This window comes from Agromyces sp. NPDC060279, from assembly GCF_042726785.1.
GTDB lineage: Bacteria > Actinomycetota > Actinomycetes > Actinomycetales > Microbacteriaceae > Agromyces.
Window position 1 is genome coordinate 55,573 of record NZ_JBHXBK010000004.1, and the last position, 54,052, is coordinate 109,624.

Sequence of the window (54,052 nt, forward strand, 5' to 3'; positions counted from 1 at the left end):
CCCTGACGCTCTACGACATGATCAAGGCCGTCGACCACGAGGCCGTCATCACCGACGTCTGCGTGCTCGCCAAGTCGGGCGGCAAGCGCGGCGAGTGGAGCCGCGCGTGAGCGCGGGCAGTCGCCACGGTGCGCACGCGGTCGTCATCGTCTCCTCCACCCGGGCCGCGGCCGGCGTCTACGAGGACCGCACCGGCCCGGTGATCGCCGAGTGGCTGCGCGAGCGCGGCTTCGCCGTCGAGGGGCCGGTCGTCGTCGCCGACGGTCCCGACTTCGCGATCGCCCTCGACTCGGCACTCGCGACGAGCCCGGCCGTCGTCGTCTCGACCGGCGGCACGGGCATCGCCCCGGGCGACACGGTGCCCGAGGCGACCGCCGCCGTGCTCGACCGCGAGCTGCCCGGCTTCGGCGAGGAACTCCGCCGCCGCGGGGCCGCCAGCACCCCGACGGCGCTGCTCAGCCGGGGCCGCGCCGGGATCGCCGCCGGGGCGCTCGTGGTGAACCTGCCCGGCTCATCGGGCGGCGTGCGCGACGGGCTCGGCGTCCTCGACGAGGTGCTCGACCACGTGCTCGACCAGCTCGCCGGCGGCGATCACCCGGCCTGAAGCGGGGCGGCGCCGGCCGAGGCCTCCCGCCGTCGGTGCCAGCGCTGCCGCTCCTGCTCGAGCGGCCGGGCGAGTATCGCCCACACCACGAGCGCGACCCCGGCGCCGACGAGCGCGCCCGCGATCGTGTCGGTGAGCCAGTGCACGCCGAGGTAGGTGCGGGTGAACGCCATCAGCAGCGTGTACGCGACGCCCAGGGCCCACACCCAGACCCGCGGCGCGATGATGCCGACGACCACGGCGATCGTCGCGGCGTTGGCCACATGCCCCGAGGGGAATGATCCGAAGTCGCTCGTGACCAGCATGTCCTCGGGGCGGGCCCGGCCGAAGAGCTGCTTCAGCAGCTGCACGACCCCCGCGCTCGCGGCCGAGGCCAGCAGGAAGAACGCGGCGCCCCAGGGTCTGCGGCAGAGCAGCAGCACGACCGCGCCGCCGAGGGGCACGACGAAGACGCCGATCGCCCCGCCGCCGAGGCGGTTCATCGTGAACGCGACCGCGTCGCCGAACGCGCCGCGCAGCTCGATCACCTCGCCGGCCCAGCCCTCGTCGAGGCCGATGACGCCGTTGCGCACCGCGATGAGGCCGCCGAGGAGCAGGGCCACGAAGAGCACGCCGACGCCCGCGGCGACGATGACCCGCCGGTGCAGGCGGCGGGCCGCCGGGGCATCCGCCTGCTCCGTGCTGCGCGGGACCGCGGCCGGGCCGGGTTCGGGGTCGCTCGACTCGTCGTGGGCCATGCGCCCACGCTAGCCGCCCGGGCTCAGTCGCCCAGCGGCGGCACGCTGCGCGGGCGCACGAGCACCCACAGCGCGACGATCGCGACCAGGGCCGCCGCGGTCATCACGATCGCCATCGGCACGGCACTGCCGACGCCCATGAGCCCGATGAGCGGCGAGATGAGGCCGGCGAGCCCGAAGTTCAGCGCGCCGAGGAGCGACGCCGCCGTGCCCGCCTCGTTGCCGTGCGAGGCGAGCGCGAGGATCTGCACCGCCGGGAACGAGAAGCCGCACGCCATGATGAACAGGAACAGCGGCACGATGGTGCCCCAGAGGCCGGCCCCGGTGAGGTCGAGCACCGCGATCGCGACGGCCGAGCCGAGCAGCACGAGCGTCGTCACCGCGAGGATCCACTGCGGCTGCACCCGGCCGCGCATGAGCCTCGAGCTCGTCTGCACACCGATGATGATGCCGACCGAGTTCACGCCGAAGAGCAGGCCGTACTGCTGCGCCGTGAAGCCGTGCACCTCCTGGAACAGGAACGAGGAGGTCGAGAGGTAGCCGAACAGGCCCGTGAACACCATGCCGCCGACGAGCGCCGCGCCGAGGTAGACCCGGTCGCGGAACAGCGCGCGGTAGCGCTCGCGCATCGTCGAGTGCCCGGCCGCGTGCCGGCGCTGCTTCGGCAGCGTCTCGACGATGAGGAAGGCGACGCAGAGCACGACGACGACACCGTAGGCGGCGAGCACCCAGAAGACCCCGCGCCAGTCCATCACCTGCAGCAGCTGCGAGCCGATGACGGGCGCGAGCACCGGCGCGAGCCCGTTGACGAGCGCGAGGCGCGAGAGCATGCGCACGAGCGGCTTGCCGCCGAAGAGGTCGCGCACCATCGCCATCGCAACGACGCCGCCGGCTGCCGCGCCGAAGCCCTGCAGCAGGCGGAAGACCGCGAGCCAGGTGATGTCGGGCGCGAACGCGGCGCCGAGCGAGGCCGCGATGTGCAGCAGCGTCGAGAGGATGAGCGGCAGCCGCCGACCGACCTTGTCGCTCCACGGCCCGACGATGAGCTGCCCGAAGCCGAAGCCGATCATCGTGCCGGTGAGCGTCAGCTGCACGGCGGCCGCGCCGACGCCGAGCTCCGACTGCAGCACGGGGAACGCCGGCAGGTAGAGGTCGACGGTGAACGGCCCGAGCGCGGTGAGCGCGCCGAGCACGAGCACGTAGACGAGCCGCTGGCGGCGACTCAGCCGGTCGCCGGGGTGCGCGCTGACGGCGGAGACCGAGCCGGTGTCGTCGGGGCGGATGATCGGGATGGAGGCGGTGGACATGTGCTCCCTGAATGGATGCGGCGGCTGAGCGCGGGCGGCGGTGCTGGATGGCGGTGCTGGCCGGGCGGGTCGGGCGGGCCCGCCGGGATCGGGGCCGGCGTGCCGGACCCGGGGCTCGAATCGCGCACGGGTCGAGTGCCCGCGCCCGGACCGCCGATGGCGTCCGCGGTATCGAATCGATTCGAGATCGTCCATGCTAGCGCATCGGGCGCGCGGGCGGGGCGGGCGCTCAGGCGGGGTGGGTAGGGTGGCGAGCGTGTCGAGTGACTTCCGCGCCTTCCCCGCAGACCCCGCCACCGCCGCCCGTCTCGGCAGCCTCGGCCTCGACTACCGCGTGCTCTCCCCCGACGATCGCGAGGCGCTCGCCGCCTGGTCGGAGGCCGAGCACCGCGGCTTCCACCACCCCCGGCCGACGCCCGAGACCCTCGAGCGTGAGGGCGCCCTGCTGCAGGACCGCCGGGTGCAGGGCGTCTACGACCCCGAGCTCGGTGACGCCATCCCCGTCGCGACGGTCGCGAGCTGGCCGACGGGCCTCAGCGTGCCCGGCGGCCGCAGCGTCGACGGCTGGGCCGTCGCGGCCGTGACGGTCGCCCCGACGCACCGCCGCCGCGGCATCGCCAGGGCGATGATGCAGGCCGAGCTCGCGAACGCCGTCACCGCGGGCGCCGCCGTCGCGATGCTCACCGCCACCGAGGCGACGCTCTACGGCCGCTACGGCTACGCGCCCGCCGCGCGCGCGGCGAGCCTCGAGATCGACCGTCGCCGCGTCGAGTGGGCCGGCGCCGCGGCGCCGGGGCGGGTGCGCTTCGTGACGGATGCCGCGGGCTTCCGCCGCACGGCCGGACAGATCGTGCGCCGCCAGGTCGCTCGCACCCCCGGCGAGATCGACCGCTGGCCGGCGCTCGTCGATCGCGTGCTCGGGCTCGAGGACCCCGCCGGCGAGACGGCCAGGGCGACCCGCGTCGCCCGTTACGACGACGAACGCGGGCAGGCGCAGGGCTTCGTCTCGTACCGCATCACGCGCGACGGCATGGGGGCGGGCGTCCTCGAATTCGACTTCCTCGCCGCCGCGAGCGACGAGGCCGAGGCGGCGCTCTGGCGCTTCCTGCTCGAGCAGGACTTCGTGTCGACCGTGCGCGCCCGCCTCCGCTCCGTCGACGAGCCGCTCCGCTGGCTGCTCGCCGACCAGCGGGCGATCACGACGACCGTCGGCGATCACCTCTGGCTGCGCATCCTCGACCCCGTCGCCGCGCTCGAGGCGCGCCGCTACGAGGGCCCGGGCTCGCTCGTGCTCGAGCTCGACGACCCGCTCGGCTACGCGGCCGGCCGCTACGCGCTCGAGGTCTCGGCGCGCGGGGTCGCGGAGGTGCAGCGCCTCGACGGCGACGCGGCGGATGCCTCGACTCGAGCGACGACGGCGCCGACCCGCCGTTCGAAGCCGGCGCACGGCCTCCGGCTCGGCGTCGACGCCCTCGCCGCGATGTACCTCGGCGACGCCAGGGCGAGCCTGCTGGCCCGCGCCGGCCGCGTCGAGGAGACCGGGCCCGGCTCGCTCGCGGTCGCCGACCGCCTGTTCGCGACGAGCCGCGCGCCCCGCCTCAGCATCTGGTTCTGAGTCCGCCCCACGACGAGCGCGGACGGCGCCGGTCCCGCACCCGGCCGACCCAGCGGCGCAGCCCGATGACGATCGGGATCAGGACCGCGACCCCGGGAAACACGACGGCGCCGAAGGCGAGCACGCTGCCGATCGGGAAGCGGCTCGCGCCGCCCGCCCCGAGGCCGAGACTGCCGCTGCCGAACGCGTCGCCCGCGACGAGCACCTCGGCGTCGTAGGTGTCGAGCGCGTCGACGCAGCTCACCGCGTAGTCGCCCGCGCGGTCCGCCGTGAACTGCAGCAGCTGCACGAACCCGGGCTTCGGGGTCATCCACCAGAGCGTGTCGTCCCAGTCGAGCGACGGGCCCGACCGCATCGCGGATTCCGCGCCGCCGGGGCCGATCGCCCGGCACTCGAGGGTGCCGAGGTTCGCGGCGATGCCGCGCGCCCAGACCCCGGCGCGCTCCCCGGCGGCGAGCTCGACGGTCGCCGCCTCGCCGAGCGGCCGCGACTCGGCGGCCGCCACCGACTGCACGATCGGCGCGACCCAGAGCCACCAGATGAGCGCCGCGGCGACGGCGCACACGGCGGCCGTCGCGAACGCCAGCTGGTCGCGGTGCCGCAGCGCCGCGGCATCCGTCCCCGGCCGCGAGCCGTCCGGCCCGACCCGTCTCAGCGGGCGTCCTGGCGCGGGAAGACGACCTTCTCGAGGATGATGATGATCGACGCCGCGACCGGGATCGCGACGAGGGCGCCCAGCACCCCGCCGAGCGTGCCGCCGGCGACCGCCGCGATGACGACGAGGGCGCCCGGCACCGCGACCGCCTTGTTCATGATCCGCGGGCTGATCACGTAGGCCTCAACCTGCATGTACACGAGGTAGTAGATCGCCGCGGCGAGCGCCGTCACGGGCGAGGCCGCGAACGACACGAGCGAGATGATGACCGCGCCCGTGAGCGTGCCGATGAGGGGCACGAGCGAGCAGAGGAACGCGACGAAGGCGAGCAGGATCGGCGCCGGCGCCCCGATGATCGTGAGGTAGATGAGGCTGAGCACGCCGTTCACGGCGCCGAGGGTGACCTGGCCGATGACGTAGCGGCCGACGGCGCCGGTGATGTCGCCGGCGACGTCGAGGTAGGCGCGGCGCGAGCTGGCCGGCACGAAGCGGGCCGAGGCGCGCTTCATCGAGCGCAGCGAAGCGAGGAAGTAGAGGGTGAGGATGAGCACGATCGTCGCGCCCGTGAAGCCGCCCGCGATGCCCGCGCCGACTGCGAGGAGGCCGCCGCCGAGCGAGCCGATGTGCGCCGGGTCGCTCAGCCAGTCACCGATGGCCTGGATGGCCTGGTCGATCGAGTCGCCGCCCGTGAGCCCGTTGATCCAGCTCACGAGCTGGCTCTCGCGCACCGCGACGACGATGCGGTCCCAGTCGTTGACGATGCGGGTGCTCTCGGTGATGACGATCGGCACGATGGTCGCGATCAGGCCGACGAAGAGGCCGATCACGACGGCGAAGACGATGAGGATGGCGGCCCAGCGGGGCAGGCCGCGCCGCTGCATCCAGCTGACCACCGGGTCGAGGCCGAGCGCCAGGAACAGCGCGAGCGCCACGTAGAGGATGACGGTCGAGAGCTGGCCGACGATGCCGCCGAGCGCGAGCGCGACGAGCACGCCCAGGGTCGCGGTGAAGCCGATCCGGAACGCGTTGACGCGGAACGAGGGCAGCTCGACGACGTCGGCCGGCTTGCTCGTGGCGTCGCGCACGGTGGCCTCGGCCTTCGCCGGGCCGGAGGCCGATCGGGACTTCGACGGGATCCGCATGCTCCGACCGTAGCCGGAGCCCTGCGCGTCGCGGAAGGTCCCCCGCGGCGAGTTGATAGGCCGGATCTCCTGTGCTCGGAATGAACGGGGGCCGGCCGCGTTGACCTCAGGGGGGGGGGTGCGCCCGCAAGCGACGCGCGCCCGCCGGAAGGAGCACCGTGACCGCAGAGACCGCCGTCGGATTCCGCTCGGAGCGAGGGCCCGTGCTCATCGCGCTCATGCTCGCGACGGGCCTCATCGCCATCGACTCGACGATCCTCGCGACCGCGGTGCCGTCGATCGTGCGTGACCTCGGCGGGTTCGCGCAGTTCCCGTGGCTCTTCTCCGTCTACCTGCTCGCCCAGGCCGTCTCGGTGCCGGTGTACGCGAAGCTCGCCGACACGGTGGGGCGCAAGCCGATCATGCTCGTCGGCATCGGGCTGTTCCTGCTCGGCTCGGTGCTCTGCGGCTTCGCCTGGGACATGACCTCGCTCATCGTGTTCCGCGCGGTGCAGGGCCTCGGCGCGGGCGCGGTGATGCCGGTCTCGATCACGATCACCGGCGACATCTACACGGTGCGCGAGCGCGCGAGGGTGCAGGGCTACATCGCGAGCGTCTGGGCGGCGTCCTCGGTGATCGGGCCGACGCTCGGCGGGCTGTTCGCGGGCTACCTCGACTGGCGCTGGATCTTCTTCATCAACATCCCGCTGTGCATCATCGCCGCCGTCGTGCTGTGGCGCCGCTACCACGAGTCGCTCGGCCGTGAGAAGCACACGATCGACGTCAGCGGCTCGATCGTGCTCACGCTCGGGCTCACGCTGCTCATCCTCGCGGTGCTCGAGGGCGGTCAGGCCTGGTCGTGGCTGTCGTGGCAGTCACTCGGCGCCTTCGGCGTCGGCGCGGCGCTCATCGTGGCGTTCGTGTTCATCGAGCTGCGGGCGAAAGAGCCCGTGCTGCCGCTCTGGGTGTTCTCCCGCCGGCTCATCGTCACGACCTCGCTGATCTCGCTCGGCGTCGGCGCCGTGCTCATCGGACTGACCTCCTACGTGCCGACGTTCCTCGAGGTGTCGGCCGGGTCGAGCCCGCTGGTGGCCGGCCTCGCGGTCGCGGCGCTCACGCTCGGCTGGCCGATCTCGGCGTCGCAGTCCGGGCGGCTGTACCTGCGCCTCGGCTTCCGCACCACGGCGCTCATCGGCCTTGCGATCGCCATCGCCGGCTCGGCGGCGCTCATCGCCGCGTCCTTCGTGCCGAACCCGTGGACGGCGGCCCTCGCCTGCTTCATCGTCGGCCTCGGCCTCGGCCTCGTCGCCTCCCCGACGCTCATCGCGGCGCAGTCCTCGGTGCCGTGGTCGGAGCGCGGCGTGGTGACTGGCGCGAACATGTTCCTCCGCTCGGTCGGCAGCGCCGTCGGCGTCGCGGTCTTCGGTGCGGTGGCGAACGGCGTGATCGAGCGCTCCGGGCTCGGCGACCACTCCCCCGTGGCGGTGCAGGGCGCCGCGACCGCGGTGTTCGTCGCCGTGATCGTCGCCGCCGCGGCGACGATCGTCGCGGCCCTGGTGATGCCCCGGGCGCGGGTCGAGGACGTGGAGCTCGCCCCGAGCGAGCCGTCCGCCGCCGGCTGAGGCGCCCCGCCCCGCCCCGCCCCGCCCTGCCCCGCCCGGCCTGCCCCGCCCTGCCGAGAGGGTCGGATTCCGGCGGCGCGAGCGCGATCGGCCCGTCCGGATGCCGGAAAGCGACCCCCTCGACGAGGTGCGGTCGCCTGCGAGCGCGACCGGAGTGCGGAGGGCGCACTCATGGAATCCCAAGCGCCATTTCAGCACGATTCGCGACGAGATTGCCCATTTACATCAACCGGTTCGAAGTATCCCGAATCGCTCAATTCTGATTCGAACCGCTTGACGGAATCCCCTCTCCCTGCAATCTTTGAAGAGGAGAGAACCTCGCATTTTGATCCGACGAAGGGGTCGAATCAATGGATCACAAGACATGGAGAACGGCGCTTCGGGGCGCCGCGATTGCGGGCCTGCTCGGCGCGGTCGTCGCACTCGTAGAGCCGATGGTCGCCAACGCCGCCACCGTGTGCTGCTATCGATACTGGGGTGTAAGCAGCTCTGCCGCTTCTGCTGGCCAGTTCAAGCAAAGTCCCACCGTTACAAGAATCGATTGGAATGCGACGTGGGTCGAGCACAAGGACGGCTTCCTCACTGCGCACAGCCGGGTCTACTGGCAAGGAGGGAGCTCGCTCGCGAGCGGCGGTGGCGGCAGCTGGGTGTATGCGAATCCCGGAGGCGAGGTCCCCTACGCGTACGGTCGATGCGGTTTCTACTGGGATATCCCGAATCCGGGCCACCCGCAGGACATGTATTGCGACATCAAGTACTCGAACTGAACAGGAGCAGCTGATGATTGCAAGGAACACCATGGCACCTCAAGCGACGATCACCGTGAGCGCCATCACGCTTTCGGTAACTGCCGCTGCCGCTCTCGGATTCGGCGCAACATCCGCGTGGGGAGCGAATTCGTTTGCGAACGCAGCACCGCAGGTGTACCTGCAAGTCCTCTCCGAACCCGCCAGCGCGGAAGACGAGCTTCCCGCCGAGAGCGAGGGCGTTCCGTACGCGGACGGTGCTGGCCTTCGGTACGACACGTCTCGCGCGCTCGGCTCCGACGCGACCGCTCGCTACTGGGTGGTCGAGAGTGAACAGAACCAAATCTGTCTCGTGAGCATGCTGCTCACGACCGGTGACTCCTCGATGGTCTGCGTTGCAGGCGACAAGTTCGCGAAGGAAGGCGTCTCCGGCGCTGTCGCTTCGTTCGGCGCATCCGGCGAGGAGCGCGGCTACACCGAGGCGTACCTGGTCCCCGATGCGCTCCGATTTGTCGCAGTCCCAGACGGCCTCGGCCTGGTCACGAGCTACCTCGCTACCGGCGATACGCGTGACCGCGAAGGCGCACTGACCTCGACGACAGCGGACGGCCAAGCACGAATGAATGTCCAACTCCTGCATCCCGACCGAAGTTCATGACCTCAGCCGTGAGAGCGAATCGCGGACCCCTCGCCGGAGCTTTGCTCGGAGCCGGTACCACCCTTGCAGTTCTCCTGGCGAGCGCATACGGGGCAGCGCTTGAATGGGGCGCGACGACTGGCACCCTCCTCGGCCCAGACTTGATCCCTGCGGGGTTCAGAACGCCTACCCCGGCGTGGCCGTTCACCGCAGCGACAGGCGTGCTGGTGGCGGTAGGAGCTCTGGTGCTGCTCAGCATGGAACCTGGTCAGGTCCGAACTGGGGCCCTCATCTCATCAGCGCTCGTCGCGATGACGACCCTGCTCGCCGCGCTTGCCACCGTTCATCTCACTGCCGACGTGGTCCAGGACCAAACTGCCTGGCAACGTTTCAGTGCCTTCTTGGTGCAGTCAGAGGGGATGGTGGTGTTCACTGCACTCGCCGTCCTCATCGCCGCCCCCGAGATCGCGCCACCGGCTCGTCGCGCGAGCCGATCAGCCTCCCGATTCTGAAGGGGCGGGTCACAGCTTGGGTGCGCCCGTCGGCCACGTGCTTTCCGCTGGCCCTGACCGACTCGGCGGGATGGCGGCTACGCCCGCAGCTCGGGCAGGCGGATGCCGAAGCGCTCGCGCAGCGCGAGCCGGGCGGCGTACCAGCCGTTCATGCCGTGCACCGCGGGCCCCGGCGGGGTGGAGGCCGAGCAGAGGTAGACGCCGTCGACGGGGGTGCGCCAGGGCGTGCGCGAGACGACGGGGCGCTTCACGAGCTGCGCGAGCGTCGTCGCCCCACCGCCGAGGTCGCCGCCGACGAGGTTCGCGTTGCCGCGCTCGAGGTCCACCGCCGAGCTCGCCGTCGAGGCGAGCACGAGGTCGCGGAACCCCGGCGCGAAGCGCTCCACCTCGGCCGTGATGAGCTCGCTCGCGTCGAACGTCGACCCGGCGGGCACGTGCGTGTACGCCCAGAGCACGTGCTTGCCGGCGGGCGCGCGGCTCGCGTCCAGCACGCTCGGCTGGGTGACGAGGACGAAGGGATGCCTCGGCGCCCCGTCGGTGCCCGGCTGGCGGCCGGCGGCGACGGCCCGCTCGGCGGCGGCGATCTCGCTGCGCGTGCCACCCAGGTGCACGGTCGGGGTGAGCCCGACCTCCTCCGACGCCCAGGGCACCGGCCCGTCGAGCGCGAAGTCGACCTTGGCGACGCCGCTGCCCGGGCGGAAGCGATCCAGCGCCCGCACGTAGCGCCGCGGCAGCCGGGCGGTGCGCAGCAGCGCGGGCCCGGTGTCGAGGAGCACCGCGCGGCTGCCCTGCACCTCGGCGAGCTCGCGCACCCGGATCCCCGTCTCGATGCGCCCGCCGAGCCGGCGGAGCTCCGCGGCGAGGGCGTCGGCGATGCGCTGCGCCCCGCCCTCGGGGAAGCCCCAACCGCCGGCGTGGCCGTGCGCGGCGAGGAGCAGCCCGGCACCCGCGGAGGCGAGGTTCGGCAGCCGCCCGGCGGCGTGCGCGATGACCCCCGTGAGCAGTGCCGGGGCGACCGGCCCGCTGAACCGGGAGCTCCACAGGCTCGTGCCCTGATCGACGGCCCGGGCGCCGAAGCGCAGCGCGGCGACGGGGTCGCGCGGCATCCGGAGCAGCTGCGAGCCGGTGAAGTCGACGACGCCCTCGATGCGCGAGACGAGCGGGCCGACGAGACGACGCCAGTCACCGCCGTCGCCGCCGAGCCCCGCGACCGTGCGCTCGAGCTCGCGCCAGGCGAGCCCGGCCCCGCCGCCGGGCATCGGGTGCGCGTAGGAGAGTTCGGGCACGATCCAGCGCACGCCGCGCGCGGCCCCGGCCTCGCCGAGCAGGCCGAGCTCGCGCAGCACGGGCGAGGCGAGCGCGGCGGGATGCACCGCGGAGCCGACGTCGTGGTGGAACCCCGGCAGCGTGAGCTCGGCGGTGCGGGTGGCGCCGCCGATGGTGTCCTCCGCCTCGAGCACGAGCACGTCGAGACCGGCCCGCGCGGCCACGACGGCGGCGACGAGCCCGTTCGGCCCGCTGCCGACGACGGTGACGTCGCTCATCTCAGAACGCCGAGAGGTACTGCCAGGGCAGCTCGGTCATGACGAGCCGGTGCCGCGGACCGTCGAGGCCGGCACCGTGCTCGGCGCCGTCGGAGGCGAGGTACGCGGCATCCTCCTGCCAGAGCAGCGTCGTGCCGGCCTCGTCGAAGCGTCCCGCGAAGCGGTGCAGCTCGCGCTGCCGGAACCGCGCGAGCGCGGCGTCGACGGAGGCCTCGGCGGCGAGCCCGTGCAGGGTCACCCAGGTCGGCGGCCAGAGCGTCATCGCGCCCGAGGCGTGCCGTTCGAGCGCCTCGGCCGGCCGGATCCAGGCGACGGCGACGAGCTCGTCCGGTGCGGGGCGCAGCTCGCCGTCGGGCATGCGGGCGGCGAAGAACGTGGTGACGAGCCGCTTCTGCGCGATCATCGGCGGCACCCAGTGCGAGAACGCGACGAGCTCGTCGGGGTCGATGTCGATGCCGATCTCCTCGCGCGTCTCGCGGACAGCGGCGCGGCGGGCGCTCTCGACGTCGTCGACGGCCTGGCCGTGCGCGTCGTCCGGGTCGACGGCGCCGCCGGGGAACACCCACGCGCCGCGGAACGAGCCGCGGTCGTGCGGGCGCTCGGCGAGGAGGACCTCGAGGCCGAGCTCGCCATCGCGCAGGAGCACGACGGTCGCGGCCGCGCCGAGGGCGGGCGGCGAGGCGGGCGGAGCGGTGCTGGCCGGCACCTGCTCGTTCAGGGCGTCCATGCCGACAGCCTATGCCCGCACGCCGCGCGGGTACACTGCCTGCGTGAGCGAGCGGAACCGGGCGGACGGCGAGCGGGCGAGCAGTGAGGCGACCATCGTGCTCGCGCCGAACCCCGGGCCGATGACCCTCGACGGCACGAACTCGTACGTGCTGCGCGCGCCCGGCGCGGCGAGCGCGGTGATCGTGGACCCCGGTCCCGATGACGCGGCGCACCTCGGCCGGCTCGCGGCGGCGGGCCCCGTCGAGCTCGTGCTCGTCACCCACCACCACGCCGATCATGTCGCCGGCGCCCTGGGCTTCGCCGAGCTCGTCGGCGCACCGATGCGGGCGTTCGACCCGGCCTACTGCGTCGGCGCGGCGCCGCTCGTCGACGGCGAGACGATCCACGCGGCCGGCCTCGCACTCGAGGTGCTGCACACGCCGGGCCACACCGCCGACTCCGCCTGCGTCGTCGTACACGGCGAAGCCGGCCCCGCGGTACTCACGGGCGACACGATCCTCGGCCGCGGCACGACGATCATCGCCGATCCCGACGGCGCGCTCGGCCCATACCTCGCTTCGCTCGAGCGCCTGCGCGCGCTCGCGAGCGGGAGGGATGCCCCGGTGCCGGTGCTGCCCGCCCACGGCCCGGTGCTGCCGGATCTCGCGGCGATCTGCGACGCCTACCTCGCGCATCGGGCCGAGCGGCTGGACCAGGTGCGCGCGGCGCTCGCGGAGCTCGGCGCCGACGCCTCCGCCGAGGCCGTCACGGATGCGGTCTATCACGACACGGATGCCTCGGTCCGCGAGGCGGCCGAGGCATCCGTCCGTGCGCAGCTCGCCTACCTTCGCGAGCGAGGCTGACTCCGCTTACTTGACGAGGGCGAAGCCCGCCGTCCAGGAGATGCGCTCCTGCACCGCGAGGGTGAGCTGGAGGAAGCCGATCGATTCGAGCTCGCGGGCCCGGGCGAGGCTGCCGGCGTCGACAGCCTCGAGGCCGCCGGCGCGCACGAGCTCGGCGAGCGCGCCCTTCGCGGCGTCGTCGTCGCCGGCGATGAGCACGGTCGTGGGCACGGCGCCGCCGACGGTCTTCGAGGCGAGGGTCGCGGCGAAGTTCGTGTTGAACGCCTTCAGCACCTTCGAGTCGGGCAGGGCGGCGGCGAGCTCGGCCGCGGCGGAGCCGTCGGCCGGCACGACCAGGCGGTCGAAGGTCGAGAAGTCGAGGGGGTTGGTGAGGTCGACGACGATCTTGCCCGCGAGGGCGTCGCGGTGGCGTTCGACGATCTCGGCGAGCGAGGGGTAGGGGACGGCGAGCACGACGATCTCGCCGGTGATGGCGGTCGCGTCGCGGCCGATCACCTCGACCGAGTTGCCGCCCGCGGCGACGATCGCGCCGATCGCACTGCCCATGTTGCCGCTGCCGATGATGCTGACCGTGGTCATTGCCGTTCCTTCCGGGCGCCCCTTCGGACGCCATTAGTTGTTCTGACAACCAACACCCTACGCCGAATCAGTTGTTGCGTCAACTATTGCGCTAGACTGGGCCCATGACCGACCCGACCCCCTGGCTCTCGTCCGAGGAATCCGCCGCCTGGGTGCGCCTCGTCGCGGTCGCCGAACTCCTGCCCAGCGCGCTCGACGCGCAGCTCGGCGCCGACGTCGGGCTCACCCACTTCGAGTACGTCGCGCTCATGTCGCTCGCCGGCGCCCCCGAGCACACCATGCGCATGACGGCGCTCGCCGCGCTCACGAACGCGACGCTCCCCCGGCTCTCGCACGTCATGCGCCGGCTCGAGGCGCGCGGGCTCGTGCGCCGCTTCCCCTGCCCCGAAGACCGCCGCGCCACGAACGCCACGATCACCGAGGCGGGCCTCGCCCTGATCGAGCAGGCCGCGCCCGGCCACGTGCGCACCGTGCGGGCGAACGTGCTCGACGCCCTCAGCCCCACCCAGCTCGAGCAGCTCTACGAGATCGCCGGCGCCGTGCTCGGCCGGCTCGACCCCGAGCAGCGACTGAACGCCACCTCGTGCCAGTTCAGCGAGGGCCCGCGCACCCGCATCGCGTAGCCGCGCCGGCCCGGGGACGACGACGCCCGCCCCGGGACTCATCACCGGGGCGGGCGGTTCGTGGCGGTACGGGCGGATGGCCGCTCAGCGCACCTCGTACGTGAGGCAGTCGGCATCGTCGGCGCCGGCGCCGATGCGGACGGCCGGGGCGGCGCACTCGAGCTGCTCGTTGTGGATGCACTCCGCGCGCTGGCAGGCGCCGACGTGCGTGACGACCTTGTCCAGCCCGCCCTTCGCACTCAGCGGGATGAAGGTCGCGCACTCGGCGTCGCCGACCGTGCCGCCGATCGTGACGGCCGCGGCATGGCAGTGCGAGTGGTCGTTGTAGGAGCACCCGGCCACCGAACACTCGGTGACGCGGGGCAGTTCGTCGAGGGTCATGCTCATGTCGGCCTCCGTCGTCTCGTTGCGGGCGATGCTACTCCGGCGACCGCGGCCGCGCCACGCATTGCACGGTGTTTTTCCGCAGATCAGACGAGATTTCTTGATTAGGATTGCCTCACCTTGCCCGCGGCGCGAGGATGGGGGCATGGATGCCGCCGCCGCGCTCGACGAGATCGCCCTGCTGCTCGAACGGGAGCTGGCCAACCCGTTCAAGGCGAAGGCGTTCCGCCGGGCCTCGGCCGCGATCGCTGGGCTCGACGCCGAAGAACTCGCCCGCCGCATCGCCGACGGTTCCCTGCGCCGCACGAAGGGCATCGGCGACACGAGCTACGCGGTCATCGCCGAGGCCGCCGAGGGCCGGGTGCCCGACTACCTCGCCGAGCTCCGCGCCAAACTCGGCGGCGGTGAGGCGGAGAGCCCGCTGCGCCGCGAGCTCCGCGGCGATCTGCACAGCCACACCGACTGGTCCGACGGCACGACGAGCCTGCCCGTGATGGCCGCCGCGGCCCGCGACGCCGGGCTCGACTACCTCGTCGTCACCGACCACTCCCCCAGCCTCCGCGTCGCGAACGGGCTGAGCGCCGAGCGCCTCGAAACGCAGCTCGACCTCGTCGAGGCCCTCGACACGGGCCACGGCGAGGGCGACGGTGGCCTCGGCATCCGCCTCGTCCCCGGCATCGAGGTCGACATCCTCACCGGCGGCGAGCTCGACCAGCGCGACGAGCTGCTCGCGCGGCTCGGCATCGTCGTCGGCAGCGTGCACTCGAAGCTGCGCATGCCCGCCGAGGAGATGACCCCGCGGATGCTGCACGCCATCGCGCATCCGCGGTTGAACGTGCTCGGCCACTGCACCGGCCGGCTCGTGCGCGGCTCGCGCGGCACCCGGCCGCAGTCCGAGTTCGACGCGCACGCCGTGTTCGCCGCCTGCGCCGAGCACGGCGTCGCCGTCGAGATCAACTCGCGCCCGGAGCGCGAGGACCCGCCGGACGAACTCATCGCGCTCGCGCTCGACGCCGGCTGCCTGTTCTCGATCGACAGCGACGCGCACGCGCCCGGGCACTTCGCGTTCCTCGGGCTCGGGGCCGCCCGTGCGGAGCGGGCCGGCGTGCCCGCCGAGCGGATCGTGAACACCTGGCCGCTCGATCGCCTGCTCGACTGGGCGCACCGCGACACCTGAGGGGCCCGGCGCCCGCCGGCCCGGCATGACGTCAGGATGTGCGGGTCGCGCGGGCCGCGCACCCGCAGATACTGACGTGTTGGCGCGCGCAACGGGAGGGACGGCGCTCAGGCGGGCGGCTGCTCGGGGTCGAGGCTCTCCAGCTGGTCCTCCTCGACGGGGTTGTCGGCCTCGAGCTCGTCGAGCTCCTCGCGCTCGTGCGGCTCGAGCTGCTGGGCATCCGGGTCGCGCTGGGCATCCGAGTCGCGAGGGGCATCCGGGTCGCGCGGGTCATCCGTTCCGTTCATGCTGCCAGCGTGCCCCGCGCATCGGCCTGCGACAACGGGGTTGACGGATGGCGCGGCGCGCCGCCCCCCCCTGGTCAAGCGCGAGCCTCAGGAGCAGAATGGCGACATCGACCCTCAGGAGGAACCATGACGATCGAAGCGGTGCTCTGGACGGTGCTCGGACTCATCGCCCTCGTCGGCGGCGTGCTGCTGCTCAGCGCGCTCTGGTCGCTCGTGAAGGCGAAGGACTGACGCGCCCGGTCGTAGCGGCCGCGCGCTGGTTCGGCTGCGCCCCGTCAGGCGAGCGCCTCGGCGATCGGCGTCGAGCCGCGGTTGAAGCGGATCGTGCGGCCGATCGTCGCGGGCTGGGCGAGCGTCTCGGCGATGACGGCGGCGACGTCGGCGCGGTCGACGGTGCCGCTCTGGCCGGCCGCCGTGTCGATCAGGCCCGTGCCGGGGCCGTTCTCGAGCGTGCTCGGCCCGAGGATCGTCCACGCCAGCTCGCTGCCCGCGAGCTCCCGGTCGGCGGCCGCCTTCGCGGCGGCGTAGTGCCGGAACGGGCTCGTGTCGGGCTCGACCCGGTCGGGCGAGCCGAAGTACGACACCATCACGTAGCGGCGCACGCCGACCTGCTCGGCGGCGCGCATCGAGCGGATCGCGGCATCCCGATCGACGGCGTACGTGCGCTCCGGGTTGCCGCCGCCCGCGCCGGCCGACCAGACGACGGCGTCGTGCCCAGCGATGAGCTCGGCGAGCCCGTCGACGTCGAGCTGCTCGATGTCGGCCAGCACGGCGTTCGCCCCGGCGGCGCGCACCGCCTCGGCGTGCTCGGGGTTGCGGATCACCGCGTCGACCTCGTCGCCGCGATCGGCGAGCAGGCGTTCGGTGAGGAGGGCGACCTTGCCGTGGCCGCCGATGATCAGGATGCGGGTCATGTCGGCTCCCTTCCGCCGTCCACGCTAGCGCGCGACCCTGGACGGAGGACCGGATGCCGGTGACGAGCGCCGGGCTGCTGCTGCACCGCGAGCGGGGCGGGGAGCTCGAGGTCTTCCTCGGCCACATGGGCGGGCCCTACTGGGCGAAGAAGGATGCCGCGGCCTGGTCGATCCCGAAGGGCGAGCTCGATGCGGGCGAGGAGCCGCTCGCCGCCGCTCGTCGGGAGTTCGCCGAGGAGATCGGCGTCGATCCGCCGGGCGGCGAGGTCGTGGACCTCGGCCCGGTGCGCTACGCCTCAGGCAAGACCGTGCACGTCTTCGCCCTCGCCGCCCCCGACTTCGAGGTCGACGAGGTCGTCAGCGAGACGTTCGAGCTGGAGTGGCCGCCGCACTCGGGCCGGACGGTCGCGTTCCCCGAGGTGGACCGAGCCGAGTGGATGCCGCTGGGTCGCGCCGCCGAACGGCTCGTCGTCGGCCAGCGACCCGCGCTGTCCGCGCTCGTGGCGAGACTGGACGGCGCGGCGGGCGGCGCGGCGGAGCGCGGCGGCAGCTGAGCCGCGGAACATGGCGTCACACGCCGTCGGCGCTGCATATCCTGACGGAGCGCCCGCGCGGCGCGAGCGACGAGAGGAACGCATGACCCAGCCCCGAGCAGCCGACGCCGACGTTCGCCCCGAGACGGTGGCCGTGACCGCCGGACGCCCGGCCCACGAGCCCGACGAACCGCTCAACACGCCGCTGCACCTCGCCTCCACCTACGTCGCCGGTGGGGCGCTCGAGTACGGCCGCTACGGCAACCCGAGCTGGGCGGCGTTCGAGGAGGCGCTCGGCGCGCTCGAAGGCGGGCGCGCCACGAGCTTCGCTTCGGGGATCGCCGCCGTCGACGCCGTGCTCGAGCTCGTGCCGGCCGGCGGCCTCGTCGTCGCGCCGCGGCACTCGTACACCGGCACCGTGCTGCAGCTCGACGCCCGCGTCGAGTCCGGACGCATCCGCGTCGCCTACGTCGACGTCACCGACACGGCCGCCGTGGCCGCCGCCTGCGAGGGCGCCGCGCTGCTCTGGTTCGAGTCGCCCACGAACCCCGCCCTCGAGCTCGGCGACGTGCCGGCGCTCGTCGCCGGGGCGCACGCGCACGGCGCGCTCGTCGCGATCGACAACACCTTCGCGACCCCGCTGCGCCAGCGCCCGATCGCCGACGGCGCCGACCTCGTCGTGCACTCGGCGACGAAGTACCTCTCCGGGCACAGCGACGTCATCATGGGCGCGGTCGTCACGAACGACGACGCGCTCGCCCAGCGGCTCGTCGACCGGCGCTCGCTCGGCGGGGCCATCCCCTCGGCCTTCGAGGCCTTCCTCGCGCTGCGCGGGCTGCGCACCCTGCACGTGCGCCTCGACCGGGCCGAGCGCAACGCGCGCGACCTCGTCGAGCGGCTCGCCGGGCACCCCGCGCTCGAGGAGGTGCGCTACCCGGGCTTCGGCGCGGTGATCTCCCTCGTCGTGGCGGGCGGCGCCGAGGGCGCGGACCGCTTCGTCGCCGCCGCCCGGCTCTGGGTGCACGCCACGAGCCTCGGCGGAGTGGAGTCGACGCTCGAGCGCCGGCGCCGCTGGGCGGCCGAGGCCGACACGATCCCGGCGGGGCTCGTGCGCCTCTCGGTCGGCATCGAGCACGTCGACGACCTCGCCGCCGACCTGCTGCAGGCCCTCGACGCCGCCCGCTGACCCCCGTTCCCCGACGTCCCGTTCTCGACTTGCCCGACTTTCATGAAAGTCGGGCAAGTCGAGAACGGAGCCGAGGGTCAGGCGGGCGAGACGCCCTCGTAGAGCAGGATCGGCAGCGCGCCGAGCGGGAAGGAGCGGGCCCGCACCCGGCGCACCTCCTCCGCGAGGAAGCCCGCCTCCGCGATCGCCAGCTCGGTGTCGCGGTCGAGATGGCAGCCGTGGCACCAGCGCACCGAGCTCGGCGTCGCGAGGCGCTGCACCGCGCGCTTCGCCGTGCCGCGCGGCGCCCCCACGTGCTCGGCGACGACGAGCCGACCGCCGGGCACGAGCACCCGGCGCAGCTCGGCGAGCGCGGCGGCCGGGTCGGGCACCGTGCAGAAGACGTAGCTCGCGATGACCGCGTCGAATGCGCCGTCGGGCACCGGGATCCGCTCGGCCGAGGCGGCGAGCACGGGCTGCTCGTGCCCCCACTCGCGCGCTCGGATGGCGAGCTCGGTGCGCCGCTCCGCGTCGGGCTCGAGGCCCGTCCAGACGACGTCGAGTGCGAGCGCGCCGAAGTTCTCGCCCTCGCCGGCGCCGATCTCGAGCACCCGGCCGTGCACGCGGCCGAACCACTCGCGCTCGAGCTCGTCGAGGGCGTCGTCGTCGACGAGGGGCGGGCGTTCCTGCTGCGGCATCCGGCCATGCGACCACGCCCGGTCCGCCGCGTCAAGCCCGCCGCCGCTCACATCGCGCGCGTGCCGTCCGAGAGCATCGGCGAGATGAAGCCGATGAGGTTGCGGTCCGGGTCGAGGATCGTCGCGGTGCGGCCGACGCCGGCCATGTCCTCCGGCGGCAGCGCGTCGCTCCCGCCCAGGCCGAGCGCGCGACGGTAGGTCTCGTCGACGTCGTCGACCGCGACCACGATGTTGCAGCCGTTCACGGGCGCGCCCACCTCGGGCGGTGGCCCCTGGCGCTGGGCAAGTCCGCCGTTGATGCCGTGCCCGGCGGCGCCGTCGGTGTTGCCGATCGCCCCCTCGCCGGTGTCGATCATCCAGTACGGGAAGTCCCCGAAGCGGGTGAACCGCCAGCCGAACAGCTCGGAGTAGAAGTCGACGAGCCGCTGCGGCTCGCTCGCGTGGATCTCGAAGTGCACGACCAGGTCGGCCATGGTCTCCCCTTCACCGTGCGCCCGGGCGGACGCGTGAGCGTTCACCGACCGATCGGCCGGTCGACGCTCACGCTACGCCGACCGGGCCGCCGCCTCCACCCCTTCGCGCCTAGGCTGGTGCCGTGCTGAGGGAGTTCGCCGCCGGGTTCGCGCTGCTCGGCCGCGGTTTCGGCTTCTGGCGCCGCCGCCCCGACGCGATGGCGCTCGGGCTCATCCCGGCCGCGGTCGCCTTCGTCGTGCTCGCCGCCGGGCTCACCGCCCTCGGTCTCGCGCTGCCCGGCCTCGTCGACTGGGCGACCCCGTTCGCCAACGGCTGGCAGGAGGGCTGGCGCGCCCTGCTGCGGATCTCGCTCGGCGTCGTCGCCCTCGGCGCGGCGGCGGTGCTCGCCGCCGTCTCGTTCACGGCGCTCACGCTCGTCATCGGCGACCCGTTCTACGAGCGCATCTGGCGGCACGTCGAAGCGGAGCTCGGCTCGCCGCCCACGGGCGACGGCACGGGATTCTGGCGCACGGTCGCGGATGCCGCGGCGCTCCTCGGCCTCGGCGTCCTCGCTGCGGCGGCGACCGCTGTCGCGGGATTCGTGCCGTTGCTCGGCACCGCCCTCGCCGCGGTGCTCGGCGTGGTGCTCACCGGGCGGCTGCTCGCCCGCGAGCTGCTGGGGCGGGCGTTCGACGCGCGGGCGGTCGACCCCGCGCGGCGGCGCGAGCTGCTCGCGGCCTCGCGCTGGCGGGTGCTCGGCTTCGGCGTGGCGACGCAGCTCTGCTTCCTCGTGCCGCTCGGGGCGGTGGCGACGATGCCGGCCGCGGTCGCCGGGGCGACGATGCTCGCCCGGGACGTGCTCGAGCGCGGCGAGCGTCAGCGGGCGCGCCAGTAGCCGCAGAAGTCGACGTTCGCCTTCGGCACGCCGCGTTCGCCGACGAGGTGCCGCCTGGCGCCCGTCGCGAGCTTCGACTCCCCCGCGGCGAAGGCCGAGACGGCGGCGCCGAAGGGCGGCAGTTCGCGGAGCACCGCGAGCGCGGCCGCCCCGACGGGCTCGCCCGGGCGGCGGGCGACCCAGTGCAGGGCGACTCCCTCCGGTGCCGTGCTGTCCTGCGCGTCGGCGAGCTCGGGCACCTCGACGATCGCGTGGCCCCGCGCCTCGCGCGGGAGGTCGCGGAGGATGCCGAGCACCGCCGGGAGCGCACTCTCGTCACCGACGAGCACGACCTCGTCGGCGTCGCCGTGACGGTAGCCGCAGCCCTGGTCGATGAGGCCGACGCTCGCCCCGAGCGGCAGCGACCCGGCCCACGGACCGGCGACGCCGTCGTCGCCGTGCACGACGAAGTCGATGTCGAGCTCGCGGAGCTCGGGGCGGAACTCCCGCACCGTGTAGTTGCGGATGACGGGCCTCGTCGACTTCGGGAGCGTCAGGTACTTGAGGTACCCGCTCATGTTGAAGGTGTCGGCGAGGTTGTCGAAGCGGGTGTCGTCGTTCGTCGGCACGGCGAGCCGGAACCACTGGTCGAAGCCCAGATGCCGCCACTCGGCGAGCGCCTCGCCCGCGACGGTGAGGCGCACGAAGTGCGGCGAGATGCGACGGGCCGCGGTGACCTCGGCCAGCACGACGCCGAGCTCGGAATGGGTGACGGCGATGTTGCTGGATGCCACGGGTGCTCCTGCCGGGGAGGATACGAGTTAGGTAATGCTTACCTTAGCTGCATGAGCGGCATCGTGCCACGGGTCAGCCGTGCCATCCGTCCCGCTGCGGCTGGCCGCTCCCGCCGCGGGCCGCGAGCATGGCCGGCATGGGCATCATCTCGGCTGACGTGTTCCTCACCCTCGACGGCGTCTACCAGGCGCCCGGCGGTCCCGACGAGGACCCCTCCGGCGGCTTCCCCTTCGGCGGCTGGCAGGGCGCCTACTGGAGCGACGAGGGCGGCGAGCTCGTCGGCGCCGAACTCGCTCGGCTCGACGCGCTCCTGCTCGGCCGTCGCACCTACGACATCTTCGCCGCCTACTGGCCGAAGCAGCAGAACGAGATCGGCGCGAAGTTCAACGCCGTGCCGAAGTTCGTCGCCTCGCGCACGATCGGCGAGCCCGAGTGGGCCGGCACGACCGTCGTGCGCGACCCGGCCGTCGAGCTCGCCGAGGTGAAGGAGCGCTTCGACGAGATCCACGTCATCGGCAGCGGGGAGCTGACCCGGGCGCTCATCGCGGCGGACCTCCTCGACCGGCTGCACCTGTACGTGTACCCGATCGTGCTCGGCCGCGGGCGGCGGCTCTTCGACGGCGTCGTGCCGGCCGCGTTCCGGCTGAGCGAGCCGGCGCAGACCCTGCCGAAGGGCGCCGTGTCGCTCATCTACGAGCGCGCGGGCGAGCCCGTCACCGGCATCGACATCGGCGAGCTCGACGACTGAGCCGGCCCGGCGCAGTCCCGGCGCAGTTCCGTTTCAGGCGCGGCGGCGGCGGATCACCGCGGCCCTCGCGATCGCCCCGGCGAGCAGCAGGCCCACGGCGGGCAGCAGCAGCCAGCCCTCCCAGCCCGTGCCGGCGAGGTCGCCGCCCGGCGAAGGCGACGGCGACGGACCCGGACCCGGCGGTTCGGGCGTCGGGGTCGGCGGCACCGGCAGCCGCCAGACCGCGTAGAGCACGAGGTCGCCCGTGACCGTGCCGACGACGAGCCGCGCGTAGGCCGGGTCGGGGGCGGTCGCCCGCGGATCGGTCGACCAGCCGAGGAAGCTCGCCCCGGGCGGGCCGACGAAGGCGAGGTCCGCGGCATCCGGGTACGTGATCTTCGCGCCGCCGACCGCGTCCCACTCGACCTCGAAGCCGAAGCCGCCGTTCTCCTCGAAGGTCACCGTGTAGGCGGGGTCGGGGGCGGCGTACACCGCCACGAGCGTCGCGTCGCCCGAGATCGGCACGGTCTGCCCGCGCTGGTACAGCCCGTCGCTCGGGCCGAGGCCCGAGGCATCCGGGGCGGGACCCTGCAGCTGCCAACCGACGAACACCGCGTCGCCGCGGCGCAACCCGTCGCCGCCGGCGACGATCGCACTCGTGCCGGCGTCGTAGCGCCACGGATCGCTCGGCACCGTGCCGGCCGTCGCCCCCGCCCCGTCGTACGTCACCGAGAACGGCGAGCCCGGGGGCTGCAGCCAGCGCGCGTACAGGGCGAGATCGGAGCCGACCGTCGACGACCAGTCGTACGGCAGGAAGTAGCCCTCGGCGGTGCGCACGTACCAGCCGGCGAAGGTGGTGCCGTCGGGCCGGTCCGGCAGCGGGCCCGGGTCGCTCGCGCGGCCCTGGTCGGCGACGAGCTGGGTGAGCTCGTCGATCGGCGCCGCGGCCTGCGCGTCGGCGTAGAACTCGACCGTGTGCGGGTTCTTCAGCCACTTCGCGAACAGCACGAGGTTGCTCGCGGGCATCGCGCCCGCGAAGTCGAAGGGCTCGAGGAAGGAGGAGTCCGTGTACCAGCCCTGGAAGACGTCGTCGCCGCGCACCGGATCGGCGGGGGCGAGCCCGTCGAGCGGGGCCTGGTAGCGCGCCGTCTCCGGGGCGATCGGGCTGCCGCCGCCGGTGTCGAAGCTCAGCGTGTAGGCCTTGCGGCTGTAGAAGAAGAAGCGGTGCTCCTCGTTCGAGTTGCCGGAGTCGTTCAGCTGGTAGAACAGGCTGCGCGCGGTGTCGTACTGGAAGCAGTTGCCGATGTTGCCCGGTCCGTCGCCGTAGCCCACGTACGACTCGAAGCCGTCGATCACGCCGGTGACCTGGCGGTCGCAGTCCTGCGCCCAGTACCACTTCTGACTGAAGTCGTCCATGACCTGCGCCGCCGGGGGGATCGCGACGAGCACCGTCGTGCGGTTGTTCGCGTACAGGGACTCGACCCGCAGCGGGGAGTTCGGCGTGCCATCGGGGCCGTAGACGACGTCGGTGGCGGGCTTCGACTGGTCGAGGGCCTCGACGTAGAGGTGCTGCTCGGTGAGGTGCTGCGTGCTCGACTGGATCCACCGGCTCGTCATCCGCGTCGTCTTGGCCGTGCGGTTCACGCTGCCCGCGTCGGCGTTCGCACCGGTCTGCGCGGCCTGGAAGACGGTCGGGTTCGCCTGCTGCGCGCCCCAGCCGCGGATCAGGCAGGCAGTCGCCGGATTCGCGGGGTCGGGCACATAGGTGGCTGTGATGAGTTGTTCGCTGCCGTCGTCGGAGAGCACCATGGGGGCGACGTCGAGGGCGTGGATGTCGAGGCCGATCTTCACCCGGACCGAGTAGGTGCCGAGCTGCGCGGCCGAGGCCGGCGGCGCCGGGCTCGCGTACACGGTCGCGCCGCCGACGGTCATCGTGACGTCGTACTGGCCGAGGCCGGTGCAGCGGGCGTTCTCGGACGCGCCCGGCGCCCGCAACAGGTAGTCCAGCCGCCAGAGCGATCGGGTCAGGTAGACGTTCACCACGGTCGAGCCGTCGCCGGCGACGACGACGTCCTGCTCGCTGATCGCGAGGTCGGCGAAGAGCAGCGGGTCGGACTGCACCACGGCCGGGTCGAGCTGCTCGCGCACCAGCAGGGCGATGCCGGCGGGGATCTGGCTCTTCGCCGTCGGCCCGCCGACCGTCGAGCCCGCGGTCGCCGTGCCCGGCGTCTCACCGAGGAAGCGGTACGTGGCCCGGTCGGCGAGCTGCGCCGGGCTGAGCGCCCCCACGCTGTCGTCCCAGGCGGGCGGTGCCCCCGTGCCGGGTGTGAACGCCGCGGCGGGATAGGAGTCGGGCACGATGTTCGGCTTCTCGAGCCAGTACGCGACCTGGTAGCCGACGTCCTGCCCGGTCCAGCCCGCGTAGAGCGTCGCGGTGTCGGTGATCGGCAGCGTCGGGGGCACGGTCGCCGCCTCGTCGGCGAACCAGCCGGTGAAGTCGTAGCCGGTGCGGCTCGGCTCGGGGACCGCATCGAGCATTGCCTGCGTGAACTCGGTGTCCGGCTGGACGACGAAGACCGGGGGCACGCTGCTGCCGCCCGTCACGAAGGAGACCCCGAATCCGTCGACGATGCGCGGCGCCAGCACGAGGTTCTCGGTGACCGGGAGGCTGAAGTCGTAGGGGGTCTGCGAGGCATCGCCCGCGAGGTACTACTCCCCCGTGAAGACCGTGCCGTCCGGCAGCTCGGGCACGTCCGGGCTCACCTCGCCGAGCGGGTCGCCGTCGGCCCGCTGCACGGTCTCGAGCACGTGCGGCGTGCCGCCGGGCGCGTCGGTCTCCGGGGCGAGGAACTGCACGATGCGGGCATCGCTGAAGCGGGCGACGACGGTGAGGTCGCTCGTCACCGCCGTGCCGTCGAAGCTGAACTCGACGTCGCCGTCGTCGACGAACCAGCCCACGAAGACGAGGCCGTCCCGCTCGGGGGCCGGCTGCCGGGCGACGTGGCCGCCCTCGGCCACCTCGACCTCGGCCACGCTCGATCCGTCGACGACGAAGTCGACGGTGTGGGTGCCCCAGATGCCCGGCGTCGAGGCGTCGCCCACGGGAGTCGACGGCGCCGCCAGCGCGGCCTCGACCCCCTGGCCCACGGCGAGCGGCGCGAGCAGGGCGGCGATCGCGACGAGGGCCGCGGCGACCGCGCGGACGGGATGCCGGAGCGGCGTGCTGCGGCCGGCTCCGCGCCCGGTCGACGTGCGCGTCATCTGCTCTCCCCCCGGAGTGCGGTCTGCTCGCCATCCTGACCGACGGGCTCGCCGCGCGCAAGGGTCGTCGCAGCGCCGCCTCAGCCCGCCGGAGGAAGCAGCCCCCGCAGTGCCTGGATCGTGTCGGCGTCGGCGACCCGCTTGTCGTCGCGGTAGCGCTTGACCCTGGCGAAGCGGAGCGCGACGCCGCCGGGGTAGCGGCTCGAGCGCTGCACGCCGTCGATCGCGATCTCGACGACGAGCTCGGGGCGGATGAAGACCGCCTGCGCGGTGCGGTGCCGCTCGAGCTCGGGGAACCGTTCGGTCTGCCAGGCGAGCAGGGCGTCGGTGAGCCCCTTGAAGGTCTTGCCGACCATCACGAGGCCGCCGGGCTCGCCGAACTCCCCCTCGGGGTCGAGGGCGCCGAGGTGCAGGTTCGAGAGCAGCCCGGTGCGCCGGCCGTAGCCCCACTCGGCGCCGAGCACCACGAGGTCGTAGGTGTAGACGGGCTTCACCTTGACCCAGCTCGCGCCGCGCCGCCCCGCCGCGTAGGGCGAGTCGATCGCCTTCACGACGACGCCCTCGTGCCCGGCGGCGAGCGCCTCGCGGGACACCCGCTCGGCCTCCTCGGGGTCGGCGGTGACCTCGCCGGGGATGGTGAGCTCGCCCGCGACCCGGCGCAGTTCGGCGCGGCGCACGGCGAGGGGCTCGTCGAGGAGGTCGCGACCGTCGACATGCAGCACGTCGAAGAACCACGGGCGCAGGACGGTCTCGCGCGCCGACTCGGCGCCGAAGCGCGACATGGTCTCCTGGAAGGGCCGCGGGGCGTCGTGCTCGTCGAGCGCGAGGGTCTCGCCGTCGAGGATGACGTCACGCACGGACAGCGCGAGCGCGGCCTCGACGACCTCTGGCACCCGCTCGGTGATGTCGGCGAGGCTGCGGGTGAACACCCGCACTTCGTCGCCGGAGCGGTGCACCTGGATGCGGGCGCCGTCGAGCTTGAACTCGACGGACGCCTCGCCGGTGCCGGCGACCGCCTCGCCCGCGGTGGCGGCCGTGGCGGCGAGCATCGGCAGCACCGGACGGCCGACGACGAGGCCCACCTCGGCGAGCGCGCCGGGCGCCCCGTGCAGTGCGAGCCGGGCCGTCTCGCCGAGCTCGCCGGAGAGCATCGCCGCGCGGCGCACCTCGGCCGGCGGGCGGCCCGCGGCCTCGGCGACGGCGTCGAGCAGCACGCCCTCGAGGGCGCCGGTGCGCACCTCGCCGAGGAGCACCCCACCCAGGAAGCGCTGCTCGGTCTCGGTGGCGCGGCCGGTGAGCTCGCGCAGTAGCGCCGTGCGCTCGGCCGCGGAGCCCGGCCCGCCGAGCGCGGCGAGCCGGTCGAACGCGTCGTCGAGCTCGGCGAGGCTCAGCGTGGACTCGGCGGCGGGCGGGGCGCTCGCCGACTGCCAGCCGCGCCAGCCGACGCCGATGCGCCCCTGCCGCAGCCGCCCGAGCAGGATGCCGACGGCGGGCACGACCTCGTCTTCGGGCAGCCGCCGGAGCAGTGCGGCGAGCGCGGCGCGCTTGGCGAGCCGGGAGCGGGTGGCGCCCACCGCCTCGCTCGTCTCGACGAGTTCCGCGAGCAGCATGGGCCCAGTGTGCCATCCGCCCCCGACATCCGAGGCCCGACATCTAGGCTGGAGGGATGACCCGGCTGCTCGACCCCGCCGACTGGCGCGCCCGCGAACGCGCGCACGCCGAGCGCGCCGACGCCCTCACCGCCGGGCACCGGGAGCGCAGCGCGCGCGGCGAGCGGCATCCCGTCGAGGACTTCCTCTACACCTACTACTCGTACTCCCCCGCGCAGCTGCGGCGCTGGCACCCCGGCCCCGGCGTCGAGCTCGCCGAGGCGGCGGGCGAGGAGCGCGCCGGCTGGCGCTGGTACGCGCCGGGCGAGGCGCCCGGATCGCTCCGGGTCGACGACGCCGCGATGCGCGCCGAGAAGGCGCCGCTGCTCGCCGCGGTCGAGCGGATGCTCCGGCTCACCGCCGCCCGGCCGGGGAGCTTCGGCTGCTTCGGCCTGCACGAGTGGGCCATGGTGTACCGCCAGGCCGAGCACCGCCACCCCGTGCCGCTCCGGCTCGGGCAGGCGGCGACCGACGCCGTCGTCGAGGCGCACGAGCTGCGCTGCACGCACATCGACGCCTACCGCTTCTTCACCCCAGAGGCCGTGCCCCGCAACCGCTTCGCGCCGAGCCGCGAGACGCAGCCCGAGCTCGAACAGCCCGGCTGCCTGCACGCCGGCATGGACGTCTACAAGTGGGCGATGAAGCTCGGGCCGCTCGTGCCCGGCGAACTGCTGCTCGACGCGTTCGAGCTGGCCCGAGACATCCGCTTCCTCGACATGCAGGCCTCGCCCTACGAGATGCGCACGTGGAGCGGCGAGCCCGTGCGCATCGAGACCGCCGAGGGGAAGGCCGAGTACGTGCGCCGGCAGCGCGGCTTCGCCGAGCGGGCGAACGCGCTCCGCCTCGCCGTGCGCGAGGCGGCGTTCGGCGGCGCCGCCGTCAGTCCAGCCACTCCTTCGCCGCGGTGACGAGGGCCGCGACGCCGACCGTCAGGGTCGGCTGCGGCAGCGGCGCGAACTCGGGCGAGTGGTTCGAGGGCAGGTGCTCGGGCAGCCGCCCCTCGGCGAGGCCCGCGCCGAACAGCGCCGGGTCGGCTCCGCCGAGGAACCAGTACACGAGCGGCGCGTCGGCCGCCGTCGCGAGCACCCCGACGTCCTCGCTGCCGGACACGGCGCCGGGCTCGAGTACCCGCTCCGCGCCGAACGCCGTGCGCAGCGCCGCGGCGGTGCGGGCGCTGGCGGCGCGGTCGTTCACCGTCACCGGGAAGCGCTCCTCGTAGGCGAACTCCGGCTCGCGGGGCGCGGCGGAGGCGGCCGCCTCAGCCCGGGCGATCCGCTCGATCGCGGCGAGCACCCGCTCGCGCACGTGCTCGTCGAAGGTGCGCACGCTGAGGCCGAGCTTCGCCTCGGGCGGGATGATGTTGTTCTTCGTGCCGGCGTGCAGCTGCCCGACGGTGACGACCGCGGCATCCCCCGCGGCGATCTCGCGCGAGACGATGCCCTGCAGCCGCACCGCGGTCGAGGCGGCGAGGTAGACCGGGTCGACCGTCGTCTCCGGGCGCGAGCCGTGGCCGCCCGTGCCGTGCATGGTGATCGTGAGCGAATCGGCGCCCGCCATCGCGGGCCCCGGCTGCAGCGCCACGAGCCCGGCCGGCAGCGGCGCGACGTGCTGGCCGAGCACGACGTCGGGGCGCGGCACCCGCTCGTAGAGCCCGTCGGCGAGCATCGCCTCGGCGCCGCCGCCCCACTCCTCGGCGGGCTGGAACAGCACGACGAGGGTGCCGTGCCACGAGGCATCCGCGGCGAGCGCCTCCGCCGCGCCGAGCAGGCAGGTGACGTGCACGTCGTGGCCGCAGGCGTGCATGACGGGCACCTCGGCGCCGTCGTGGTCGACGCCGGTCTCGGTGCTCGCGTAGTCGAGCCCGGTCGCCTCGCGCACGGGCAGGCCGTCCATGTCGGCACGGAGCAGCACGGTCGGCCCCTCGCCGCGGGCGATGACGCCCGTGACGCCGGTGCGGCCGATGCCCTCGGTGACGGTGTAGCCGAGCCCGCGCAGCGCCTCGGCGACGATGCCGGCAGTGCGGTGCTCCTGGAACGACAGCTCGGGGTGGCGGTGCAGGTCGCGGTAGATCGCGTCGAGGTCGAGGCTCATGGGCCGAGCCTAGTCCGGCGCGTCGCGCCGCCCCCCGTCCCCTCTTGTCCCTTCCTCCGCAAGACGTCACTTTCTGCGGGTGCGCAGCGAGCCGGACCCGCAAAAAGTGACGTCTTGCCGGGGTGGAGGGTGGGGAGGGGAGGGTGGGGCGGCGGGACGGGCCGACGCCCGGTCCCGGGTGGGGACCGGGCGCCGGCCCGTGTTCGGTGACGGATGCCTCGATCAGGCCTCCGGCGCGTCGCCGAGCTGCCGGCGGCGGCGACGCACGGCGATGACTGCGATCACCGCACCCGCGGCGAGCAGCGCCCCGGCGAGCCAGAGCGCGGTCTGGATCTCCGCGCCCGTGTGCGCAAGACCGTCACCCGCGCCGTCGGCACCGGTCGAGCCGTTGCCAGTGCCGGGCCCGCCCGTGCCGGGCTCGCCAGTCCCAGGCTCACCGGTTCCGGGCTCCCCGGTTCCCGGCCCGCCCGTCCCAGGCTCGGCCGCGAGGCGGATCGGCGCCCAGCCGATGAGCTCACCCTCGCTCGACTGCACGACGAGGCGGTGCTCGCCCTCCGGGGCGTCGGCGGAGATCGTCGCGCGCACCGCGCCCGCGGCATCCGCCGTCGGAGAGCCGAGCAGCTGCGGCTCCGAGTGCAGCCACACGTTCACGGCGAGCTCGGCGCGGCCGGCGCCGAGGCCCAGCTCGACCTCCTCGCCCGGCTCGGCGCTCGCCGGCGCGGTCACGCCGCCGCGGTTCGCCTCGGTGAGCAGGGACTCGTCGACCGGGGTCGGCTCGACCGGCGGGTTCGGGTCCACCGGCGGCTCGACGCCGGCCTCGGTGACCCACTTGCGGCCGTCGTCGAGCTTCGTGACGGTGAACTCGTCGTACACGGCGCCGACCGGCAGCGTCGTCGTCGCGTTCGCGGTCTTCTCGGCGAGGTAGGAGCGGTAGACGAGCTGGTTCTTCGTCACGTCGACCACCTGGTACGTGGTGACGCCCGCACCGCGGAGCACCTGGGTGGCGTTGTTGTTCGTCCAGACGTTCTTCTCGGGCGTCTCGAGCTCGTAGTGCTTCGCGCCCGAGTTCGAGACGATGTAGACGGGGCCGTCGGTGATGCCGGCGGTCTCGGTCACGTCGTCGTTGTGGTAGCCGCGCGCATAGGTGTGGTCGTGGCCCATCATCACGAGGTCGATATCGTGCTCCTCGAACACGGGCACCCAGTACTTGCGGAGGATCGGCTCGTCACGGCCCGCGGAGGTCGAGTAGACGGGCTGGTGGAAGGTGACGACGTTCCACTTCGAGGGGCTCTCGGTGAGCACGTGGTCGAGCCAGGCCGCTTGGAACTGCGTCCAAAGCTCGCCGACCTTCGTCTGCGGGCACTCGACGCCGGTGCACGAGGGCAGCACGTCCGGGGTGAGGAACGTCGTGTCGCGGGTCGCGTTCACCGTGATGAAGCGCACGCCCTGATAGTCCGTGAAGTACACGGTCTCGGTCGCGAAGGCGGTCCAGTGCGCGAAGTAGGCGGCGTACTGCTTCGCCACGTCGCTCTCGCCGACGGCGAGGTCGGCGAGCTCGCCGATCGTCTCGGTGGACGGGTTGTTGTGCGGGTACTCGAAGTTCGCCTTCCACGACTTCAGCAGCTTGTCGCCGGAGTACTCGTGGTTGCCGGGTGCGGCCATGACGTTCGTCGTCGCGGCGGAGGTCCGCATGCCCTTGAACCAGTTCAGCCACTCGGTCTCGTTCGACGAGGTGTTGATGAGGTCGCCGGCGTGCACCGAACCGATCGAGCGCGGGGCCTTCGCCTCGGCCTGCGCGACGACGTTCGGCCAGGTCGAGTCGAGGCCGATCTGCGCGTCGCCGTAGTAGACGAACTGGAAGTCGGTCGCCTTCGGGTTCGCGGTGGTGAAGCGGGTCCAGTCGCTCCACGCGCCCTCGAGGCCGACGCGGTACTCGTAGGCGGTCGCGGCGGTGAGGCCGTCGACGGTCGCCGAGAAGTGCTGCAGCGGGTTGCCGTTGACGGTGCCCGCGGCGTACGCGTCGACGGTGCGGGTCGCGCCGCCCGCGGCGGGGCGGATCTGCACCTGGCCGCTCGTGTGCGACACGTCGCCGGCGAGCCACGAGAACGACTGCGAGGTCGCGGGCGTCTCGGTCGGGGTGAGGATCACCCGGGTCGGCGGCACCGCGACTGGCTCGCCGGGCGTGCCCGCCTCGGGCAGCAGCGAGATCTTCGGGACGTCGAGGTAGATGTCCGAGCTCGAGGCGCGGTCCTGGAAGAGCGCGATCGCGACGGTGTTCGTGCCGTCGACGAGCACGTCGCCGTCGGCCGTGAAGGTCGAGGCGAGCGGGTCGCCGTTGCTGTCGCCCGCGTACTCGAGGTTCGTCGTGCCGGTCACCCGGCCGTCGACGAAGCCGGCGACCTTCTCGCCGTTCACCCAGACCTGCACGGCGTCGTCGTAGACGAGATCGCCGACGAGCTGGCCGACTTCGGCGGCGACGCCCGGCTCGAGCTCGAAGCTCGTGCGGAAGAAGTACGTCGGCACGGTCGGCGCCGCCGTGCCGTCGAGGTAGTGGTTCAGCAGGGTCGCGGGCAGGTGCGGGCCGACGGCGGCGAGCTTGCCGCCCTTCGCCCCGAAGCTGCCGGGCGCCTGCTTCCAGTCGGCGTCGTCGTAGCCGGTGGTCGTCCAGACCCGGAGGTTCGCGTCGCCGCGGGCGGGGTCGCTGCCGTCGTCGAGATAGTGCCAGGTGGTGGTCCCGTCGACCACCGGAGCGGTCGGCACCTCGATCGCCGGCTCGGCGGCGGCCGTGGCCGGCACCGCGAGCCCGGCGACCGCGAGGCCCAGCAGCGCGGCGGTCGCCGCGCCGCGCCGGGCCCGGCGCATCGTCGTCATCGTCATCGTCGTGTCATCCTCATTCGTCTCGCGCGTTCACTCGTTCGGGCGCGCGCGACCGCACCCGCCCGAGGTCGGGCGGGTGCGGAGCGCGGGCTTTCGCCCAGTGAATCGGCGGCGGATGACCCGCGGCTGGCCCCCGGATGACGGCGCGGTGAACCCGGGGTGCACGAGGGCGCCTCGGCATCCCGGCCTGCGTCAGCGGTCCGCGAGCCACTCCCCGAACGTCTGCCGCCCGAGCTCGGCGTCCGGGCCGGGCAGCGCCGCGCCACGGCGCATCTCGCCCATGCCCCGGATGGGGAGCGAGACCGGCAGCACCGGCCCGCGGCGGCCCTCGGCACGGACGAGCCGGCGGATGAGCTCGGCGAGCTGCTCCTCCCGCGGGCCGGCGAGGTCGCGGGCGCGGCCCCGGGGCGCGTCCTCGGCGAGCGCGACGAGGTGCTCGGCGACCTCGCGGGCCGCGACCGGCTGCGTGCGCATCCGTGCCGCGAGCTGGATCCCCGCGACGCGGAGCCGCCCCGCCATCTGCCCGGCGAACTCGTGGAACTGCGTCGCGCGCAGGATCGTGTGCGGCACGCCGCCGGCCTCGACGACGCGCTCCTGGGCGAGCTTCGCCTCGTAGTACGCGTAGGGGATCCGGTCGATGCCGACGATCGAGAGCAGCACGTGATGGCCGACGCCCGCCTCGCGTTCGGTGGCGAGGAGCGTGCGCGAGGCGCCCGTGAAGAAGCGCTCGGCGGTCTCCCGGTCGATCGCGTTCACGTTCGCCGCGTCGATGACGGCGTCCACTCCGGCGAGCGCGCCGGCGAGCCCCGCGCCCGTCGTGAGGTCGACGCCGGCGGAGCGGGCGAGCACGACGGTCTCGTGCCCGCGCTCCCGCGCGACCTCGACGATGTGCCGGCCCACCGTGCCGGTCCCTCCCGCGATGGCGATCCTCACCGTGTCCTCCGTTCCTGGCCTGCGGCCTTCGGCGGGACCCGCGCCCGCCCTCATCACTCCGACGACGCAGCGCGCCGGAATGTCAGGCCGGTCGTCCGGCGTGGCAGGCTGAGCGCATGCGCACGGTGGATGCCTCGTCCGATGCGGTCGCCGCGGAGCGCCCGGGCCTCCTCGGGCTCGCGTACCGGCTGCTCGGCTCCTTCGCCGAGGCCGAGGACGCGGTGCAGTCCGGCTACGAGCGCTGGCTGCGGCTGCCGGAGGCGGAGCGGGCTGCGATCCGCTCCCCCGGCGCCTGGCTCACGAAGGTCGTCGGCCGGATCTGCCTCGACGAGCTCGGCTCGGCCCGCGCGCGCCGCGAGGCCTACGTCGGCGAGTGGCTGCCCGAGCCGCTGCCCGACGCGCCCGGTGCGTTCGGCGGCCGCTTCGCCGCGGCGCCGCCAGCGGACCCCGCCGCGCACGCCGAGCTCGCGGAGGGGGTCTCGACCGCGATGCTCGTCGTGCTGGAGACGCTGACCCCGGCCGAGCGCGTCGCCTTCGTGCTGCACGAGGCGTTCGGCCTGCCGTTCGCGGACATCGCCGAGGTCGTCGGGCGCTCCCCCGGCGCCTGCCGTCAGCTCGCCTCGAGCGCCAGGGCGCGGGTGCGGGCCGGCCGCGCCGGTGCGGCGTCGGCCGAGCAGCACGCCGCGGTCGTGCACGCCTTCCTCGCGGCGGCCGCGACGGGCGAGCTCGCGGCGCTCGTGCGGCTGCTCGACCCCGACGTCCGGCTCGTCTCCGACGGCGGCGGCCTCGTCTCGGCGGCCCGCCGGCCCGTCCTCGGCGCCGAGCACGTGGCGCGCTACGTGCTCGGCATCATCGCGAAGCGCGGCGAGGGGCTGTCGATCTCGCTGCGGGACGCGGCCTCGGGGTACGTCGCGGTCTTCGCCCAGCACGGCGTCGTCGACACGGTCGTCTCGGTGGAGGTGCGCGAGGGCCGGCTCTCGGAGCTCTGGCTCGTGCGCAACCCCGAGAAGCTCACCCGCTGGCAGCACCTCGTGCCGTAGCGGCCCCGAAGGCGAGCGCTTGCGCCCGCCCGAGGCCCGGTGCTACGGTCGTCCACCTATGGGTACGCTGATCCGCCACTGAGGTGGCCCCGCCGCGTCGAGCATCGCTCCGCGGCATCCGTTCCGGGCACCGTCGGGTGCCGGCCATCCTCACCCCGATCCGTGATCGCGCGCCGCGCCGGTTCCGCGCGCCCGCCACCGGCGCTTCGACGACGAAGCCGGCCCGTGCGCCGATCGACGGATCGAGATTGCGAGTCGCACATGACCGCCCGAATCCATCTCTCCCTCCGCGGCGCGAGCCTGCGCTTCGCGGAGCACCTCGTGCTCGACGGCGTCGACCTCGAGCTCGGCGCGGGCGAGCGCATCGCGCTCGTCGGCGACAACGGCGCCGGCAAGACGACGCTGCTCCGGCTCATCGCGGGCGAGCTCGTGCCCGATGCCGGCGAACGGACCCTCGTCGCGCCCGGCGGGGTCAGCGCGCTCGAGCAGTCGCTCGAACTCCCCGATCGGGCGACGGTCGCCGAGGCGATCGACGCCTGCTGGCGGGAGCTGCGCGAGCTCGAAGCGGCGATCGCCTCGGCCGGCGCGGAGCTCGCCGGCCCCGACGGCGCGGGCCTCGATGGCGCCGAGCTCGACGCCGCGCTCACCCGCTACGCCGCGCTCGTCGACCGTTACGAGGCGCGCGACGGCTACGGCGCCCCGGCCCGGCTCGACGCGGGGCTCGCGGCGCTCGGCGTCGGCGGCATCGCGCGTTCGCGGGCGTGGCACCGGCTGTCCGGCGGCGAGCGCGCGCGCATCGTGCTGGCCGCCGCGCTCGCCTCGAACGCGGAGCTCCTGCTGCTCGACGAGCCGACGAACGACCTCGACGACGACGCCTGGGACTGGCTCGTCGACGCGCTCGCCCGGCACCGGGGCACGGTCGTCGCGGCCTCGCACGACCGCGCCTTCCTCGCGCGCTGGACGAGCGCGATCTGGGAGCTCGCCGGCGGGTCCGTCACCCGCTACGGCGACGGCTACGCGGGGTATCTCGCGGCGAAGGCCGCCGAGCGGGAGCGGCAACGGCTCGCGCACGAGGCCTGGCTCGCCGAGCGGGAGCGCCACCTCGCCCTGCTCGGGACGAACGCGGGGCGGCTCGCGGCCATCCCGCGAAAGCTCGACAAGCCGGGCATGGGGGCCGGGGCGTTCCGCGCGCGCGGTCGCGACCACGGCGCGATGGGCCGCATCCGCAACGCGAAGGAGCGGCTCGCCCGGCTCGCCGCGGAGCCCGTCGCCCCGCCCGCCGAGCCGCTGCGGTTCACGGCGGGTGCGCTGGGGGCGCGGACGGATGCCTCGGCGGAACGCGGTGCGCCGGGCACGCCGGGTGCGTCGGGTGCGGCGATCCTCCGCGTCGCGGGCCTCGCCGTGCTCGACGAGGCCGTGCCCGACTTCGAGCTCGGCCCCGGCGGGCGCCTGCTCGTCACCGGCCCGAACGGCGCCGGCAAGACGACACTGCTGCGCACCATCGCGGGCGAACTGCCGGCCGGGGGCGGCGAGGTGGAGCGCCGCGGCGCCGTGGGCTGGCTGCGCCAGCAGGCGGGCCGGATCGACGAGCCGCGGCGTTCGCTCGTCGAGGCGTACGCGGCGGGGATCCGCGAGGGACTGGATGCCGCGGCCGAACGCCTGCTGGCGCTCGGCCTGTTCCATGAGTCGGAACTGGACCGGCCGCTCGGCGGGTTGTCGTACGGGCAGCGCCGCCGGCTCGAGCTCGCCCTGCTCGTGAGCCGGGACGTCGAGCTGCTGCTCCTCGACGAGCCGACGAACCACCTCGCGCCGCTCCTCGTCGACGAGCTCGAGGCTGCCGTCGCGGGCTTCGCGGGGGGCGGTCGTGCTCGTCACGCACGACCGGCGGCTGCGCGAGCGCTTCCGCGGCGAGCGGCTCGAGCTCGGCGGGCGCACGTGCCCGCCCGTCTGATCCGCCCCCTTCACCCCCTCCGCCCCACCCGGCCCCATGCGGCCCCACCCGGCCCCACCCGGCAAGACGTCACTATTTGCGGGTCGCACGGCGCCGGCACCCGCAAATAGTGACGACACGCCGGAACGGGTGGGTGGGGCGGGGACGGGCGGCGGATGGCCGGGGAGGGGCTCAGTCGAAGGCGACCGCCCGCACCGGGGCGCCGTCGAGGTCGACCCGGAGCGGGAAGAAGCCCACGCGGATCCGCTCCGGCAGCCCGTCGAGCCCGCACAGGTTCTCGACGATGAGCCGGTCGCCGCCGAGCACGACCTCGTGCACCGGGAAGCCGGACTCCCCGCCACCCGAACTCGGGTCGGGGCTCAACGTGTCAACGGCGAGCACGTGCATCCCGCGGCGCACGAGCTCGGCCGCGGCAGCCGGGTCGAGCGCGGGGTGGTCGAGCGCCTCCTCGGTGTCGAAGCGCTCGGCCCAGCCCGTGTCGAGGATCACGACCGGCGGCACGCGCTCGGGCAGGGCGCCGCCGAGCGCCCGCTCGAGCTCCGCGAGCCCGTAGCACTGCCCGGCGACGAGCCCAGCGAGGTGCACGACGAGGGCCTCGCCGACGAGCTCGTCCAGCCCGATCGCGCCGGTGGTGCGACCGCCGGCGACGGTGTGCGAAGGGGCGTCCAGGTGGGTGCCGGTGTGCGAGCCCAGGTGCAGCCGGGCGACGTCGACACCGTCGCGCTCGAGGTGCAGCGCCGCTTCGATCGCCACCTCGGGATCGCCCGGGTAGACCCGCATGCCCGAGTCGATCGGGCGGCTGAGCTCACGCATCGCGGCCGGTGCCGGCCGAGGCATCCGCCCCGCCATCCGCGTCGGCTGCGGCCTTCGCGCGCCGCCTCGCCTCGATGGCGCGCTCGGCGTCGCCGAGCACCGCCTCGTCCATCGCCTGGATGCCGGTGGTGTCGGCCTGCGCGACGGCGTCGGCGAGGTGCACGCTCGCCTCCCGGCGGGTGCGGGCCCGCTCCGGCAGCATCGCCAGCAGGTAGATCGTGAACGTCACGACGAACGCGGGGATCGTCGCCCCGACCGGGCTCGGCCAGACGTACACCCAGAGGTAGGAGGCGGTCGCGCCGATCGCCCAAGCGCCCACCGCGATCCAGTTCACCCCGCCGAGGTACCAGTAGCGGCCACCGCGGCGGCGCATGAGGTCGACGGTGTAGCTCGCGCGCTTCACGAGGTAGTAGTCCACGATCATGATCGCGAACACCGGCACGAAGAACGCGCCGATCACGATGAGGAAGTTCGTGAACTGGTCGAGCAGCGCGAGCCAGGTCGCGCCGAGGATCGAGATCGCCCCGACCACGAGCGCCGTCGGCAGGAAGCGGAGCTTCGCCCGGCCGGCGGCGGCGTGCACGATCGAGGTGGTCATGCCGTAGACGACCATCGAGTTCGTCGCCATCACCGAGACGAAGATGACGATCGCGATCGGGGCGCCGAACGCCGCCACGAGCACGCTCGGGTCGAAGGCGAGCGGCTCCCCGCCGCTCAGGATGACGTAGCCGATCGCGGTGGCGCCGAGGGTCATCGCGATGACCGTGGAGAGGGTGTAGCCGAGTCCCGCGCCGAGGAAGCCGGCCCGGATCGTCGCGGCGAGCCGGTTGAAGTCGGCCGAGAGCACCGTCCAGCTCACCGCGGTCGCGACGACGACGTCGAGCACGATCGCGGGGGTCTGCCCGATCGAGGGGTCCGCCGGGATGGCGAAGTAGTCGCCGGGCGCGAAGCTCGTGAAGGCGATGAAGAAGATCCAGGCGATGATCGCCAGCATGAGCACCGCGAGCCAGGGCTCGACCTTCGCAATGCCCTCGTGGCCGAAGATCGCGAGCAGCACGACGATCGTCTGGCACAGCACCGAGAACAGGATCGGGTTCGAGAAGCCCGTGAGGCTCGACACGAGCGCGTCGACCGTGACGCCGGCGAGCATCGCCTGCACCCAGCTCCAGCCCATCAGGATGACGAGGTTCGCCGCCATCGGCAGGAACCCGCCGCGCGTGCCGAAGGCTCCGCGGGCGAGCGCCATCGTCGGCAGGCCCGTGCGGGTGCCGATGTTGCCGATCAGGGTCAGCACGACGGCGCCCGCCACCGTGCCCGCCACGATCATCGTGATCGCCGTGCCGTACTCGACGCCCGGCACGAACAGGGTGCCGGTGAGCAGGGTCGTGACGACGAGGTTCGCCGCGAGCCAGATCATGCCGATCCGGGGGGTGGACAGGGTGCCGCGGACCGGCCCCGAAGTGTCGGACTGCGCCGCGAGGCGGCGGTCGAGACGGCGATACAGCGACATTGCGTGCTCCTGGGGGATGTGGGGGCGGGTCGGTCGGGCGCGGATCGGTGGGCGCGGGTCAGTCGGCGCGGCTCAGGCTGATGCCGGCGAGAGGTGCTCGTGCACGGCGAGCAGCTGCTCGCCGTCGACGCGGAAGACGATGGTCTCCCGCTCGCGGTACGCGTCCTCGCCCTCGCCCGTGTCGACGCGGGTCGCGACGTCGTGGCTGAACACGGCGCCGCCGGGGTACGCCTGCACGAGGCGGGCGGTGGAGCGGCAGTCGAGGACGCGCCATCCGCCCTCGACCCAGCCCTGCCAGAGCGCCTCGTACGCGGCTCGGTCGTCGAGCCTGGCCGCCTCGGTGTGGAAGAGGAAGCTCGCCTCGGGCGCGAAGCCGGCGAAGTAGCGTTCGCCGTCGGTCGCCGCGAAGGCGTCGATGATCGCGTCGGCGGCGGCGAGCACCTCCTCGGTGCTCGGGGTGCGGGTGGTCATCGGGGGTCTCCTTCGATCCGGTGCTGCGTCGGGGGTCGGGTGCGGTTCAGCCGCGCGGGGCCATCGCGCTGATCAGCTCGTACGCGACGTGCGAGGCGGCGACGGCGGTGAGCTGGGCGTGGTCGTAGGCGGGCGCGACCTCGACGACGTCGGCGCCGACGATGCGCTGGTCGGCGAGGGCGCGGATGATCCGGAGCAGCTCGCGGCTCGTCAGCCCGCCGGCCTCGGGGGTGCCGGTGCCGGGCGCGTGCGCGGGGTCGAGCACGTCGATGTCGATGGAGATGTACAGGGGCTTGCCGCCGATGCGGGCGCGGATGCGCTCGATCGCGGCCTCGACGCCGCGCTCCTCGATGTCCTCGCTCGTGACGATGGCGAAGCCCAGGCGGGCGTCGTCGCTCAGGTCCTCGACGCCGTAGAGCGGCCCGCGGGTGCCGACGTGCATGCTCGCCGTCAGATCGATGAGCCCCTCCTCGGAGGCACGACGGAAGGGGGTGCCGTGCGTGATCGGGGCGCCGAAGTAGGTGTCCCAGGTGTCGAGGTGGGCGTCGAAGTGCAGCACCGCGACGGGGCCGTGCTGCGCCGTGACGGCGCGCAGCAGCGGCAGGGCGATGGTGTGGTCGCCGCCGATGACGACGAGGCGGTCGGCCTGCTCGGCGAGCGCCCGCGCGCCGGCCTCGACGTCGGCGACGGCCTCGTCGATGCTGAACGGGTTCACGGCGAGGTCGCCCGCGTCGGCGACCTGCTGCACGGCGAAGGGCTCGACGCCCTGCGCCGGGTTGAAGGGGCGGAGCAGGCGCGACGCCTCGCGCACGTGCGCAGGACCGAACCGCGCGCCCGGCCGGTAGCTGACCCCGCTGTCGAACGGCACGCCCACGACGGCGATGTCCGCATGCTCGACGTCCTCGAGCCGCGGGAGTCGGGCGAAGGTGGCGATGCCGGCGAAGCGCGGCACGCGGCTCGCGTCGACCGGGCCGATCGGCTGCGCTCGCTCGGTGGGCTGCGGCTCGGGCACGTCGGTGGGTTGCATATTAGTAAACCTTTGATATTCTGGAGGAAACTCGCGGGCCATGCTACGGCGTGGGATGCCTGGACGCAAGCATGCGTTCGCGGCATCCGCTCGGGCGAAGCATCCGCCTACGCCGCCCGCCATCGCCCCCCATCCGATTCGAGCGAAGGAGCCGCGTGCGCCGCGCCGTCCCACCCGGACCCAGCTCCTCGCCGCTCGCGATCGGCGCGCACCTGCGCAACGCGCGCACCGCCCAGGGGCTCACGCTCGCCCAGCTCGCCGAGGCGAGCGGGCTGACCAAGGGCTTCCTCAGCCGCCTCGAACGCGACGAGACCTCCCCCTCCGTCGCGACGCTGCTGCAGCTCTGCCAAGTGCTCTCGCTGCCGATCGGCTCGCTCTTCGCCGAACCCGAGATCCAGGTCGTCGGCTACGACGATGCACCCCGGGTCAACTTCGGCGGCACGCACGTGACCGAGCGGCTCATGTCGCCGCGCAGCGAGTCGCGGGTGCAGCTCCTCCGCTCGGAGATGGCACCGGGGGCGTCCGGAGGCGGCGAGCTCTACACGATCTCGAGCGACGTGGAGGTGCTGCACGTGCTGTCGGGGGCGCTGACGGTGCGGTTCGTCGACCGCGACGTCGAGCTCGTCGCGGGCGACGCGCTGACCTTCCCCGGGCGCGAACCCCACAGCTGGACCGCCGACCCCGAGCTCGGCGCCGAGGTCATGTGGGTCATCGTGCCCGCGCCGTGGAGCGGCACGAGCTAGGCGCCTTCGCTCCCGCGTCGCGCGGCGCTGCGCAGCGAGCGCCGGCGGGCCGCCTCGTGCGCCTCGCGCAGCAGCGCCACGACCTCGTCGACGGTCTCGGCAGGGTTCACCACGGCGAGCCAACCGTTCGCCCCGTACACGGGGTGCGGGCCGAGCACGTCGACGGCCGTGAAGTCCCGGTGGGCCGCGAGGGAGTGCGGGTCCTCCCCCGTCACCCGCCGGAACGTCGCCCGATCGACACGCACGTTCACGCGGTACCTGCCGGGCTCGTCGAGGCGGGAAGCGGTGTCGCCCGGGTAGTCCTTCGTCACGATCGTGCCGTACGGCTGGGTGCGCTCCGGCATCCGGCCGTCAGGCGCGTAGTAGAAGAAGGCGTCGCCCCAGGCGAGCTCGGGAAAAGGCCCGCCCGGGCCGGGCTCGACGACGAGCACGCCGTCGAAGGACCGGACGGTATCGAGGATCTGCTGCATACTCATGGTTCGAGTGTGAACCTGAAGTGCTTATGGGGGGTTGTGCATGCCACACGAGCTGCGCACGGGCGAGCTCGCCCGTGCCACCGGCTACTCCGACCAGCAGGTGCGCGATCTCGAACGCCTCGGCGTGATCCCACCCGCCGCGCGCTCGGCGAACGGGTACCGCAGCTACGCCGACGCGCACCTCGTCGCGCTCCGCGCATACCGCGCGCTGGCGCTGGCCATCGGGCCCGTGGCCGCCCGAAGCACGCTCGCGGAGCTGCGCACGCGGCCGATCGCCGAGGCGGCGGCGCTCGTCGACGAACTGCACGCCGGGCTGGCGCGGGAACGCGAGCGGGTGCTCGCGGCGCGCGCGGGGCTCGCGGCGATCGCGCCGACGGATGCCTCGGCGGCAGACCCAGGCGGCTCGATGTCGATCACCGAGCTGGCCTCGGCGCTCGACGTGCCCAGCTCGACGCTTCGCTTCTGGGAAGCCGAGGGGCTGCTGCGCCCCGATCGCGTCGGTTCCATGGCGGCCCGCAGCTACTCGGCGGCCCAGATCGTGGTGGCGCGGGTCGTCGCAGCGCTCCGCGAGGGCGGGGCCGGCATCCCGGCCATCCGCTCCATCGTGGCGACGCTCGGCGACGAACCAGGCATCGCCTCAGCCGACCGTGCTCTCGACGCGCGACTCGACGCGCTCGCGGAGCGGAGTGTCATGCTGCTGCGCGCGAGCGCGGCGCTCGTGGAGCTGCTGGAGAGGACGGAAGTGGGCGGCTGATCGCGGCTGAACGCCGTCGCCGACCCGGCCGATGCCACAGGCCCCGCTGCCGTCGACGCGCGGGCGCTCAGCGACGACGGGCTCCTGCGCGTCCTCGACGCGGTGGGCGGGCTCGCGCGCGCCGCAGAGGCAGTCGCAAGCGCCTGCGCGGCCGAGCTCGCGGCACGGTGCACCGGCGTCCCGGGCGATGACCCCGCGCGCGATCGGGGCTACGCGAATCCCGCCCGGCTCGTCGCCGACACGACGCGCACGCCCGTTCGCGACGCGTACGCGCTCGTGGCCGTGGGGGCGGCCACCGCGCTGCGCAGCTCCTTCGCCGGCGAGCCGTTGCCGCCGCGATTCGCGCATCTGGCCGCGGGGCTCACGAGCGCCGAGCTCGGGCTCGACGCCGCCGAGCGCATCCGCCGGTTTCTCGATCGGGTCGCCCCGCGCGTCGAGCCGGTGACGCTTGAGGCGGCGGAGCGATTCCTCGTCGAACAGGCGGCCTCCGTCGGGCCCGAGCGACTGGGGCAGCTCATCAAGCTCCTCGAGGCGCACCTCGACCCCGACGGCGTGCGGCCCCGCGAAGACGAGCTCCGCGCCAGGCGAGGGCTCCGCATCTGGGAAGATGCGGCGGGCATGGTCAACGTGCGCGGCGCACTCGATCCGGTGAACGGCGCCACCCTCAAGGCTGCCGTCGACGGGCTCGTCGGAGCCGAGCTGCACCGGGCGCGCGACGCCCGGCACCGGCAGCACGCCGACGACCCCCGCATCGCCGAGCACCGCAGCATCGCCCAGCTGAACGCCGATGCGCTCGTCGACCTCGCGCGGCATGCGCTCGGCTGCGCTGCGGTGCCGACGCTCAGACAGACGACCGTCGTCGTCCGCGCCGACGCCGAGGCGCTCCTCACCGAGCGCGGCCATGGCACCATCGACGGCATCGAGCAGCCTGTGTCGATCGCGAGCGTCCGTGCGCTCGTCACGGCAGCGGGCATCGCGCCCCTGTTCGTCGGCGAGGGCGGTGAGCCGCTGCAGCTCGGGCGCTCCGCCCGCCTCTTCAGCGCCGCGCAGAAACTCGCCCTCGCCGATCGCGACGGCGGCTGCGCGTGGCCGCACTGCTCCAGGCCGCCGTCGCACACCGAGGCTCACCACATCGCGTGGTGGCACCGCGACGACGGGCGCACCGATCTCGACAACGGCATCCTGCTGTGCAGCCACCACCACCATCGGGTGCACGACGACGGCTGGCGCATCGTCGTCCGCGACGGCGGGCGCTGGTTCATCCCGCCGCCACACGTCGACCCGCACGGCACCCCGATCGCCGCGAACACATCCACCGACCGCCGAGTGGGCCTGCTCGCCCGCGCCATGGCCGCGGCATAGCCCACGCGGCCCGCACGGTCACGCCGGCCGCACCGGCTGACGCAGCACCGTTCGGAGCTTCTCGGGCGGAGTGCGTCGGGCATCGCTCAGGTAGATCTCATGGTGGTCGCCCGCGAAGGTGAGGCCGTGCTCGGGCATGAACTCGTCGTGCAGCTTGGCGAGCGTCGGCCCTTCATCGTCGTACGACCCGAGATGCAGGATCTGCACGCACCGCCCCTCGTGCAGCCGCCGCAGCTCGAGGCGCTCGATCGCGTCGCGCAGTTCGGCGGGCGCCTTCTCGAGCGCTCGAGCGCGCGCGACCGCGAGATGCGCGTCATCGAGCCACTCCGGCTGCACGAGGAGCATCGTCCAACTCCACGCCGACTTGTCCCGCGTGACGAAGCTCGTCGGATCCTCGGCCCGCCACAGCCCCTCGAGCGGCGCGACCACGAAGTCCCGGCCGAGTTCGCGCTTGCTCAGGAACTTGAGCGGGTAGCCGACCGAGTACAGGGCCTGCACGGCGGCGGCGTACTCGGGCGCGGTGTTCGGGTCGCCGTGCCCGTCGATCGCGAGCACCTGCATCGGCGGCACCTCGACGAACGCGAAGCGGGCCGCACTCGGGGCGTACAACGAGCGGAACTCCCGCTTGACGTCGTACTTCGCCTCGGCCATCAGAAAACCGACAGCAGGGCGCTCTGCAGCAGCGTCGCCACGAGCGTCGCGAGCGCCGCCCCGCCGAGCGCCACCCCGGCCCCGGCACGCGCCCGCCCGGGGCCGCGCCGAACGAGCACGATGAGCCCAGTCGCGACGGCCACGATCGCGCACAGCGCCACGAGCATGCCCTGCACGAGCTGGATCACGTTCAGCAGCGTCACCAGATCGACCGTGCCGCCGGTCGTCGAGTAGATGAGGGGCAGCACGAGCTGGAGGGCCACCTGCAGGGCCACGATCACGAGCCCCGCGACGAGGGAGACGACGGCGAGCGCCGCCGACGGTCGCGGCGGCGGCGCCGGGGAGGCGGTCTGGGGCGGCACGGACGGGTCGCTGACGCTCATGGGCCTCATGATGCCGCATCCGCCGTGCCCGGTCGAGGGGCAGGACTACCCGTCGACGGTCCGCAGGTGCACGCGTTCGCCCTGCGCACTCAGCAGGTTCAGCACCTCCGCAGGCTCGAGCGAGGCGCTCACCATGCCGTGCGGCACGCGGGTGTCGAACTCGGCGGCCTCGCCGGGCTCGAGCACGAGCTCCTCGTCGCCGAGGGCGAGGCGGACCCGCCCGCTGAGCACGTAGATCCAGTCGTATCCGCCGTGCGTGCGCTGCGGCACCGGCGACTCGGGCGGATGGCCCGGCAGCACCATCTTGTACGCGTGCAGCCCAGGCGTGTCGCGGGTGAGCGGGATGATCGCCTTCCCGTCGCGGTAGAAGGGCTTGGGACGCACCCGCGGGTCCGCGATCTGCGGGGCGCCGACGAGGTCGTCGAGGCTCACCCGGTAGGCGGTGGCGAGCCGCATCAGCAGGTCGAGCGTCGGACGCCGGCCACCCGATTCCAGGCGCGAGAGGGTGCTCACCGAGATGCCGGTGCGCTCCGCGAGCTCGGCGAGGGTCGCCCCGCGGCGCTGGCGGAGCGCCCGCAGCCGCGGCGCGACGGCGTCGAGGGAGTGCTCGTCGGTCATCCCCGTCTCCCGTCGCTCGCATTTGCCACTTCGGCAAACCAGCTTGCCACACGCATCCGCTCGCCGCAGGATCGGGATCATGGAGAACCGCACCCACCCCCAGTACGACGTCGTCATCGTCGGCGGCGGCCCCGCCGGCCTGAGCGCCGCCCTCATGCTCGGCCGATCCCGCCGTCGGGTGCTCGTCGTCGACGAGGGCCGCCCCCGCAATCGCTTCGCGGGCCACATGCACGGCGTGCTCGGTCGCGACCACACCTCCCCGCTCGATCTGCTGGCCGAGGGTCGCCGCGAGCTCGGCCGCTACGACGGCGTCGAGCTGCGCGAGGGCGCCGTCGTCGGGGCGACGCCCACGGGAGACGCCGACGCCGCGGCGACCGGCTTCCTCGTCGAGCTCGACGACGGCGCGACGGCCACGACCCGCCACCTGCTCGTCACGAGCGGACTGCGCGACGAGCTGCCCGACGTCCCCGGCCTCGCCGAGCTCTGGGGCCGCGGCGTGTTCGTCTGCCCGTACTGCGACGGCTGGGAGGTGCGCGACCGCCGCATCGCCGTGCTCGCCGGTGAGCGGCCGAACCCGCACCAGGCGCAGCTGATGCGCCAGCTCTCCGACGACGTCGTCTTCCTGACGAGCGGACGCGAGCTCGACGACGCCGCGCGCTCGGGCCTGCTCGCCCGCGGCATCCGCGTCGAGGAGCGCGCCCTCGCCCGGGTCGCAGCCGACGCGGAGGGCGAGCTCGCCGCGCTGGAGCTCGCCGACGGCGAGGCGATCCCCGTGGACGCGGTGTTCGTCGCGCCCGTGCCCGCTCCGCTCGACGGGCTGCTGCGCACCTTGGGCGCCGCGCACGCCGAGCACCCGATGGGCGGCTCGTTCGTCGTCGTCGACGCCATGGGGCGCACGGATGTCCCCGGGCTCTGGGCCGCCGGCAATGTGACCGACCCGCGCTCTTCGGTGCCGTTCGCGATGGCGGGCGGCAACTTCACAGGCGCGGCCATGAACGCCGCGCTCGTCGAAGAGGAGATCGCGGAGGCGGTCGAGCGGGCGAACCCGGCGGCCGCCTAGGCTGGTAGCCGCGGCACCACGAGCGGCGTGCCGGTGTGCGGGTCGGGCACGATCGTGCAGGGCAACCCGAACACCCGCTCGACGAGTTCCGCCGTCAGCACCTCGCCGGGGTCGCCCGTGGCGACGACCTCGCCGTCCCGCATGACGACGAGGTGATCGGCGTAGCGGGCGGCCTGGTTGAGGTCGTGCAGCACGGCGACGAGCGTGCGGCCGCCCGCCCGGTGCAGGCCGCGCAGCAGCTCGAGCAGCTCGTACTGGTGGGCGATGTCGAGGAACGTGGTCGGCTCGTCGAGCAGCAGCAGCGGGGTCTCCTGCGCGAGCACCATCGCCACCCACACCCGCTGCCGCTGACCGCCCGACAACTCGTCGACCGGCCGGCCGGCGAGCTCGGCGGTGCTGGTCGCGGTGAGCGCGGCCGCGACCGCGGCCTCGTCGGCGACGCTCCACTGCCGGAAGAGGCCCTGATGCGGATGCCTCCCCCGCGCCACGAGGTCGGCCACCGTGATGCCCTCCGGCGCGATGGAGCTCTGCGGCAGCAGCCCGAGGCGGCGGGCCACCTCCTTCGCCGGGTAGTCGGTGATCGTGCGGCCGTCGAGCACGACCCGTCCGGCTGCGGGGGCGAGCACCCGGGCGAGCGCGCGCAGCAGTGTCGACTTGCCGCAGGCGTTCGGCCCGACGACGACCGTGAAGGAGCCGGTCGGGATGTCGAGCGAGAGCCGCTCGGCGATCGTCCGCCGTTCGTAGGCGAGGGTGACGTGCTCCGCCGCGAGGCGGGCCGGCGAGGCATCCGCACCGCTCGCGACCATCGTCGCGCCGGCCATCGTCGCGCTCGTCGTCCGGGTCGTCGTTCGGGTCATCGTCGTCTCGCTTCCGTGATGAGCAACCAGATCAGGTAGACGCCGCCGACGCTCACCGTGACGACGCCGACGGGCAGCTGGGTGGGCGCGAACAGCCGCTGCGCGGCGTAGTCGCTCGCGGTGAGCAGCAGCGCGCCCATCGCCGCGGCGCCCGCGAGCGTCACGCCCGCCGAGCGGCTGAGCCGTCGCGCGAGCTGCGGGGCGGCGAGCGCGACGAAGGCGATCGGCCCCGCCGCGGCGACCGAGGTCGCGGTGAGGGCGACGCCGAGGACGACGAGCACGAGCCGGGTGCGTCCGGTGCGCACGCCGAGTGCGGTCGCGGCGTCGTCGCCGAGCTCCAGCAGGTGCAGGCGGCGGCTCATCGTCGCCGCGACCGCCCAGAGCACGAGCAGCACGGCCGCGGCGGGCACCGCCTGCGCCCAGCCGACGGCGTTCAGCGAGCCGCTCGACCAGGCGGCGGCGGCGAGGGCGACGTTCAGCTCCGCACTGAGGATGAGCCACGTGTTGAGCGAGGCGAGCATGGCCGCCACTCCGATGCCGACGATGATCAGCCGGAAGCCGTGGAAGCCGCGCCGGTAGGCGAGCAGGTACACGACGACCGCGGTCGCGAAGCCGCCGAGCAGCGCGCCGGACGCGGTGGCGAGGTAGCCGGTGCCGGTCGTGATGATGACGAGCAGCCCGCCCGTGTACGCCCCGGTGTCGAAGCCGATGACGTCGGGGCTGCCGAGCGGATTGCGGGTGATCGACTGGAAGATCGCGCCTGCGGCGCCGAGCGCTGCGCCGAGCATGAGCGCGAGCAGCACGCGCGGCAGCCGCCAGTCGAGCACGACGAGGTTGGTGCGGCGGTCGCCCTGCCCGAGCAGGGCGCCCACGACGTCGCCGAGCGGCACGACGAAGTCGCCGGTGCCGAGGCTGACCACGCCGACCGCGAGCGCCGCGACGAGCAGGGCGGCGACGACGACGGCGTGGCGCACGCCGATGCGGATGCCGAATCCGCCGCCGGCCGAACGGAGCACCACCGCGCGGGCGGGCGTCCGGACGCTCACAGCCCGCTCACCCGCCGACGGCGCACGAGCGCGATGAGCACCGGCGCCCCCACGAAGGCGGTCACGATGCCGACGGGCAGCTCGCCGCTCGGCAGCACCACGCGGCCGGCGACGTCGCTCGCGAGCAGCAGCACGGGGGCCGCGACGGCACTGCCGGCGAAGATCCAGCGCTGATCGGGGCCGGTGAACCAGCGCACCGCGTGCGGCACCATGAGCCCGACGAAGCCGATCGGGCCCGCGGCGGCGGTCGCTGCCCCGCAGAGCAGGGTGACGGCGACGATCGACACGATCCGGGTGCGCACGATGCGCGATCCGAGCGCGACGGCGAGTTCGTCGCCGAGCGCGACCGTGTTGAGCGGCCCGGCGACCCACGCGGCGAGCACGAGCCCGGCGAGGACGAACAGCGTCACCCAGGCCAGCAGCTCTGGCGGGGCGACGACGATGCTGCCGGCGTTCCAGCCGCGCATCCGGTCGAAGACCTCGGGCAGGAGCAGCGTGATGCCGCTCGTGATGCCGGCGAGGAAGGCGCCGATCGCGACGCCGCCGAGGGTGATCCGCAGCGGGTCGGGCCCGCCCCGGCCGGCGCTGCCGATGAGGTACACGCCGACCGTCGCGATGATCGCGCCGCCGAAGGCGAACCACACGGTCGCCCCGAGCGAGGTGAGCCCGAACGCCGCAGCCCCCGCCGTCACGGCGAACGCGGCGCCGGCGTTGACCCCGAGCAGGCCCGGATCGGCGAGCGGGTTGCGGGTGAACGCCTGCATCACCGCGCCGGCGACGCCGAGTGCCGCCCCGACGAGGATGCCGAGCAGGGTGCGCGGCAGTCGCAGCTCCCGCACGATCGTCCCGGCCTCGTCGGCCGACCCCCCGATCGCGGCGAGCACCTCGACGATCGACAGTCCCTTCGATCCGATCGCGAGGCTGAGCGCGACGCATCCTGCGAGCACGCCGAAGGCGACGGCGAAGCCGAGCGCCCGACGCCCGGCGAAGCCGGTCGGCGTGCGCCGGACCGCCTCGGTCACGACCATCGGCGGCTCAGAGCCCGTGCGACTCGAGGACCGCGACGTATTCGTCCTGCAGCTCCTCCTCGTCGCGGGACTCGTCGTCCCACATTTCACTGAGGCGCGTCCGCACGTCCTCGGGCAGCGCCTCGTAGCGCTCGCGCCACTGCTCGGCGCGCTCGACCCAGTAGCCGACGACCTTGTACGCGGTCGGCGGCAGCTTGAGCTCGTGGCGCAGGTACTTGCGCACGGCGCGGGTCACGGCGCTCTCGCCCGCGACCCAGACGTAGCCCGGCGTCTTCGGCAGCTCGGCGGCCCGCACGATCTCCTCGAGCCGGCTCGGCGCGTGCCCGTTGCCGCCGTGCACCCAGGCGAGCTCCACGTTCGCGGGCAGCTCGGGCCGGTGCTCGTCCTGCTCCCCCGAGACCTCGAGCACGAGCTTCGTGCGGACGCCGGCGGGCGCCTGCTCGGCGAGCCGCACGGCGGCGGGCAGGCCGGTGGCGTCCGCGACGAGCAGCTGCCACTCGATCCCCTCTGCCGGGGCGTACAGCCCGCGCGGCGTGTTCACGCCGACGACGTGGCCTGGCTCGGCGCCGAGCGCCCAGGTGGCGGCGATGCCGCCCTCGTGCACGACGAAGTCGATGACGAGCCGGCCGGCGGCGCCGTCCCACTCGCGCACGGTGTAGGTGCGCACCTCGCAGGGCTCGACGCCCTCCGGGAACTCCCAGTAGCCGTCGTCGGTGGCGACGGGCAGCTGCGGCTCGGCGTGCCCCTCAGCCGGCAGGAACAGACGCAGGTACTCGTCGCCGACGCCCGAGGAGACGAAGCCCTCGAGGCCGGGGCCGGTGAACACGATCCGGATCATGCCGGGCGTGAGGCGGCGCACCTCGACGACCTCGACCCGGTGCACCAGGTTGACGTCGGGGCGGCTCATCCGAGCAGCGCCTTCGCGATGACCTCGAGCAGAGCGGTCTGCCCGCTCGGCGAGCCGTAGCTCATCTCGTAGTTGTAGGGGAAGACCTGGCCGTTCGCGACGGCGGGCAGCGAGGTCCACAGCGCGTTCGACTTCAGCGCGGTCTCGTCGGTGATGAGGCCCGTGCCGTCCTCCGCGACGCCGGTGAAGATCACGTCGACGTCGGCGAGGTCGCCGAGCTGCTCGTGGCTGAGCGCGCGGCCCGTGCTGTCGGGCTTCCCGTCCCCGTCACTGTCGGCGACCTTCGAGATCGAGAGGCCGAGGTCCGCAAAGACGAGGCAGGAGATGCTGTAGCAGCCGACCTGGACCTGATCGTCCCAGTAGGAAGCGTCGGCCACGACGGGGTCGAGGCCGCGGGCGTCGAGCTCGGCACGGATCTCCGCGACGCGGGCGTCGTAGGCGTCGACCCAGGCCTGGTGCTGCTCCTGGCGGCCGAGGTCCTTCGCGACCTGGGCAAACTTCACCCGCCAGTCGGTGCCGTCGAAGCCGTTGTAGGTGTACGTCGGCGCGATCGGGGTGAGCTGCTCGTGCAGATCGGTCTCGTAGCCGAGGCCGTTCAGGATCAGGTCGGGGCCGACCTCGAGGATCTTCTCGAGGTTGAACTCGGGATAGTTGTGGAAGGTGCCGATGCCCTCGAGCTCCTCCTGCGGGAAGAACGCCGGGAAGCGGTCGAAGTCGTCGCGGATCGGCTGCTCCTTCGCGAGCGGGATGCCGAGAGTGATGAGCATGTCGACGTCGGTCGTGTAGAAGCCGAGCGCGGCCTTCGGCTCGGCGGGCAGCGTGACCTCGCCGTACTCGGTGTCGACGGTGATCGTGTCGCCTGCGGCGTCGTCGGCTGCGGAGGACGCGGCGCAGGAGGCGAGGAGCAGGGTGGCCGCGACGGCGGCGGCGGCGCGGAGTGCGCGCGTGGATGCGATCTTCATGTGACCTTCACTGGATGCGGGGGTGACAGCGCCCGGCTTAGCTTAGGCTTACCTAAGAGCGCCGACTTCGATCCTGCATCACGCGGATGTCGCGCGCCCGCCATCCGTTGCGGCGAACGCGACAGCTTGGCCGGATGCCCCGGCGAACGCCCCCGGGGTCGTGCCGAACTCCCGTCGGAACGCCTGCACAAACGCGCTCGCCGTGCGATAGCCGACCCGCCGCCCGACGATGCCCACCGGCTGGTCGGCGGCGAGCAGCTCCACCGCCACGCGCATCCTCGCCTTGGTGCGCCAGTCGGCGAAGGTGAACCCCGTCTCCTGCCGGAACAGCCGGGAGAGATTGCGCTCGCTCGCACCGACGAAGGCGCCCCACTCGTCGAGGGTGCGAGCGTCGGCCGGATCGGCGAGCACCGCGTCCGCGACCCGGCGCGTGCGGTCATCGTCGGGCATCGGCAGATCCAGCCGGGTGAGGTCGGCGCGCTCGAGGAGCCGCACGAGCAGCTGTTCTCCGAGCGCCCGCGTCTCGGGATCGAGCGGCTTCGTCTCGAGCTCCTCGAAGAGCGCGCGCACGACGACCGGCACCGCGACGGCGCCCGCATCCGAGCGGGGCGCGGGCAGCGTCGTCGGCAGGTAGCTGCACGCGAACTCGGTGCCGGAGCCCGCGGTCACCCGGTGCGGCAGCCCGGCGGGGATCCACAGCCCGACCGTCCACGGCACCGCGTGCACCCCGCTCGGCGTCTCGACGACGAGCGAGCCGCGCGAGCCCCACAGCAGCTCGTGCCGGTCGTGTCGATGCCAGCCCCACTCCTCGTCGCGACGCACGACGAAGGAACTCGTCATGATCCCGTCGACCCGGACGGGCACGTCGAGCACCTCTGCGGGGAGAGCCTGGCGGGCAGGCGACATTCTTCGGCTCCTTGTCGCTCAACTGATCAGGTGAGGCTATCCTAAGCTGTGGATCGTGCCTGCGACGACCCCCGCCAGGCGACTGCCGCGCGCCGAGCGGGCGATCGCCACCGTGTTCCACCGCCGCCGACTCCTCGTCGCCGGCTCCATCGCCGGGCTCGTCGGCCACCAGATCGCCGAGGCCCTGGTGCCCGTCGTGATCGGTCTCGTCATCGACCGGGCGATCGCCCCGAACGACCCAGTCGCCCTCGCCTGGACGCTCGCCGCGCTCGGCGCGGTGTTCATCGGCCTCCTGCTCTCCTGGCGGCTCGGCGAGCTGGCGTCCGTGCGAGCGAGCGAGTTCGCCGGCCGCGACGTGCGGCTCGGCCTCGTCTCGCGCCTGCTCTCCCGCCGCGGCTTCGCCGTACCGCGCAGCCCCGGCGAACTGCTCAGCATCGCCGGCACCGACGTCGACCGGACGGCCGGCATCGTCTGGGTGCTCGGCAGCGGCGGCGCGCAGCTCGCCGCCGTGCTCACCGCCGCGGTCGCGCTCCTCGCGATCTCGGTACCGCTCGGCATCCTGGTGCTCGTCGCCGCCCCCGTGCTCGTCACCGTCATGCACCTCGTCACTGCGCCGCTGGAACGTCGGATGGCGAGCGAGCAGGCCGCGGTCGCCGCGGCGAGCGCGACGGCCAGCGACCTGCTCACGGGCCTCCGCACCATCGCCGGCCTGGGTGCCGAGCAGGCCGCGGTGGATCGCTTCGAGCGCGTGAACCGGCGCTCCCTCGACGCCGCGACGCGCGCCGTCTCGGCGAAGGCGGCCTACGTCGCGGCGAGCCTCGCCGGCTCGGCGCTGCTGCTCGCCGCGATCGCCTGGGCCGCCGGGGCCGAGGCACTCGCGGGCACCATCAGCGTCGGCGAGCTCATCGCCGTGCTCGGGCTCGCCCAGTTCGTCACCTGGCCGATCGGCGGGCTCGCCTTCGTCACGGCCGAGCTCGCGACGGTCCGCGCGTCCGCGAAGCGCGTCGACGGCGTGCTCGCCGCGGAGCCGGCGGTGGATGCCCCGCCGGGGCCGGGCACGGCGACCTCACGCGGCGCCGAACTCGTGCTCGACGCCGTCACCACGCCGCACCTCGCCGCGCTCAGCGCGGTCGTCCCGGCCGGCTCGGTCACCGCGATCCGCGTCGCCGACCACCTCGCGGCCCGCGAGCTCGTCGAGGTGCTCGCCGGCGCCCGCACCCCCAGCTCCGGCCGGGTGCTCGTCGACGGGGTGCCGCTCGAGGCATCCGCCGTGCCGGTCCTCGCGCCGCCGCACGAGGCGACCCTGTTCGCCGGCACGCTGCGCGACAATCTGGAGCTGCACACGACGCTCGACGACGCACGCCTCGACGAACTCGTACGCGCCGCCGCGCTCGACGACGTCGTCTCGGGAGCGGGCGGGCTCGAGCGGCCGGTCGGCGAGCGCGGCTACAGCCTGTCGGGCGGGCAGCGGCAGCGCGTCGCGCTGGCCAGGGCGCTCGGCCGGGACGCCGCGGTGCTCGTGCTGCACGATCCGACGAGCGCCGTCGATGCCGTCACCGAGGCCCGCATCGCCGAGCGGCTGCCCGCCGTGAGGTCCGGGCGCACCACCGTCGTGGTGGCCGCGAGCCCCGCGCTCGAGCGCCTCGCCGATCGGCTGGTGACCGCGTGAGCACGACCCCGCTGCCCGTCGCCGGCCCGCGCGAGACCCGCCGCGAGCTGCGCCGGCTGCTTCGAGGCCGGGCCGGCGCCCTCGCCCTCGCCGCCGCCGCGCTGCTCCTCGCCGCCCTCGCCGGCCTCGCCCTGCCCGCCGCGCTCGGCGGGATCGTCGACGCGGTGCTCGGCGGCGATCCGGGCGCGCTCCTCCCCCTCGTGCTCGTGATCGCCGGCGTCGGCCTCGCGAACGCCCTCCTCACGGGACTCGGCCGGGCGCTCGTCGCGCGCCTCGGCGAGCGCGTGCTGGCCGAGCTCCGCGGGCTCGTCGTCACCCGGCTCATTCGCCTGCCCGCGACCGTCGTGGAGCGGGCCGGCCGCGGCGACCTCGTCTCGCGCGCCTCGACCGACACGCGCATCGTGGGCGACGTCGTGACGAACGTCGTCCCGGCCTTCGCGTCCGCGGGGTTCACCGTGGTCGTGACGCTAGTGGGGCTCGGCGCCCTCGACTGGCGCTTCGCCCTCGCGGCCCTCGCGGCAGTGCCCGTGCAGCTCCTCGCGCTGCGCGCGTACCTGACGCGCGCCCGGCCCGTGTATCGGGCGGCGCGCGCCGCCGAGGGCGAACGGGCGCAGCGCGTCCTCGAATCGGTCGACGCGGCCGAGACCGTGCGCGCCTACGGCGTCTCCGCCGAGCGCGAGCGCGTCGTCGACGAGGCGGCGCGGCACTCGGTCGAACTCGAGCGGCGGGCCGCCCGGGTGAGCGTCGGCTTCTGGAACCAGTTGAACCTCGCCGAGTTCCTCGGGCTCGCGGCGGTGCTCGGGGCGGGCTTCCTGCTCGTCGGCGCGGATCTCGCGACGGTGGGCGCCGCGACGACGGCGGCCCTCTACTTCCACGCCCTGTTCGGCCCGGTCGGGCAGGTGCTCGGCAGCGTCGACGAGCTGCAGAAGGCGGCCGCCGGGCTCGCCCGCCTCGTCGGCGTGCTCGGGCTGCCGGAGCGGAGCCCTCGTCCGGCATCCGCACGCGGCGGCGCCGCGAGCCTCGAGTTCGATCACGTCGGCTTCGCGTACGACGGGGCCACCGTTCTCGACGGCGTGAGCTTCGACGTCGCCGCCGGCGAGACGGTGGCCCTCGTGGGTGCGAGCGGC

At 73.9% G+C, this 54,052-nt stretch carries 55 protein-coding genes and 1 pseudogene (2 of these 56 running past the window's edge); 23 read left to right on the plus strand and 33 right to left on the minus strand.

Annotation, left to right across the window (positions count from 1 at the left end; all coding sequences use genetic code 11):
• Positions 1-110 carry the final stretch of a cyclic pyranopterin monophosphate synthase MoaC gene (gene moaC, locus ACFWE1_RS12870; protein WP_376933824.1) on the plus strand. The gene continues 376 nt to the left of window position 1, outside the view, so 110 of the gene's 486 nt are visible here — the last part of the coding sequence; its start codon lies off the left edge, out of view; its stop codon occupies positions 108-110.
• Positions 107-604: a molybdenum cofactor biosynthesis protein B gene (locus tag ACFWE1_RS12875; protein WP_376933825.1), complete on the plus strand. Its 498-nt coding sequence runs from the start codon at positions 107-109 to the stop codon at positions 602-604. Before moaC ends, ACFWE1_RS12875 begins: the two co-directional genes overlap by 4 nt.
• Here ACFWE1_RS12875 and ACFWE1_RS12880 read toward each other — a convergent pair.
• Complete coding sequence (locus tag ACFWE1_RS12880; RefSeq protein WP_376933826.1) at positions 592-1,341, minus strand: phosphatase PAP2 family protein; 750 nt, start codon at positions 1,339-1,341, stop codon at positions 592-594. The genes ACFWE1_RS12875 and ACFWE1_RS12880 overlap by 13 nt on opposite strands.
• A gap of 23 nt (positions 1,342-1,364) precedes the next feature.
• The gene (locus ACFWE1_RS12885; RefSeq protein WP_376933827.1) at positions 1,365-2,648 is read right to left on the minus strand and encodes a multidrug effflux MFS transporter; all 1,284 of its coding nucleotides are present in this window, start codon (positions 2,646-2,648) and stop codon (positions 1,365-1,367) included.
• Positions 2,649-2,904: 256 nt separating this feature from the next.
• Here ACFWE1_RS12885 and ACFWE1_RS12890 point away from each other — a divergent pair, with 256 nt between their 5' ends.
• The gene (locus ACFWE1_RS12890; protein WP_376933828.1) at positions 2,905-4,263 is read left to right on the plus strand and encodes a GNAT family N-acetyltransferase; all 1,359 of its coding nucleotides are present in this window, start codon (positions 2,905-2,907) and stop codon (positions 4,261-4,263) included.
• Here the strand turns inward: ACFWE1_RS12890 and ACFWE1_RS12895 are convergent.
• A complete protein-coding gene (locus tag ACFWE1_RS12895; protein ID WP_376933829.1) occupies positions 4,247-4,828 on the minus strand; it encodes a hypothetical protein in 582 nt (193 codons plus the stop codon). The two genes, ACFWE1_RS12890 and ACFWE1_RS12895, sit on opposite strands and share 17 nt — an antisense overlap.
• Before the next feature lie 86 nt (positions 4,829-4,914).
• Entirely contained in the window at positions 4,915-6,060 is a 1,146-nt protein-coding gene (locus ACFWE1_RS12900) for an AI-2E family transporter (RefSeq protein ID WP_376933830.1), read from the minus strand.
• Positions 6,061-6,278: 218 nt separating this feature from the next.
• Between ACFWE1_RS12900 and ACFWE1_RS12905 the strand changes: the two genes are divergently transcribed.
• The 4 genes from ACFWE1_RS12905 to ACFWE1_RS12920 all read left to right on the plus strand — a co-directional run bounded on the left by ACFWE1_RS12905 (position 6,279) and on the right by ACFWE1_RS12920 (position 9,556).
• Complete coding sequence (locus tag ACFWE1_RS12905; protein WP_376933981.1) at positions 6,279-7,661, plus strand: MDR family MFS transporter; 1,383 nt, start codon at positions 6,279-6,281, stop codon at positions 7,659-7,661.
• 350 nt (positions 7,662-8,011) lie between these two features.
• Positions 8,012-8,428, plus strand: a complete 417-nt coding sequence (locus ACFWE1_RS12910) for a hypothetical protein (protein WP_376933831.1) — start codon at positions 8,012-8,014, stop codon at positions 8,426-8,428.
• A gap of 31 nt (positions 8,429-8,459) precedes the next feature.
• Entirely contained in the window at positions 8,460-9,065 is a 606-nt protein-coding gene (locus ACFWE1_RS12915) for a hypothetical protein (RefSeq protein ID WP_376933832.1), read from the plus strand.
• 224 nt (positions 9,066-9,289) lie between these two features.
• Entirely contained in the window at positions 9,290-9,556 is a 267-nt protein-coding gene (locus tag ACFWE1_RS12920; protein WP_376933833.1) for a hypothetical protein, read from the plus strand.
• Positions 9,557-9,633: 77 nt separating this feature from the next.
• Here ACFWE1_RS12920 and ACFWE1_RS12925 read toward each other — a convergent pair whose 3' ends face one another.
• Both ACFWE1_RS12925 and ACFWE1_RS12930 read right to left on the minus strand, forming a co-directional pair.
• Positions 9,634-11,100: a phytoene desaturase family protein gene (locus ACFWE1_RS12925; protein ID WP_376933834.1), complete on the minus strand. Its 1,467-nt coding sequence runs from the start codon at positions 11,098-11,100 to the stop codon at positions 9,634-9,636.
• 1 nt (position 11,101) lies between these two features.
• Entirely contained in the window at positions 11,102-11,827 is a 726-nt protein-coding gene (locus ACFWE1_RS12930; RefSeq protein WP_376933835.1) for an NUDIX domain-containing protein, read from the minus strand.
• Between the two features lie 121 nt (positions 11,828-11,948).
• Here ACFWE1_RS12930 and ACFWE1_RS12935 point away from each other — a divergent pair, with 121 nt between their 5' ends.
• Complete coding sequence (locus tag ACFWE1_RS12935) at positions 11,949-12,671, plus strand: MBL fold metallo-hydrolase (RefSeq protein ID WP_376933982.1); 723 nt, start codon at positions 11,949-11,951, stop codon at positions 12,669-12,671.
• A 6-nt stretch (positions 12,672-12,677) separates the two neighbouring features.
• On the opposite strand, the gene ACFWE1_RS12940 is transcribed toward ACFWE1_RS12935, so the two are convergent.
• Entirely contained in the window at positions 12,678-13,250 is a 573-nt protein-coding gene (locus tag ACFWE1_RS12940; protein ID WP_376933836.1) for an NADPH-dependent F420 reductase, read from the minus strand.
• Between the two features lie 104 nt (positions 13,251-13,354).
• Between ACFWE1_RS12940 and ACFWE1_RS12945 the strand changes: the two genes are divergently transcribed.
• Positions 13,355-13,873 carry a MarR family winged helix-turn-helix transcriptional regulator gene (locus ACFWE1_RS12945; protein ID WP_376933837.1) on the plus strand — a complete coding sequence of 173 codons (519 nt, stop codon included), beginning with the start codon at positions 13,355-13,357 and terminating at the stop codon, positions 13,871-13,873.
• 84 nt (positions 13,874-13,957) lie between these two features.
• On the opposite strand, the gene ACFWE1_RS12950 is transcribed toward ACFWE1_RS12945, so the two are convergent.
• Positions 13,958-14,260 (minus strand): DUF1540 domain-containing protein, encoded by a 303-nt coding sequence (locus ACFWE1_RS12950; protein WP_376933838.1) that lies wholly within the window; start codon positions 14,258-14,260, stop codon positions 13,958-13,960.
• Positions 14,261-14,402: 142 nt separating this feature from the next.
• Between ACFWE1_RS12950 and ACFWE1_RS12955 the strand changes: the two genes are divergently transcribed.
• Positions 14,403-15,434 carry a PHP domain-containing protein gene (locus ACFWE1_RS12955; protein WP_376933839.1) on the plus strand — a complete coding sequence of 344 codons (1,032 nt, stop codon included), beginning with the start codon at positions 14,403-14,405 and terminating at the stop codon, positions 15,432-15,434.
• A gap of 107 nt (positions 15,435-15,541) precedes the next feature.
• Here the strand turns inward: ACFWE1_RS12955 and ACFWE1_RS12960 are convergent, their stop codons facing one another.
• A complete protein-coding gene (locus tag ACFWE1_RS12960) occupies positions 15,542-15,721 on the minus strand; it encodes a hypothetical protein (RefSeq protein ID WP_376933840.1) in 180 nt (59 codons plus the stop codon).
• A gap of 275 nt (positions 15,722-15,996) precedes the next feature.
• On the minus strand, positions 15,997-16,635 hold the full coding sequence (locus tag ACFWE1_RS12965; protein ID WP_376933841.1) for an SDR family oxidoreductase: 639 nt from the start codon (positions 16,633-16,635) through the stop codon (positions 15,997-15,999).
• Positions 16,636-16,688: 53 nt separating this feature from the next.
• Here ACFWE1_RS12965 and ACFWE1_RS12970 point away from each other — a divergent pair, with 53 nt between their 5' ends.
• Positions 16,689-17,189, plus strand: coding sequence for an NUDIX domain-containing protein (locus ACFWE1_RS12970; RefSeq protein WP_376933842.1), 501 nt, complete (start codon positions 16,689-16,691; stop codon positions 17,187-17,189).
• 82 nt (positions 17,190-17,271) lie between these two features.
• Complete coding sequence (locus ACFWE1_RS12975) at positions 17,272-18,354, plus strand: trans-sulfuration enzyme family protein (protein ID WP_376933843.1); 1,083 nt, start codon at positions 17,272-17,274, stop codon at positions 18,352-18,354.
• Between the two features lie 77 nt (positions 18,355-18,431).
• On the opposite strand, the gene ACFWE1_RS12980 is transcribed toward ACFWE1_RS12975, so the two are convergent.
• Together ACFWE1_RS12980 and ACFWE1_RS12985 are read right to left on the minus strand one after the other, a co-directional pair.
• Positions 18,432-19,031, minus strand: a complete 600-nt coding sequence (locus tag ACFWE1_RS12980) for a class I SAM-dependent methyltransferase (RefSeq protein WP_376933844.1) — start codon at positions 19,029-19,031, stop codon at positions 18,432-18,434.
• Between the two features lie 47 nt (positions 19,032-19,078).
• Complete coding sequence (locus ACFWE1_RS12985) at positions 19,079-19,504, minus strand: VOC family protein (protein ID WP_376933845.1); 426 nt, start codon at positions 19,502-19,504, stop codon at positions 19,079-19,081.
• Between the two features lie 122 nt (positions 19,505-19,626).
• On the opposite strand from ACFWE1_RS12985, the gene ACFWE1_RS12990 reads away from it, so the two are divergent.
• Complete coding sequence (locus ACFWE1_RS12990) at positions 19,627-20,379, plus strand: EI24 domain-containing protein (protein ID WP_376933846.1); 753 nt, start codon at positions 19,627-19,629, stop codon at positions 20,377-20,379.
• Here the strand turns inward: ACFWE1_RS12990 and ACFWE1_RS12995 are convergent.
• Complete coding sequence (locus ACFWE1_RS12995) at positions 20,361-21,152, minus strand: siderophore-interacting protein (protein ID WP_376933847.1); 792 nt, start codon at positions 21,150-21,152, stop codon at positions 20,361-20,363. The two genes, ACFWE1_RS12990 and ACFWE1_RS12995, sit on opposite strands and share 19 nt — an antisense overlap.
• Before the next feature lie 137 nt (positions 21,153-21,289).
• On the opposite strand from ACFWE1_RS12995, the gene ACFWE1_RS13000 reads away from it, so the two are divergent.
• Positions 21,290-21,901 (plus strand): dihydrofolate reductase family protein, encoded by a 612-nt coding sequence (locus ACFWE1_RS13000; RefSeq protein ID WP_376933848.1) that lies wholly within the window; start codon positions 21,290-21,292, stop codon positions 21,899-21,901.
• Between the two features lie 33 nt (positions 21,902-21,934).
• Here the strand turns inward: ACFWE1_RS13000 and ACFWE1_RS13005 are convergent, their stop codons facing one another.
• The 3 genes from ACFWE1_RS13005 to ACFWE1_RS13015 form a co-directional block, all read right to left on the minus strand.
• Complete coding sequence (locus ACFWE1_RS13005) at positions 21,935-24,526, minus strand: InlB B-repeat-containing protein (protein ID WP_376933849.1); 2,592 nt, start codon at positions 24,524-24,526, stop codon at positions 21,935-21,937.
• A gap of 63 nt (positions 24,527-24,589) precedes the next feature.
• On the minus strand, positions 24,590-25,141 hold the full coding sequence (locus ACFWE1_RS13010) for an InlB B-repeat-containing protein (RefSeq protein ID WP_376933850.1): 552 nt from the start codon (positions 25,139-25,141) through the stop codon (positions 24,590-24,592).
• A gap of 80 nt (positions 25,142-25,221) precedes the next feature.
• Entirely contained in the window at positions 25,222-26,751 is a 1,530-nt protein-coding gene (locus ACFWE1_RS13015; RefSeq protein WP_376933851.1) for an ATP-dependent DNA ligase, read from the minus strand.
• 56 nt (positions 26,752-26,807) lie between these two features.
• On the opposite strand from ACFWE1_RS13015, the gene ACFWE1_RS13020 reads away from it, so the two are divergent.
• The gene (locus ACFWE1_RS13020) at positions 26,808-27,698 is read left to right on the plus strand and encodes a 3-methyladenine DNA glycosylase (protein WP_376933852.1); all 891 of its coding nucleotides are present in this window, start codon (positions 26,808-26,810) and stop codon (positions 27,696-27,698) included.
• Here ACFWE1_RS13020 and ACFWE1_RS13025 read toward each other — a convergent pair.
• The 3 genes from ACFWE1_RS13025 to ACFWE1_RS13035 form a co-directional block, all read right to left on the minus strand.
• Positions 27,670-28,881 (minus strand): amidohydrolase, encoded by a 1,212-nt coding sequence (locus tag ACFWE1_RS13025; protein WP_376933853.1) that lies wholly within the window; start codon positions 28,879-28,881, stop codon positions 27,670-27,672. The genes ACFWE1_RS13020 and ACFWE1_RS13025 overlap by 29 nt on opposite strands.
• A 222-nt stretch (positions 28,882-29,103) precedes the next feature.
• Positions 29,104-31,758, minus strand: a complete 2,655-nt coding sequence (locus ACFWE1_RS13030; RefSeq protein WP_376933854.1) for a fibronectin type III domain-containing protein — start codon at positions 31,756-31,758, stop codon at positions 29,104-29,106.
• Positions 31,759-31,950: 192 nt separating this feature from the next.
• A complete protein-coding gene (locus ACFWE1_RS13035; RefSeq protein ID WP_376933855.1) occupies positions 31,951-32,691 on the minus strand; it encodes an SDR family oxidoreductase in 741 nt (246 codons plus the stop codon).
• A gap of 116 nt (positions 32,692-32,807) precedes the next feature.
• On the opposite strand from ACFWE1_RS13035, the gene sigJ reads away from it, so the two are divergent.
• Entirely contained in the window at positions 32,808-33,731 is a 924-nt protein-coding gene (sigJ, locus tag ACFWE1_RS13040) for an RNA polymerase sigma factor SigJ (protein ID WP_376933856.1), read from the plus strand.
• A gap of 261 nt (positions 33,732-33,992) precedes the next feature.
• Positions 33,993-35,682 (plus strand): annotated as a pseudogene (locus ACFWE1_RS13045) (ABC-F family ATP-binding cassette domain-containing protein).
• A gap of 171 nt (positions 35,683-35,853) precedes the next feature.
• Here the strand turns inward: ACFWE1_RS13045 and ACFWE1_RS13050 are convergent.
• From ACFWE1_RS13050 to speB, 4 genes are all read right to left on the minus strand, one after another.
• Entirely contained in the window at positions 35,854-36,519 is a 666-nt protein-coding gene (locus tag ACFWE1_RS13050) for a cyclase family protein (RefSeq protein WP_376933857.1), read from the minus strand.
• Complete coding sequence (locus ACFWE1_RS13055; RefSeq protein ID WP_376933858.1) at positions 36,488-38,005, minus strand: purine-cytosine permease family protein; 1,518 nt, start codon at positions 38,003-38,005, stop codon at positions 36,488-36,490. Before ACFWE1_RS13055 ends, ACFWE1_RS13050 begins: the two co-directional genes overlap by 32 nt.
• A gap of 72 nt (positions 38,006-38,077) precedes the next feature.
• Complete coding sequence (locus ACFWE1_RS13060) at positions 38,078-38,476, minus strand: nuclear transport factor 2 family protein (RefSeq protein WP_376933859.1); 399 nt, start codon at positions 38,474-38,476, stop codon at positions 38,078-38,080.
• A 46-nt stretch (positions 38,477-38,522) separates the two neighbouring features.
• Complete coding sequence (speB, locus tag ACFWE1_RS13065; protein WP_376933860.1) at positions 38,523-39,503, minus strand: agmatinase; 981 nt, start codon at positions 39,501-39,503, stop codon at positions 38,523-38,525.
• Positions 39,504-39,658: 155 nt separating this feature from the next.
• On the opposite strand from speB, the gene ACFWE1_RS13070 reads away from it, so the two are divergent.
• A complete protein-coding gene (locus tag ACFWE1_RS13070; RefSeq protein WP_376933861.1) occupies positions 39,659-40,246 on the plus strand; it encodes a helix-turn-helix domain-containing protein in 588 nt (195 codons plus the stop codon).
• Here the strand turns inward: ACFWE1_RS13070 and ACFWE1_RS13075 are convergent.
• Positions 40,243-40,722: a DUF6194 family protein gene (locus ACFWE1_RS13075; RefSeq protein WP_376933862.1), complete on the minus strand. Its 480-nt coding sequence runs from the start codon at positions 40,720-40,722 to the stop codon at positions 40,243-40,245. The genes ACFWE1_RS13070 and ACFWE1_RS13075 overlap by 4 nt on opposite strands.
• Positions 40,723-40,762: 40 nt before the next feature.
• Between ACFWE1_RS13075 and ACFWE1_RS13080 the strand changes: the two genes are divergently transcribed.
• Positions 40,763-41,476, plus strand: a complete 714-nt coding sequence (locus ACFWE1_RS13080) for a MerR family transcriptional regulator (RefSeq protein WP_376933863.1) — start codon at positions 40,763-40,765, stop codon at positions 41,474-41,476.
• Positions 41,477-41,578: 102 nt separating this feature from the next.
• Positions 41,579-42,838 carry a DUF222 domain-containing protein gene (locus ACFWE1_RS13085; RefSeq protein ID WP_376933864.1) on the plus strand — a complete coding sequence of 420 codons (1,260 nt, stop codon included), beginning with the start codon at positions 41,579-41,581 and terminating at the stop codon, positions 42,836-42,838.
• A gap of 18 nt (positions 42,839-42,856) precedes the next feature.
• Here ACFWE1_RS13085 and ACFWE1_RS13090 read toward each other — a convergent pair whose 3' ends face one another.
• From ACFWE1_RS13090 to ACFWE1_RS13100, 3 genes are read right to left on the minus strand one after another with little or no spacing between them, the layout of a single operon-like run.
• A complete protein-coding gene (locus ACFWE1_RS13090) occupies positions 42,857-43,489 on the minus strand; it encodes a GyrI-like domain-containing protein (RefSeq protein ID WP_376933865.1) in 633 nt (210 codons plus the stop codon).
• Positions 43,489-43,872 (minus strand): hypothetical protein, encoded by a 384-nt coding sequence (locus ACFWE1_RS13095; RefSeq protein ID WP_376933866.1) that lies wholly within the window; start codon positions 43,870-43,872, stop codon positions 43,489-43,491. Before ACFWE1_RS13095 ends, ACFWE1_RS13090 begins: the two co-directional genes overlap by 1 nt.
• Positions 43,873-43,917: 45 nt before the next feature.
• The gene (locus ACFWE1_RS13100; protein WP_376933867.1) at positions 43,918-44,490 is read right to left on the minus strand and encodes a helix-turn-helix domain-containing protein; all 573 of its coding nucleotides are present in this window, start codon (positions 44,488-44,490) and stop codon (positions 43,918-43,920) included.
• A gap of 79 nt (positions 44,491-44,569) precedes the next feature.
• Here ACFWE1_RS13100 and ACFWE1_RS13105 point away from each other — a divergent pair, with 79 nt between their 5' ends.
• Positions 44,570-45,550, plus strand: coding sequence for an NAD(P)/FAD-dependent oxidoreductase (locus ACFWE1_RS13105; RefSeq protein WP_376933868.1), 981 nt, complete (start codon positions 44,570-44,572; stop codon positions 45,548-45,550).
• Here ACFWE1_RS13105 and ACFWE1_RS13110 read toward each other — a convergent pair.
• The 6 genes from ACFWE1_RS13110 to ACFWE1_RS13135 form a co-directional block, all read right to left on the minus strand.
• On the minus strand, positions 45,547-46,407 hold the full coding sequence (locus tag ACFWE1_RS13110; protein ID WP_376933869.1) for an ABC transporter ATP-binding protein: 861 nt from the start codon (positions 46,405-46,407) through the stop codon (positions 45,547-45,549). The genes ACFWE1_RS13105 and ACFWE1_RS13110 overlap by 4 nt on opposite strands.
• Complete coding sequence (locus tag ACFWE1_RS13115) at positions 46,404-47,453, minus strand: FecCD family ABC transporter permease (RefSeq protein ID WP_376933870.1); 1,050 nt, start codon at positions 47,451-47,453, stop codon at positions 46,404-46,406. Before ACFWE1_RS13115 ends, ACFWE1_RS13110 begins: the two co-directional genes overlap by 4 nt.
• Entirely contained in the window at positions 47,450-48,481 is a 1,032-nt protein-coding gene (locus ACFWE1_RS13120) for an iron chelate uptake ABC transporter family permease subunit (RefSeq protein WP_376933871.1), read from the minus strand. The genes ACFWE1_RS13115 and ACFWE1_RS13120 overlap by 4 nt, the downstream gene beginning before the upstream one ends.
• Before the next feature lie 7 nt (positions 48,482-48,488).
• Positions 48,489-49,388 carry a siderophore-interacting protein gene (locus ACFWE1_RS13125; protein WP_376933872.1) on the minus strand — a complete coding sequence of 300 codons (900 nt, stop codon included), beginning with the start codon at positions 49,386-49,388 and terminating at the stop codon, positions 48,489-48,491.
• Positions 49,385-50,350 carry an ABC transporter substrate-binding protein gene (locus ACFWE1_RS13130; protein WP_376933873.1) on the minus strand — a complete coding sequence of 322 codons (966 nt, stop codon included), beginning with the start codon at positions 50,348-50,350 and terminating at the stop codon, positions 49,385-49,387. Before ACFWE1_RS13130 ends, ACFWE1_RS13125 begins: the two co-directional genes overlap by 4 nt.
• A 78-nt stretch (positions 50,351-50,428) precedes the next feature.
• A complete protein-coding gene (locus tag ACFWE1_RS13135; protein WP_376933874.1) occupies positions 50,429-51,256 on the minus strand; it encodes a helix-turn-helix domain-containing protein in 828 nt (275 codons plus the stop codon).
• A gap of 55 nt (positions 51,257-51,311) precedes the next feature.
• Here ACFWE1_RS13135 and ACFWE1_RS13140 point away from each other — a divergent pair, with 55 nt between their 5' ends.
• A complete protein-coding gene (locus tag ACFWE1_RS13140) occupies positions 51,312-52,925 on the plus strand; it encodes an ABC transporter transmembrane domain-containing protein (RefSeq protein ID WP_376933875.1) in 1,614 nt (537 codons plus the stop codon).
• A protein-coding gene (locus ACFWE1_RS13145) for an ABC transporter ATP-binding protein (protein WP_376933876.1) crosses the window boundary here: on the plus strand, positions 52,922-54,052 show its 5' portion. It continues 657 nt past the right edge of the window; only the first 1,131 of its 1,788 coding nucleotides appear in the window; the start codon lies at positions 52,922-52,924; the stop codon falls past the right edge of the window. Before ACFWE1_RS13140 ends, ACFWE1_RS13145 begins: the two co-directional genes overlap by 4 nt.

Excerpts from the sequence above, each read along its gene's own strand:
- ACFWE1_RS12880 (WP_376933826.1), bottom strand. The coding sequence starts at position 1,341 with ATGGCCCACGACGAGTCGAGCGACCCCGAACCCGGCCCGGCCGCGGTC.
- ACFWE1_RS12885 (WP_376933827.1), bottom strand. The coding sequence starts at position 2,648 with ATGTCCACCGCCTCCATCCCGATCATCCGCCCCGACGACACCGGCTCG.
- ACFWE1_RS12900 (WP_376933830.1), bottom strand. The coding sequence starts at position 6,060 with ATGCGGATCCCGTCGAAGTCCCGATCGGCCTCCGGCCCGGCGAAGGCC.
- ACFWE1_RS12905 (WP_376933981.1), top strand. The coding sequence starts at position 6,279 with ATGCTCGCGACGGGCCTCATCGCCATCGACTCGACGATCCTCGCGACC.
- ACFWE1_RS12910 (WP_376933831.1), top strand. The coding sequence starts at position 8,012 with ATGGATCACAAGACATGGAGAACGGCGCTTCGGGGCGCCGCGATTGCG.
- ACFWE1_RS12915 (WP_376933832.1), top strand. The coding sequence starts at position 8,460 with ATGGCACCTCAAGCGACGATCACCGTGAGCGCCATCACGCTTTCGGTA.
- ACFWE1_RS12925 (WP_376933834.1), bottom strand. The coding sequence starts at position 11,100 with ATGAGCGACGTCACCGTCGTCGGCAGCGGGCCGAACGGGCTCGTCGCC.
- ACFWE1_RS12930 (WP_376933835.1), bottom strand. The coding sequence starts at position 11,827 with ATGGACGCCCTGAACGAGCAGGTGCCGGCCAGCACCGCTCCGCCCGCC.
- ACFWE1_RS12935 (WP_376933982.1), top strand. The coding sequence starts at position 11,949 with ATGACCCTCGACGGCACGAACTCGTACGTGCTGCGCGCGCCCGGCGCG.
- ACFWE1_RS12940 (WP_376933836.1), bottom strand. The coding sequence starts at position 13,250 with ATGACCACGGTCAGCATCATCGGCAGCGGCAACATGGGCAGTGCGATC.
- ACFWE1_RS12945 (WP_376933837.1), top strand. The coding sequence starts at position 13,355 with ATGACCGACCCGACCCCCTGGCTCTCGTCCGAGGAATCCGCCGCCTGG.
- ACFWE1_RS12950 (WP_376933838.1), bottom strand. The coding sequence starts at position 14,260 with ATGAGCATGACCCTCGACGAACTGCCCCGCGTCACCGAGTGTTCGGTG.
- ACFWE1_RS12955 (WP_376933839.1), top strand. The coding sequence starts at position 14,403 with ATGGATGCCGCCGCCGCGCTCGACGAGATCGCCCTGCTGCTCGAACGG.
- ACFWE1_RS12960 (WP_376933840.1), bottom strand. The coding sequence starts at position 15,721 with ATGAACGGAACGGATGACCCGCGCGACCCGGATGCCCCTCGCGACTCG.
- ACFWE1_RS12965 (WP_376933841.1), bottom strand. The coding sequence starts at position 16,635 with ATGACCCGCATCCTGATCATCGGCGGCCACGGCAAGGTCGCCCTCCTC.
- ACFWE1_RS12970 (WP_376933842.1), top strand. The coding sequence starts at position 16,689 with ATGCCGGTGACGAGCGCCGGGCTGCTGCTGCACCGCGAGCGGGGCGGG.
- ACFWE1_RS12975 (WP_376933843.1), top strand. The coding sequence starts at position 17,272 with ATGACCCAGCCCCGAGCAGCCGACGCCGACGTTCGCCCCGAGACGGTG.
- ACFWE1_RS12980 (WP_376933844.1), bottom strand. The coding sequence starts at position 19,031 with ATGCCGCAGCAGGAACGCCCGCCCCTCGTCGACGACGACGCCCTCGAC.
- ACFWE1_RS12985 (WP_376933845.1), bottom strand. The coding sequence starts at position 19,504 with ATGGCCGACCTGGTCGTGCACTTCGAGATCCACGCGAGCGAGCCGCAG.
- ACFWE1_RS13000 (WP_376933848.1), top strand. The coding sequence starts at position 21,290 with ATGGGCATCATCTCGGCTGACGTGTTCCTCACCCTCGACGGCGTCTAC.
- ACFWE1_RS13010 (WP_376933850.1), bottom strand. The coding sequence starts at position 25,141 with ATGACGCGCACGTCGACCGGGCGCGGAGCCGGCCGCAGCACGCCGCTC.
- ACFWE1_RS13015 (WP_376933851.1), bottom strand. The coding sequence starts at position 26,751 with ATGCTGCTCGCGGAACTCGTCGAGACGAGCGAGGCGGTGGGCGCCACC.
- ACFWE1_RS13020 (WP_376933852.1), top strand. The coding sequence starts at position 26,808 with ATGACCCGGCTGCTCGACCCCGCCGACTGGCGCGCCCGCGAACGCGCG.
- ACFWE1_RS13025 (WP_376933853.1), bottom strand. The coding sequence starts at position 28,881 with ATGAGCCTCGACCTCGACGCGATCTACCGCGACCTGCACCGCCACCCC.
- ACFWE1_RS13030 (WP_376933854.1), bottom strand. The coding sequence starts at position 31,758 with ATGACGATGACGACGATGCGCCGGGCCCGGCGCGGCGCGGCGACCGCC.
- sigJ (WP_376933856.1), top strand. The coding sequence starts at position 32,808 with ATGCGCACGGTGGATGCCTCGTCCGATGCGGTCGCCGCGGAGCGCCCG.
- ACFWE1_RS13050 (WP_376933857.1), bottom strand. The coding sequence starts at position 36,519 with ATGCCTCGGCCGGCACCGGCCGCGATGCGTGAGCTCAGCCGCCCGATC.
- ACFWE1_RS13055 (WP_376933858.1), bottom strand. The coding sequence starts at position 38,005 with ATGTCGCTGTATCGCCGTCTCGACCGCCGCCTCGCGGCGCAGTCCGAC.
- ACFWE1_RS13060 (WP_376933859.1), bottom strand. The coding sequence starts at position 38,476 with ATGACCACCCGCACCCCGAGCACCGAGGAGGTGCTCGCCGCCGCCGAC.
- speB (WP_376933860.1), bottom strand. The coding sequence starts at position 39,503 with ATGCAACCCACCGACGTGCCCGAGCCGCAGCCCACCGAGCGAGCGCAG.
- ACFWE1_RS13075 (WP_376933862.1), bottom strand. The coding sequence starts at position 40,722 with ATGAGTATGCAGCAGATCCTCGATACCGTCCGGTCCTTCGACGGCGTG.
- ACFWE1_RS13080 (WP_376933863.1), top strand. The coding sequence starts at position 40,763 with ATGCCACACGAGCTGCGCACGGGCGAGCTCGCCCGTGCCACCGGCTAC.
- ACFWE1_RS13090 (WP_376933865.1), bottom strand. The coding sequence starts at position 43,489 with ATGGCCGAGGCGAAGTACGACGTCAAGCGGGAGTTCCGCTCGTTGTAC.
- ACFWE1_RS13095 (WP_376933866.1), bottom strand. The coding sequence starts at position 43,872 with ATGAGCGTCAGCGACCCGTCCGTGCCGCCCCAGACCGCCTCCCCGGCG.
- ACFWE1_RS13100 (WP_376933867.1), bottom strand. The coding sequence starts at position 44,490 with ATGACCGACGAGCACTCCCTCGACGCCGTCGCGCCGCGGCTGCGGGCG.
- ACFWE1_RS13105 (WP_376933868.1), top strand. The coding sequence starts at position 44,570 with ATGGAGAACCGCACCCACCCCCAGTACGACGTCGTCATCGTCGGCGGC.
- ACFWE1_RS13110 (WP_376933869.1), bottom strand. The coding sequence starts at position 46,407 with ATGACCCGAACGACGACCCGGACGACGAGCGCGACGATGGCCGGCGCG.
- ACFWE1_RS13120 (WP_376933871.1), bottom strand. The coding sequence starts at position 48,481 with ATGGTCGTGACCGAGGCGGTCCGGCGCACGCCGACCGGCTTCGCCGGG.
- ACFWE1_RS13125 (WP_376933872.1), bottom strand. The coding sequence starts at position 49,388 with ATGAGCCGCCCCGACGTCAACCTGGTGCACCGGGTCGAGGTCGTCGAG.
- ACFWE1_RS13130 (WP_376933873.1), bottom strand. The coding sequence starts at position 50,350 with ATGAAGATCGCATCCACGCGCGCACTCCGCGCCGCCGCCGCCGTCGCG.
- ACFWE1_RS13135 (WP_376933874.1), bottom strand. The coding sequence starts at position 51,256 with ATGTCGCCTGCCCGCCAGGCTCTCCCCGCAGAGGTGCTCGACGTGCCC.